This window comes from Bradyrhizobium sp. AUGA SZCCT0283 (assembly GCF_018130385.1).
Lineage (GTDB): Bacteria > Pseudomonadota > Alphaproteobacteria > Rhizobiales > Xanthobacteraceae > Bradyrhizobium.
Map to the genome: position 1 here is coordinate 1 of NZ_JAFCLU010000042.1, position 51499 is coordinate 51499.

Annotated in this window: 50 protein-coding genes and 4 pseudogenes; 25 read left to right on the plus strand and 29 right to left on the minus strand. The window is 57.1% G+C overall.

The window, feature by feature from the left end:
* Positions 1–148: 148 nt before the first annotated feature.
* On the minus strand, positions 149–1807 hold the full coding sequence (locus JQ624_RS33880; protein WP_212423229.1) for a winged helix-turn-helix domain-containing protein: 1659 nt from the start codon (positions 1805–1807) through the stop codon (positions 149–151).
* A gap of 141 nt (positions 1808–1948) precedes the next feature.
* Here JQ624_RS33880 and JQ624_RS33885 point away from each other — a divergent pair, with 141 nt between their 5' ends.
* On the plus strand, positions 1949–2896 hold the full coding sequence (locus JQ624_RS33885; protein WP_212423230.1) for an MBL fold metallo-hydrolase: 948 nt from the start codon (positions 1949–1951) through the stop codon (positions 2894–2896).
* A gap of 340 nt (positions 2897–3236) precedes the next feature.
* Here JQ624_RS33885 and JQ624_RS33890 read toward each other — a convergent pair whose 3' ends face one another.
* Positions 3237–4157, minus strand: a complete 921-nt coding sequence (locus JQ624_RS33890) for a tripartite tricarboxylate transporter substrate binding protein (protein ID WP_249130280.1) — start codon at positions 4155–4157, stop codon at positions 3237–3239.
* A gap of 209 nt (positions 4158–4366) precedes the next feature.
* Between JQ624_RS33890 and JQ624_RS33895 the strand changes: the two genes are divergently transcribed.
* Complete coding sequence (locus JQ624_RS33895) at positions 4367–5308, plus strand: LysR family transcriptional regulator (protein WP_212423232.1); 942 nt, start codon at positions 4367–4369, stop codon at positions 5306–5308.
* Between the two features lie 639 nt (positions 5309–5947).
* On the opposite strand, the gene JQ624_RS33900 is transcribed toward JQ624_RS33895, so the two are convergent.
* Positions 5948–6694, minus strand: coding sequence for a hypothetical protein (locus tag JQ624_RS33900; protein WP_212423233.1), 747 nt, complete (start codon positions 6692–6694; stop codon positions 5948–5950).
* Between the two features lie 620 nt (positions 6695–7314).
* On the opposite strand from JQ624_RS33900, the gene JQ624_RS39610 reads away from it, so the two are divergent.
* The gene (locus JQ624_RS39610) at positions 7315–7674 is read left to right on the plus strand and encodes an MBL fold metallo-hydrolase (RefSeq protein ID WP_312014541.1); all 360 of its coding nucleotides are present in this window, start codon (positions 7315–7317) and stop codon (positions 7672–7674) included.
* Positions 7646–7972: a hypothetical protein gene (locus tag JQ624_RS39615; RefSeq protein WP_312014542.1), complete on the plus strand. Its 327-nt coding sequence runs from the start codon at positions 7646–7648 to the stop codon at positions 7970–7972. Before JQ624_RS39610 ends, JQ624_RS39615 begins: the two co-directional genes overlap by 29 nt.
* 70 nt (positions 7973–8042) lie before the next feature.
* Here the strand turns inward: JQ624_RS39615 and JQ624_RS33910 are convergent, their stop codons facing one another.
* The 5 genes and pseudogenes from JQ624_RS33910 to JQ624_RS33925 form a co-directional block, all read right to left on the minus strand.
* Positions 8043–8270 carry a hypothetical protein gene (locus JQ624_RS33910; RefSeq protein ID WP_212423234.1) on the minus strand — a complete coding sequence of 76 codons (228 nt, stop codon included), beginning with the start codon at positions 8268–8270 and terminating at the stop codon, positions 8043–8045.
* 1590 nt (positions 8271–9860) lie between these two features.
* On the minus strand, positions 9861–10781 hold the full coding sequence (gene ligD / locus JQ624_RS33915; RefSeq protein ID WP_212423235.1) for a non-homologous end-joining DNA ligase: 921 nt from the start codon (positions 10779–10781) through the stop codon (positions 9861–9863).
* Between the two features lie 520 nt (positions 10782–11301).
* Positions 11302–11445: a hypothetical protein gene (locus tag JQ624_RS33920; RefSeq protein WP_212423274.1), complete on the minus strand. Its 144-nt coding sequence runs from the start codon at positions 11443–11445 to the stop codon at positions 11302–11304.
* A gap of 417 nt (positions 11446–11862) precedes the next feature.
* Positions 11863–12284: pseudogene (locus tag JQ624_RS38960) on the minus strand (hypothetical protein).
* 129 nt (positions 12285–12413) lie between these two features.
* A complete protein-coding gene (locus JQ624_RS33925) occupies positions 12414–12608 on the minus strand; it encodes a helix-turn-helix domain-containing protein (RefSeq protein ID WP_212423236.1) in 195 nt (64 codons plus the stop codon).
* Between the two features lie 90 nt (positions 12609–12698).
* On the opposite strand from JQ624_RS33925, the gene JQ624_RS33930 reads away from it, so the two are divergent.
* Positions 12699–12932 (plus strand): hypothetical protein, encoded by a 234-nt coding sequence (locus JQ624_RS33930; RefSeq protein WP_212423237.1) that lies wholly within the window; start codon positions 12699–12701, stop codon positions 12930–12932.
* Positions 12933–13457: 525 nt separating this feature from the next.
* Here the strand turns inward: JQ624_RS33930 and JQ624_RS33935 are convergent.
* On the minus strand, positions 13458–13661 hold the full coding sequence (locus JQ624_RS33935) for a CsbD family protein (protein ID WP_212423238.1): 204 nt from the start codon (positions 13659–13661) through the stop codon (positions 13458–13460).
* A gap of 189 nt (positions 13662–13850) precedes the next feature.
* Between JQ624_RS33935 and JQ624_RS33940 the strand changes: the two genes are divergently transcribed.
* The 5 genes from JQ624_RS33940 to JQ624_RS33960 all read left to right on the plus strand — a co-directional run bounded on the left by JQ624_RS33940 (position 13851) and on the right by JQ624_RS33960 (position 18361).
* A complete protein-coding gene (locus tag JQ624_RS33940; protein WP_212423239.1) occupies positions 13851–14249 on the plus strand; it encodes a hypothetical protein in 399 nt (132 codons plus the stop codon).
* Between the two features lie 1263 nt (positions 14250–15512).
* Positions 15513–15728: a hypothetical protein gene (locus tag JQ624_RS33945; RefSeq protein ID WP_212423240.1), complete on the plus strand. Its 216-nt coding sequence runs from the start codon at positions 15513–15515 to the stop codon at positions 15726–15728.
* Between the two features lie 199 nt (positions 15729–15927).
* On the plus strand, positions 15928–16287 hold the full coding sequence (locus JQ624_RS33950) for a PRC-barrel domain-containing protein (protein WP_212423241.1): 360 nt from the start codon (positions 15928–15930) through the stop codon (positions 16285–16287).
* Positions 16288–17225: 938 nt separating this feature from the next.
* The gene (locus JQ624_RS33955) at positions 17226–17423 is read left to right on the plus strand and encodes a hypothetical protein (protein WP_212423242.1); all 198 of its coding nucleotides are present in this window, start codon (positions 17226–17228) and stop codon (positions 17421–17423) included.
* 719 nt (positions 17424–18142) lie between these two features.
* Positions 18143–18361 (plus strand): hypothetical protein, encoded by a 219-nt coding sequence (locus JQ624_RS33960; RefSeq protein ID WP_212423243.1) that lies wholly within the window; start codon positions 18143–18145, stop codon positions 18359–18361.
* Between the two features lie 698 nt (positions 18362–19059).
* On the opposite strand, the gene JQ624_RS33965 is transcribed toward JQ624_RS33960, so the two are convergent.
* Together JQ624_RS33965 and JQ624_RS33970 are read right to left on the minus strand one after the other, a co-directional pair.
* A complete protein-coding gene (locus JQ624_RS33965) occupies positions 19060–19245 on the minus strand; it encodes a hypothetical protein (RefSeq protein WP_212423244.1) in 186 nt (61 codons plus the stop codon).
* Positions 19246–21286: 2041 nt separating this feature from the next.
* Entirely contained in the window at positions 21287–21751 is a 465-nt protein-coding gene (locus JQ624_RS33970) for a hypothetical protein (protein ID WP_212423245.1), read from the minus strand.
* Positions 21752–21899: 148 nt separating this feature from the next.
* Between JQ624_RS33970 and JQ624_RS33975 the strand changes: the two are divergent.
* Both JQ624_RS33975 and JQ624_RS33980 read left to right on the plus strand, forming a co-directional pair.
* A pseudogene (locus JQ624_RS33975) lies at positions 21900–22321 on the plus strand (response regulator).
* A 164-nt stretch (positions 22322–22485) separates the two neighbouring features.
* On the plus strand, positions 22486–22758 hold the full coding sequence (locus JQ624_RS33980) for a DNA -binding domain-containing protein (RefSeq protein ID WP_212423246.1): 273 nt from the start codon (positions 22486–22488) through the stop codon (positions 22756–22758).
* 240 nt (positions 22759–22998) lie between these two features.
* Here the strand turns inward: JQ624_RS33980 and JQ624_RS33985 are convergent, their stop codons facing one another.
* Genes JQ624_RS33985 through JQ624_RS34000 form a run of 4 tightly spaced genes read right to left on the minus strand, consistent with a single transcriptional unit; the run spans position 22999 to position 24978 of the window.
* Entirely contained in the window at positions 22999–23400 is a 402-nt protein-coding gene (locus tag JQ624_RS33985; RefSeq protein ID WP_249130282.1) for a hypothetical protein, read from the minus strand.
* A complete protein-coding gene (locus JQ624_RS33990) occupies positions 23378–24082 on the minus strand; it encodes an SOS response-associated peptidase (RefSeq protein ID WP_212423247.1) in 705 nt (234 codons plus the stop codon). The genes JQ624_RS33985 and JQ624_RS33990 overlap by 23 nt, the downstream gene beginning before the upstream one ends.
* Positions 24083–24094: 12 nt before the next feature.
* The gene (locus tag JQ624_RS33995) at positions 24095–24358 is read right to left on the minus strand and encodes a hypothetical protein (RefSeq protein ID WP_212423248.1); all 264 of its coding nucleotides are present in this window, start codon (positions 24356–24358) and stop codon (positions 24095–24097) included.
* Complete coding sequence (locus JQ624_RS34000; protein ID WP_212423249.1) at positions 24355–24978, minus strand: hypothetical protein; 624 nt, start codon at positions 24976–24978, stop codon at positions 24355–24357. Before JQ624_RS34000 ends, JQ624_RS33995 begins: the two co-directional genes overlap by 4 nt.
* 930 nt (positions 24979–25908) lie before the next feature.
* Here JQ624_RS34000 and JQ624_RS34005 point away from each other — a divergent pair.
* From JQ624_RS34005 to JQ624_RS39825, 3 genes are all read left to right on the plus strand, one after another.
* Positions 25909–26085: a DUF2934 domain-containing protein gene (locus tag JQ624_RS34005; RefSeq protein WP_212423250.1), complete on the plus strand. Its 177-nt coding sequence runs from the start codon at positions 25909–25911 to the stop codon at positions 26083–26085.
* An 865-nt stretch (positions 26086–26950) separates the two neighbouring features.
* A complete protein-coding gene (locus JQ624_RS34010; RefSeq protein ID WP_212423251.1) occupies positions 26951–27196 on the plus strand; it encodes a hypothetical protein in 246 nt (81 codons plus the stop codon).
* Positions 27197–28257: 1061 nt separating this feature from the next.
* On the plus strand, positions 28258–28521 hold the full coding sequence (locus JQ624_RS39825; protein ID WP_212423271.1) for a PilZ domain-containing protein: 264 nt from the start codon (positions 28258–28260) through the stop codon (positions 28519–28521).
* Between the two features lie 84 nt (positions 28522–28605).
* On the opposite strand, the pseudogene JQ624_RS34020 reads toward JQ624_RS39825, so the two are convergent.
* Both JQ624_RS34020 and JQ624_RS39620 read right to left on the minus strand, forming a co-directional pair.
* Positions 28606–28896, minus strand: a pseudogene (locus JQ624_RS34020) (DNA ligase); the annotation flags it as partial.
* A gap of 796 nt (positions 28897–29692) precedes the next feature.
* On the minus strand, positions 29693–30013 hold the full coding sequence (locus tag JQ624_RS39620; RefSeq protein WP_212423252.1) for a DUF2934 domain-containing protein: 321 nt from the start codon (positions 30011–30013) through the stop codon (positions 29693–29695).
* Between the two features lie 415 nt (positions 30014–30428).
* On the opposite strand from JQ624_RS39620, the gene JQ624_RS34030 reads away from it, so the two are divergent.
* Positions 30429–30596 carry a hypothetical protein gene (locus JQ624_RS34030; RefSeq protein ID WP_212423253.1) on the plus strand — a complete coding sequence of 56 codons (168 nt, stop codon included), beginning with the start codon at positions 30429–30431 and terminating at the stop codon, positions 30594–30596.
* Positions 30597–30807: 211 nt separating this feature from the next.
* On the opposite strand, the gene JQ624_RS39435 is transcribed toward JQ624_RS34030, so the two are convergent.
* The 4 genes from JQ624_RS39435 to JQ624_RS34045 all read right to left on the minus strand — a co-directional run bounded on the left by JQ624_RS39435 (position 30808) and on the right by JQ624_RS34045 (position 31753).
* Positions 30808–30942, minus strand: a complete 135-nt coding sequence (locus JQ624_RS39435) for a hypothetical protein (protein ID WP_283816997.1) — start codon at positions 30940–30942, stop codon at positions 30808–30810.
* A 74-nt stretch (positions 30943–31016) separates the two neighbouring features.
* A complete protein-coding gene (locus tag JQ624_RS34035) occupies positions 31017–31193 on the minus strand; it encodes a hypothetical protein (protein ID WP_212423254.1) in 177 nt (58 codons plus the stop codon).
* 13 nt (positions 31194–31206) lie between these two features.
* On the minus strand, positions 31207–31404 hold the full coding sequence (locus JQ624_RS34040) for a hypothetical protein (RefSeq protein WP_212423255.1): 198 nt from the start codon (positions 31402–31404) through the stop codon (positions 31207–31209).
* Between the two features lie 145 nt (positions 31405–31549).
* Positions 31550–31753 (minus strand): hypothetical protein, encoded by a 204-nt coding sequence (locus JQ624_RS34045; protein WP_212423256.1) that lies wholly within the window; start codon positions 31751–31753, stop codon positions 31550–31552.
* A 338-nt stretch (positions 31754–32091) separates the two neighbouring features.
* On the opposite strand from JQ624_RS34045, the gene JQ624_RS34050 reads away from it, so the two are divergent.
* Positions 32092–32427, plus strand: a complete 336-nt coding sequence (locus JQ624_RS34050; protein WP_212423257.1) for a DUF1236 domain-containing protein — start codon at positions 32092–32094, stop codon at positions 32425–32427.
* A 1490-nt stretch (positions 32428–33917) separates the two neighbouring features.
* Here the strand turns inward: JQ624_RS34050 and JQ624_RS34055 are convergent.
* From JQ624_RS34055 to JQ624_RS34070, 4 genes are all read right to left on the minus strand, one after another.
* Positions 33918–34601 (minus strand): sugar transferase, encoded by a 684-nt coding sequence (locus JQ624_RS34055; protein ID WP_212423258.1) that lies wholly within the window; start codon positions 34599–34601, stop codon positions 33918–33920.
* A gap of 220 nt (positions 34602–34821) precedes the next feature.
* A complete protein-coding gene (locus JQ624_RS34060; protein ID WP_312014543.1) occupies positions 34822–36099 on the minus strand; it encodes a glycosyltransferase in 1278 nt (425 codons plus the stop codon).
* Complete coding sequence (locus tag JQ624_RS39625) at positions 36096–37769, minus strand: GMC oxidoreductase (RefSeq protein WP_212423259.1); 1674 nt, start codon at positions 37767–37769, stop codon at positions 36096–36098. Before JQ624_RS39625 ends, JQ624_RS34060 begins: the two co-directional genes overlap by 4 nt.
* Positions 37760–38656 carry an aldo/keto reductase gene (locus JQ624_RS34070; protein ID WP_249130283.1) on the minus strand — a complete coding sequence of 299 codons (897 nt, stop codon included), beginning with the start codon at positions 38654–38656 and terminating at the stop codon, positions 37760–37762. Before JQ624_RS34070 ends, JQ624_RS39625 begins: the two co-directional genes overlap by 10 nt.
* A gap of 73 nt (positions 38657–38729) precedes the next feature.
* On the opposite strand from JQ624_RS34070, the gene JQ624_RS34075 reads away from it, so the two are divergent.
* Positions 38730–39749 carry a glycosyltransferase family 2 protein gene (locus JQ624_RS34075; RefSeq protein ID WP_212423260.1) on the plus strand — a complete coding sequence of 340 codons (1020 nt, stop codon included), beginning with the start codon at positions 38730–38732 and terminating at the stop codon, positions 39747–39749.
* Here JQ624_RS34075 and JQ624_RS34080 read toward each other — a convergent pair.
* Positions 39746–40663: a glycoside hydrolase family 26 protein gene (locus JQ624_RS34080; RefSeq protein ID WP_212423261.1), complete on the minus strand. Its 918-nt coding sequence runs from the start codon at positions 40661–40663 to the stop codon at positions 39746–39748. The two genes, JQ624_RS34075 and JQ624_RS34080, sit on opposite strands and share 4 nt — an antisense overlap.
* 152 nt (positions 40664–40815) lie before the next feature.
* On the opposite strand from JQ624_RS34080, the gene JQ624_RS34085 reads away from it, so the two are divergent.
* The 3 genes from JQ624_RS34085 to JQ624_RS34095 all read left to right on the plus strand — a co-directional run bounded on the left by JQ624_RS34085 (position 40816) and on the right by JQ624_RS34095 (position 45131).
* Entirely contained in the window at positions 40816–42333 is a 1518-nt protein-coding gene (locus JQ624_RS34085) for a hypothetical protein (RefSeq protein WP_212423262.1), read from the plus strand.
* A 48-nt stretch (positions 42334–42381) separates the two neighbouring features.
* Positions 42382–43671: a hypothetical protein gene (locus JQ624_RS34090; protein ID WP_212423263.1), complete on the plus strand. Its 1290-nt coding sequence runs from the start codon at positions 42382–42384 to the stop codon at positions 43669–43671.
* 125 nt (positions 43672–43796) lie between these two features.
* On the plus strand, positions 43797–45131 hold the full coding sequence (locus JQ624_RS34095; protein ID WP_312014544.1) for a hypothetical protein: 1335 nt from the start codon (positions 43797–43799) through the stop codon (positions 45129–45131).
* Positions 45132–45146: 15 nt separating this feature from the next.
* On the opposite strand, the gene JQ624_RS34100 is transcribed toward JQ624_RS34095, so the two are convergent.
* Positions 45147–46181 carry a hypothetical protein gene (locus tag JQ624_RS34100; protein ID WP_212423264.1) on the minus strand — a complete coding sequence of 345 codons (1035 nt, stop codon included), beginning with the start codon at positions 46179–46181 and terminating at the stop codon, positions 45147–45149.
* A 31-nt stretch (positions 46182–46212) separates the two neighbouring features.
* Positions 46213–47010 (minus strand): FkbM family methyltransferase, encoded by a 798-nt coding sequence (locus tag JQ624_RS34105; protein ID WP_212423265.1) that lies wholly within the window; start codon positions 47008–47010, stop codon positions 46213–46215.
* Between the two features lie 543 nt (positions 47011–47553).
* On the opposite strand from JQ624_RS34105, the gene JQ624_RS34110 reads away from it, so the two are divergent.
* Together JQ624_RS34110 and JQ624_RS34115 are read left to right on the plus strand one after the other, a co-directional pair.
* Positions 47554–48069, plus strand: a complete 516-nt coding sequence (locus tag JQ624_RS34110) for a DUF2865 domain-containing protein (RefSeq protein WP_249130284.1) — start codon at positions 47554–47556, stop codon at positions 48067–48069.
* Positions 48070–48264: 195 nt separating this feature from the next.
* Positions 48265–48510: a hypothetical protein gene (locus JQ624_RS34115; protein ID WP_212423267.1), complete on the plus strand. Its 246-nt coding sequence runs from the start codon at positions 48265–48267 to the stop codon at positions 48508–48510.
* 317 nt (positions 48511–48827) lie between these two features.
* On the opposite strand, the gene JQ624_RS34120 is transcribed toward JQ624_RS34115, so the two are convergent.
* Positions 48828–49061, minus strand: coding sequence for a hypothetical protein (locus tag JQ624_RS34120; protein WP_212423268.1), 234 nt, complete (start codon positions 49059–49061; stop codon positions 48828–48830).
* Between the two features lie 1376 nt (positions 49062–50437).
* Here JQ624_RS34120 and JQ624_RS34125 point away from each other — a divergent pair.
* Both JQ624_RS34125 and JQ624_RS34130 read left to right on the plus strand, forming a co-directional pair.
* On the plus strand, positions 50438–50635 hold the full coding sequence (locus JQ624_RS34125; protein ID WP_212423269.1) for a hypothetical protein: 198 nt from the start codon (positions 50438–50440) through the stop codon (positions 50633–50635).
* Positions 50636–50766: 131 nt separating this feature from the next.
* Positions 50767–51499: pseudogene (locus JQ624_RS34130) on the plus strand (IS256 family transposase); the annotation flags it as partial.

The window sequence follows — 51499 nt, forward strand, 5'->3', positions numbered from 1 at the left end:
GAAACCCCGCATCACTTCCCCCGCCGATTCAGCAAGAGAATCATAGCATCGACGGGGTTTTCACACAGCCTGGACCCTGAGCGGACATCGCACGAAAGGGCGAGGCTTGGCCGCACGCCCGCAAGCCGAATGCCCTTAGTTTAGAACGTTAATCGGGAAAACCAGCCATCTTCATCCCCACGGCTAGGCGCTCGCCGTCCTCCTGCTTCGCAAACTGGATGTGCTTCAGCCACTTCTCGACCGAAAAATCAGATGTCTCCTTCAGCACTTCCTGCACGAGGGGTCGTGCTTCCTCCACATGACCCAGCCGAGCCATGCTGGCTGCCAGCCAAACCTTGAGTGGCCGGTATCCCGGCATTGCGTCCAGGCCCTCTCGTAGCGTACGAGAGGCAAGCTCGTATTGCCCTTTTTCGTAGTACGCGTTGCCGAGATAGCTCCTGTAGATCGGTGGCGGGAAAGGATCGTGCTTAAGAGCTCGCTGCATATACATGATGCCTTCGTCGGGCCGACCTGCGTGCACCAGCATGTGGGTAAAGCGACCATCCGCCAGATTGGGGTTGAGTTCGAGAGCACGCTCCATCTCGTTGAGGGCCTCGTCGCGACGATAGAGCCAATGAAGGATCCAGGCGGCGGTCACGTGCGTGTCCGCGCGGTAAGGATCAAGATCGAGCGACCGCCGAACCAGCGACAGGGCCCGTCCGAGCACTTCCTTCCGCCCGAACTCGTCGGCCAAAGGCGCGTGGTCGGTCCTCTCCAGAAAGCCGACCGTATAGGTGTACGCGAGACCCTCCAGCGCGGGTGCATATGAGTCGTCAAGCTTCACCGCCTGCTCGAAAAAACCCCTCGCCGCCAGCACCATCTCACCCCGACGCGGGCCGTTTCTGGCGCGGAGAGTTGCTTTTCCCTTCAGGTAGAGCTCATAGGCGTCCAGATTGGCAGAACTTTTCCGAGAAACGCGATCGAGCTCGGTTCGGGACACGTGAGCTACAAGTGTCCCCAAGATCGTTTGAACGAGTTCGTCCTGCAGATTATAGAGGTCTGATCCCAGCAGGTCATATCGGTTAGCCCAGACCTGTCGGCCCGTCGGAGCCTCGATCAGTTCGGCAGTCAAGCGTAGGCGATCGTCGGAGCGCCTGAGACTGCCCCTCACAAGATATCGCGCGCCAAGTTCCCGGCCGACTGTGGTGGGCACGTCGGATGCGACGTAGCGCCCGCTCGAGCCGTGCGCAATCACGAAGAGCTCCGGGAACTTGCCGAGACCAACGGATAGATCCTCCGCGAGGCCCTCGCCAAGGTAGGCCTCAGCTTGTGAAAACGGAAGAACCGCGATTGAAGGCGGGTCCGTGTGCCTCGATGAAAACGAGGCGTTCGGCAGCTGGACTAGCGCGAGTAAAAACACCCCGATGGCAGTCAGGAGCGCGGCTACAAAGCCCAAGTGCTTGGGCCGAGCTGCAGCAGCAATGCTTTTAGTCACAGCGACGTTCGGCAGCGCAACTTCTGTAGGAAGGACGGCAGCTTCGAAGATATAGCCCCGCTTCGGCGCGGTCTTCAGCAGGAGGTGGCCGGCATTGCCGAGGGCTGCGCGAATTTCGCTGACGCACTTCGCGATGGATTCGTCCGTGGCAACAAGGCCAGGCCAGACGGCTTCAGCGATTTCGTCCTTCGTTAGAAGGCGGGACGGGTTTTCAGCAAGATAAAGCAGGAATGCGAGTGTCTTGGGCCTCAACGACACGAACTTCGTGCCGTGCCAGATCCCGCCGTTAGAACCGTCGTACGTGAACTCGTCAAAACGGAGACATCGCGCCATTGGAGTACCTAGCCGGTCAGGCCGCAATCTGAGCTCTCTTTCCGGTCGATTTCAAGAATTTTCAGCCGGATTTCAGGACAATGGCGTCGGCCTCCCCCATGCTCGTCGAATCGCCGTAGCAGCAAAAAGCCGAGGTACCCAATGCACCGTTTACTCCTGATCGCCCTGACAGCTCTCGTGTGCGGCTCCGCTTGCGCGCAGGGACAGGATTTGAAGGTGACCTTGCTCGGGACCGGAAGTCCGATTCCTGATCCCGCACGATACGGCCCCGCCACGCTGGTGCAGGCGGGTAGTCAGACGCTCTTGTTCGATGCCGGAAGAGGGGCAACAACGAGACTCTATCAGCTAAAAATACCCCTTCGCGAGGTTGGCCCCGTCTTCATCACCCACTATCACTCCGACCATATCAACGGATTACCGGACCTATGGCTCTCGGGGTGGTTAGGCGGGCCATGGGCCAAGCGCACAACTCCAATGCGCGTGGTCGGTCCCAAGGGGTTGCGAGAGCTCACGGATAATCTCACAAAGGCCTATGCAGCGGACATTCGGATTCGGATGGCGGACGAGCATTATCCTCTTTCCGGTGTGACGTTTGAGCCACAGGAATTCGACAAAGATGGGGTGGTGTATGAGAAGGATGGCGTCAAGGTCACGGCTTTCGAGGTTGACCATGGCGACGCTATCAAACCCGCCTACGGATACCGAGTGGACTACAACGGGCATTCAGTCCTCATCTCCGGCGACACACGCGTAACCGAGAACGTAGTCAAGTACGGCAGCGGCGTCGATCTGCTGGTCCATGAGGTTTGCGCGGCGCGGCCGGAGATAACCGATGCGCAAGCCAAGGCGGTCATGGCGCACCACACCTCACCCCAGGAAGCTGGTGCCGTTTTCGCTCGTGCAAAGCCGAAAATGGCGGCGTTCACTCATATCGTGCTAATTTCAAGGCCCAGCGTGCCCGCACCTAGCATCGACGACGTTATATCGCAGGCTCGTCAGAACTACGATGGCCCGCTTGTCGTAGGCTCAGACCTCATGACCTTCGAGGTCAGCGATCACGGTGTAGTCGTTTCCGGAAACGGCCGTTGAGGATCTGGCCTGCCGGAACGGGAGGGCGCTTCTGAGCAAGTCACAAACATGACTCGCATGGAATAGCCGGGCTGAGGCCGAAGCACATTGTCTGGCCGGGAGCTCTCCCAAGCCTGCATTCGTGGCACAAACGGCCACATCTGCTGATGTCGCCCTTTGTGAAGGTTTTCGGACGTGCTGCGGCTGTCTTCCGATGTCCGCCTTTGGGGTGCTGAACAGACCTAAATTAGCCGCGCCCGAAGTCGCCTTTTGACCCCGCAACGGACATCGGCACTAGCCGCCTAGCGCTCCACTATGGTTCGATGATTGCATTGGTCCGTCTGATTTGGCCCGCCCGCAGTCAGTCCGGTTTAATCTTCGCCAGCTTTATCACTTTGCCCCACTTCTCGGTTTCGTCGGCGATGAGCTTGCCGAAATCGGCGGGCGAGCCGCCAAGCTCGGTGCCATCCAGGTGGGCAAGCCGCGCCTTGAACGCGGGATCGGCGAGTGCGGCGTTGATCTCCCTGTTGAGCCTGTCGATGATCTCGGCAGGCGCGTTCCTGGGCGCGCCGAGGCCAAACACTGAGCTCGCCTCGTAGCCCGGGACGAACTCGTCTATGGTCGGGATGTCCGGCAGCGTGTCCAAGCGCGTCACCGTAGTTATTGCGAGCGCCCGCAGCTTGCCGGTCCCGATATACCCAATCAATAGGGCGAGGTTAGTAAAGAGGATCTGGACCTGGCCGCCGAGCAAATCGGTGAGCGCCGGCGCCACGCCGCGATAGGGTACGTGCACAATGTCGAGGCCGCCGGCCTCTTGCTTGAATAGCTCGGCGGTGATGTGGGTAATCCCGCCGACGCCGCCCGACCCGTAGGAGAGCTTGCCCGGATTCGCATTGGCATAGGCGATGAACTCGGGAAGCGTCTTGGCCGGAACCGAAGGATGTACCACCATGACAAGGGCACCGCGGATCAAGCCCGCGATCGGTGCAATATCGCGAATGAAATTGAAATTGAGGTTATCGTAAAGCGTCGCATTGATGGCGTTCGGCGTACCGACCAGAAGCAGCGTGTAACCGTCCGGAGTTGCATGCACGACCGCCTCGGTGGCGATATTGCTGCCGGCGCCCGGCCGGTTCTCGATGACGAATGGCTGGCCGAGCCGCTCCGACAGCCACTGACCGATCAGGCGCGCGAGGATGTCGTTCGGGCCGCCGGCAGCAAAGCCGACTATGATGCGCACCGGCCGTGATGGATAGGTTTGGGCCGACGCAAAGCCCGACAAGGCAGGGAGCACGGCAGCACCGGCTGCAAGGTGCAGGAGTCGGCGACGGCAAAATTCCACAACTTGCTCCTCAGGTCCGAGCCTGCACGACGCGCGGCCCGGTTGCCGGCTAATCTGCCAGCCTCGGCTTGAGACGATAGTTGATGCCGCCATAAGCGCATAAGGCTATTATCTGATGATATCATCTCAAACTGGAAATGGGTGCCTTCATGCAGTTGAGCGATCGCATAGGCAATCGGATGAAGCTGCAAGACCTGCACGTGCTCATGACCGTGGTTCAGGCTGGCAGTATGGGGAAGGCGGCGCAAATCCTCAATACCACTCAGCCGAACGTCTCGAGATCCATCGGAGAACTGGAGCAAGCGCTCGGCGTTCGCCTGCTCGACCGGCATCGTCAGGGGATCGAGCCGACCAACTACGGCCGCGCCTTGCTGGATTGCGGAGCAGCCGTATTCGATGACTTGCGCCAAGGCGTGAAGAATATCGCGTTTCTCTCCGACCCGACGGCCGGGGAATTGCGGATTGGAACCACCACCTTTCTGGCCGCGAGCTTCGTTTCCACTCTCGTCGACCGGCTCTCTCGGCGCTATCCGCGCATCGTATTCCATCTCGTGACCGGATACACGGAGACACTGCACCGGGAACTCGCCGAGCGTAATGTCGATCTCTTGATCATACGAGGCTCGGGCCCGATCGCAGACCCGCGATACGACTTCGAATTTCTTTTTGACGATTCCTATGTCGTTGCGGCGGGTGCGCAAAGTCAATGGGCGCGGCGGCGCCGGATTGAAATTGCCGAACTGGTGAACGAATTGTGGGTGCTACCACCACCGGACAGCGTGATTGGATCGATCGTAATGGACGCTTTTCGCGCCGGCGGGCTCGATTATCCCCGGGTGAGCGTGGTTACGGATTGCCCGCATATGCGCATTAGTCTGTTGGCGACCGGCCGTTTTGTCACCATTTTCCCGGCTTCCGCATTTAGATTTCTCACCGAGAGCTCGGAAATCAAGGTCCTGCCGGTTGAGCTGCCAAGGGCCCGCAGGCCGAATGGAATCGTTACCCTGAAGAACCGCGCGCTCAGCCCTGTCGCCAAGCTCTTTGTCAACTGCGCCCGCGAGGTCGCCAAGCCTCTTGCGAAGCGAAAATGATAGGCGCCATGTCGGGTTGTGGCACCTTTGAGACATGCCGGCAGGCGCAGATCATGTCTCCTTACCGGGGAAGACCGGAAGTGATCGGCACGCGATTGACCCCGGAGCGGACATCCTGCGTCGAATCCCAATGCTGAGCAGGTGCAAACCGCGGCCGACACAGCAACCGCCTGATTGGGCTTAATATCCGCTCGGCAGCTCGATATCCTGGAAGAGCCTACCCGGGCCTCGAACGGTGCGCGCCGCGGGTTGTACGCGCCAGCTTGTCCAAAGCTTCTCGTCCGATGTGCAGTACAAGAGATATTCGCCGGGGTTGAGCGAGGATTCGCGTCCCGCGGCCTGGCTGCAGGCAGAGACTTTGTTTAGAGTGAGGAGGTCCCTGATATCTTGCGTAACTTCCAGCCAGGGACCAGGAAATCGCTCCGATGGCAACAGCATCGGACGAGCGTCGGCCGTGCCAAGCAAACACGTCAGACCCAAGAGCGCTAGGCTGCAATGATAAGCGCCTCGGAGTGGCTTGTGCGGAATTGATTCCATGATCGTTGCTCCTTTCCGCCGTCGGCGGACGCGCGTTGAACACTTTGATATTTGGCTCCCTAAGTCAGGACTATTCGCCCGGACACGTTCGGTTTGAGACACTCAGCGATGGCCGCGCGCTGCGGCCTCATCGACCCCGCGTGCCGCCTTCGCCAATGCGGCTTCATTGGACCGTACGAATAAGAAGCGGGAAGCCACGGGTATTTGTGCGTCGGCGCTTCCATCTCGGCCGATGAGGACTAATCCCGCTCCGCCGTTAGCCACGGTTAAAATGACGGGCTCGCCCTTCCACGTTTTGATTGGCTCCATGCCGATGAGAAATTCACCCATCGGCTGGTCAAAAAATTGGAGCCTGAGTTGCGGAGCAACCTCTGCCGCCGCAAGCCCGAAACCTAATTGTTGAGCGCGCGCATAAATGTCCGCCAGCGACGCGGTATCGGCCCGAAAGCCGAGTTCGGCCACCGACACCGCAAAGAGCTGCACGTTTGTCTTCCTGGCGGCGACAGTAAAAGCGGGCCGAGCAAGGATTTCCTCAGCCCAGCCCCCGATGCTGCATCCTGCTGAATCCAGCGCGTTGATAAGGGCAAATGAATTTGCAAACGTCCCGACTTTAATCGTTCTCCACACCGGAACAGCGAAGGCGGATTGGAGTGCAATTGGCGGCGATTTAGAAGCAGGCGTCGTCTTGCGTGTTAGCTGGTTTCGCAGGAGGTCGCGGGCAGAACATTGTGCCCCGGCTTCGCTTGCGACAAGAACGAGCCACGTGGTGCAAAGCATCGCAGTGAGGAGGGCACCGCCCCAATGCGATCTGGGGTTGTGACTGCTTTCATTGCCAGCAATTCGGTCCATAGCGACCTACTTGCGCATGGTATTGCGCGTGCCAATGCAATCCGACAATTAGTTCAGTAGCGTCCGAGTTGCGGGCTCGTAGTAAGTCAAGCCTGCCCTTCGGTAATAAGATCGGTCTCACCTCGCAAGGTGAACAAATGACCGAGTTGAACATAGCGCGCCATCTTCAAAACAGCTCGATGATAGAACGGATATCCAACCAAGAGTACCACCGGCGCTCTTAGCGGTATGTGAACTAGCTTACACCCTGCCGCTTGTTTGACACCGAGCGGCCCTACACGGTATCCCTAGCTGCCCGTATTGGCGGATAGACGAAGGTCCATTCGCTTAGCGCGTTCGATGGGTCCACTGCCTCCCGTTAGCTGACATGCGGTTTTCGACCTGCTACGATCTGCCGTTCCAAAGTTGATACGGGGTGTGTTGGTCGCGAGGATTTTGCCTATGACCAGATTTTCAGCCATCGCCGTCGCGTTCAGTCTTGCTTCGGCAACCATGCTCTCCAATGAAGCGAGCTACGCTCAAGCTAAGCCCGGGTGGAGCGGCTCTACATACTCAATTGCGGCGAAGGTGTCGCCGGTGATATCTCCCGCTGGTCGCCCGGCGTCAACGTAGGACAATCCATGGAATTCGTGGATAATTGCTACGCGATAAAGCACAGCCAAGGCTGGCTGCTATGGGACACCGGCGTGACCGACGCGATTGCCGCCATGCCCGATGGCCAAAAGCCTACGAATGCGCGCGCTACTCATTGGAAACGCCCCAAGACGCTCGCGAGCCAACTCGAGCAGCTTGGCATCAAACTCTCCGATATTAAGTTCGTCGCCGTCTCCCACACTCACCCCGACCACATCGGCAACATCAGCATGTTTCCGCAATCAACGCTGTTGGTGCAAAAGGCTGAATACGAGTGGCCTTCGCCCTTCGCCCGGGCAACTTCAAGCCGGTCCATCAGTGGTCAACAAACTGGAGGGAGACCATGACGTCTTCGGCGATGGCAGTGCGATGCTCATCGCGACCCCGGGACATACGCCCGGACATCAGTCGCTCCTAGTTAAACTACCTAAGACGGGAGCGATTCTGCTTTCGGGTGACGCCGTCCATTTCACGGACAATTGGGAAAACCGCCGGGTTCTGGACATCAATTTCAATAAGGAGCAGACCACCGCATCGTTGCAACGCATGGCCGAAATCCTCACCAAAGAAAAAGCTCAGCTTTGGATCAATCATGACAAAACGCAACGTGACAGCTTGAAGATGGCACCGGGCTTCTACGAATAAGGCGCGTCGGCGGCTATCTGACCACTGCAGTTCACCGGCCACTGCTGGCGTTTGACGTGTTTAACCGAGTCTAACCTGAGCGCGTAATCGTTTCCCCGCGCTCCTTGGCTTGCAAATCGATCTGAAGGGCCGCGTCCAAGTCCTTCACCAACGTCTCCTTGAACGGAGTTTTTGTCAGGTCGGTTGATTTTCCGCATTCCTCGCAAACCCATGTTGCCAAATTCACCATCCTGCCGAGCACGACATTGTGCCCGCAGGCCAATCGGAAGAGCATTTGATCAAGCATGCTTATAGTCATTGGCGGCCTCCGGATCGCGGTCAGCGCCGCTAGCAACACGAATTGACCAAACGAACTGCGTTTCGCCGGTTCGGGGGAGGTTGCTGCAAGTTGCACCTGTTCCCACCGCGTTGAACTAAGATTAGAACCGGCTCTTCAAGGGATCGTTCCCCCCGCTTTCCGTCACGCAATACCGTTCGCTCAAAGGATGGCTCCATCGAATACCCTAAATTGCGCTCGTAGCCGCGATTAACCTCTCGCCCCGGGCTCCTAGGCACACCGGGCCTTAGTTCAAGGACGCTTTAGGTTGCCGCCTTCCGGGGTTGGGAGGTGCAGCAAATGTGCTCTCTCTGATTGGCCTTCGGATTTCTTCAATCCGGGCGTTCCCAGCGCAAGCGCCGTCACGAGGAGTAGGAATACTCACGCAGATGATACTGAGGTAGACATGCTCATTCATTCGGCCCTAACAGGTGAAGCTAACGCGCGTTCCCAAGGCAGTTGAATTACCTGGGCCGGATACATCAGCATCGCTTACTTAGACGTTTATTGGAGACCTACGGCGAGGAAGCCATGAAGCAGTCTGAAATTTACCGGCAAAACGCGGAGAACTGCGCCTACCTCGCAGAAGGTGCCCGCGACGAGCCGACACGCCAGCGGTACAGGCGAATGGAAGCAGCTTGGAAAGCCCTAGCAGACGAACAGGACTGGCTTGATGGGGAACCATCGCCTATACGCAAGGGCGAGGGATAACCCCGCCCAGCAGAGCCCCAAGATGCCTTGCTCGCCGTCAGCAACGGTGTCGGCGCTAGGAACAACCCTATCCATCGGATCGTTTTGATCGCGGGCTGCGCATCACTGCGCGCCCCGGCACGGCCCCCGTCTCGACCCCATGCCCCGGAGAGGGGCGCGGGGCCGTGCTCAATCCCGGTCGCGCCACCATGTCTACGAGGGGCGACGACAAAGGCAATCGCGATGCTATATCGCGGGATCGAATACTCCATTGTGCAGGGCATTGAGCGCCACGTTTGGAAGTGGGCTGCGACTGTCTCAGGAACCAAGATATCCGGGCAAGGCAGCACGCGGGACGCGGCGATAGAAAATGCAAAAAATGCCATTGCGCGCGCTATCAGAAGCAACGCCTCAAGCAGAATACAGGTGGAGAAGATCGCGATGACTTTTAGCAGAACTGGTGCCGCAACGGCCGCTTTTGTGATCGCACTAATCTCGGTTAGTGGCTGGGTCTTCGCTCAAGATGCTCCACCGGCAAAGAAGCCAGCGGTACCAGCGGTAAGAGAAAAGCCGATTGTTCAAGCGAAGCCGAGCACGCCAATGGGTTGCAAACTGGTAGGAACGGTCAAGGGCACCAAGATTTGGGCGGGCGACTGTGTTGGGGCATCAGAACTTAGGGGTGCTACGCCCGCTGAAGAACTCATCGCCACCACCCGCCGCCGCTCCCAACGAAAAGCAATAATGGAAGCTGAGCAGCCTGGCAGGTGCGCGCTTGCGCCTATAACACCGACTGGAGAAATCGCATCGCAAGGTAGACGCCAGCCGCCGTGACGAATGTGATGCCAATCGCGATGGCAGTGTTTCGGACGACGTGGCTCCAGTTCATAAATCTTCTCGGATGCCCTTGAAAAATGGATGCCGAACCTTGCCCTCGGCTGACTTCGCCCGATACTCGATCTCAACTAGAAGCTGAGGCTCCACCCAGATGCCCTTGTGTGCGATCCGTTTGCTGAAGGGCTGCGTCTTGCGGATCAGCGGCTTCAATCGAGCTTGCAGGTCCTTTACCGTGGCGGTGTCGAAGCCGTGATCTACCTTTCCGGCGTACAGCAGGCTCTCACCTTTCTGCCTGCCGACAAAGATGCCGTCGAACTTCCTCTCTTTCATCGCGAACCCGGCGATGGTCAGCGTGTCGCGCTGGGCACAGGTTTTCTTGACCCAGTTATTGCCCCTGCCCGAGGTATAGGCGCTGTCGCGCACCTTCGAGACCACGCCCTCTAGCCCCATCTTGCATGCGTGCGCGAACATCTCGCGGCCCTCGACCTCGAAACTCTCGCTGAACTGGATGTCGGTGCCGTCGATGATCTTCTTCAGGTGCGTCTTGCGTTCGATCAGGGACCGCTTCCGAAGGTCGTAGCCGTTTAGGTAAAGCAGGTCGAAGGCGACCAGCACGATCTTAGTCGACTTGCCCTTTAGTTCGTTCTGCAGGACGGAGAAGTCAGTGGAGCCGTTCTCGGCGGGGACGACGACTTCGCCGTCGATTATCGCTGAACCGGCAGTGATGTGCCATGCGTCGTCGGCGATCTTTCTGAAACGCTTGGTCCAGTCGTTGCCACGCCGGGTGAAGACCTTCACCGCCTCATTCGAGAGATGGACCTGCACCCGGTAGCCGTCGAACTTGATCTCGTGAAGCCAGCGCGCGCCGCCCGGGACCTTCTCCATAGATTTCGCAAGCGCGGGCTCGATGAAGCCGGGAAATGGTACCTTAATGCCGATAGCTGCGGGCTTTTTACGCTGGAACGCCACTGATCAACTCCACGCAACGAACTTGATTCAAAATTGGCGCGTGTCGAATCGTTCCGCAAAAACGGCCCCAGACACGTTTTCCGAGGCCGCCAACGTGTGGGCAGGTTTTCTTCCGACCGGGGCTTGGGCGGCACCGGCCAGAAACATCGAGCCGACGCCTCCTGGTCGACTTGGGCCTTCCTTTGGCCGACAATTTTTCCCTGATCTTATCAAATGTGAAGGCAAGCGGCGCGGCGGCAGGCGTATTCTGAAGGCCCAGTGAGGCGAATTTATACTTTGCGATTGATTGTAACCTGGGGGGCCGCTGGATTATAAGATCGGCGGCCTTTCGTTAGGCTGATGAGCATGACCCGTCCGACGTCCCCTTCGTGGTCTCGCTAATCTGGCTGGCCGCCCTCAGTGGTCGACTGATCTTCCTGCTTCTTGCATGAAAGTTGGCCAGAGGAAAATTACGTGGCTGCCACCTTCGGCTACTTGTTTGCGAACGTGCGTCTCGCGCCAAGCCTATCAGCTACGAGGTTTATGCGGCGGCCTTGTCTTCCTTCTCGACGCCGCGTGGCACGATCTTCAATGCCTCATCCGGCAACGGCCGCTGCAGCGCCTTTGCCTCCTGCCACGGCGCGCGCATCCAGACGTCGCGCTCCTCATCAGTCGTCAGGATCACCGGCTGCCGCGTACTCGGCGCAGATCAAAGTCGCCGTAAATTGAACTCGCGGTCTGCGACTTCTTTGGATAGCCTATCCAGCCTACGTAAGAGAGCTAGGGCGAAGGAACTCGACATGCCTTACTTTACTCGAAAACAGGACAGCATCGACCGAGGCGGCAAGATCGCTGCTGATATAGCTTGCGGGGTACTTTTGTTGGTCTTCTCCGTAGTTTTCTTCGGTGCCTTAGGGGCTTCGTCGCGTTCCTGATCATCTATTGCGCACTGGTTGCAATCGACTTCATTGTACCCAGCAGTGACGATGACGCGGCTGGTGTCGTGAGATAAGGACGACCCGCCAACTCGGGTCTGAAGGGCTCATTGACCCAGGCGCTGGGATTGGGCCTACTTGCGAATACAGTTGCAGATTGCCCGGACTTATCTCTCGCCCGGCCACCATGTCGACGGTGGGTCCCCGGCCGATATCTTGGTCGTCCTGAGCGCGACTAGATGGCTGCGCTTGTAAGGATATCCACGGACCTGCGAGCAATCCTTGCACCGCATGTAACGCTCCAGCTCATGGATCGGCGTCACCTTCTCACCTTCGGCCGACGAACAACGTCCAGCGCCACGGTCTGGTGGGTGTTGCAGCCGAGGCACCGCACTTCCAGATAATGGTAGCCCGCGTTCAGCGCGTCGCCGAGGGCAGGGGATGGCTGTGCTGGACCCTAATATCTTAGCATACGCTGATTCCATGCCACGCACGCCAGACGATCCGCCTCCTTCCGCGCTTCCTTGGCGCGCTCAGCCGAGGCTCGGATTGAACTGCCATAGATCGACTCTCGGGATTTGGTCGTCATTGTTGGAGGATGCGCCGCCTGCAAGGCAGGCATGCAAGCCGCTAAGGTTTGCGGCAGGAAGAGGTTCAGACCCTAGAATTGGCACCGAGGCTGACTTTGTTCGCGGCAGGATCGATCCAAAGCGGGACGTCATTCGGCTAGTAGCTTATTTAGCGATACGGAAAGCGCATCAGAAATTCGAGCCATCACCAAAAGGCTGGGATTGCGTCGACCTCGCTCAATTCCCCCGACATAGGTGAGGTCGATAACCGCAGCAAAGGTCAGCTCTTCTTGGGTCAGCCCTTTCTGCTGCCTTAGCCGCCGCACGTTTTGAATCGCCGCCAATGCGCGTGTCGCCTTTAATCGGATTGATCTTGATTTTGGTCTTACCAAACCTCCGCCAAGAGCAGCGCATTCGTCTGATGCGACAACAGGATGCCCGTCCTTTCAGTTGACGCCGTGATTCAAGGAAAGGTGATCCGATTTGCCACCTTAAATCATTTCTCGGCGGCTGCGAGCGGCAAAATCTACGAAGAACCAGATAATGAAGTTTCTAAAGTAAGCGGCAACCCGCTTGAAATGCGAATAATTGGTTTAGCTGTTCTCTTGGCTGGCATCGCTTTTTTCATAGTGGCTATCGTTCATCATGCCAAAGAACAATTGCTGTAGGGGCTTCTCAGCCTCCACGGTTACGTCATTGCCAGTCGCCTGGATCATTCATCACCTGCAATTGCCGGCGGTAGGCGGACATCCGGCTTTCGGACAAGAACGGGATCAAGTCGGCCGCCTCCTAATCCGCGACCCAAAAGCAACGCTTCAAGCAGTTATTGATGGAGAAGATTGTGACATTTAGCACTGCTACTGTCGCAAGAGCTGTTCTTGTGTTCGCACTAATCTCGGTTGCTCGCGCTGGCGTCGCTCCAGGTTCTCCTCCTGCAAAAAAAGCCAGCACTGGGAAGAAAGCCGATTGTTCAAGCGAAGCCGAGCACGTCAATGGGCTGCAAATTGGTAGGAACGGACAAGGGTACTAAGATTTGGGCGGCAGGCGCGTCAGAACACCGCCCGCTCCCGTCGAAAAGGAATAGCGAGCCCTTTTTCGCGGTGCCCCTGACAAGCAAGGAAGAACTACCGCCTAGGATGGACTCTCTCGGTACACCGAAAAGCCCCGCCAAAGCGGGGCTTTTCAGTTCGTGGTTACCAGGTCTGGCGTCCATACCAGTCATTCAATTCCTTTTGGGCACGGTCCTTGGCGTAGCCGTAACGCTCCTGAAGTTTTCCTTCGAGCTGGTCCCGCCTTCCAGCGATGACATCCAGATCATCGTCGGTAAGTTTTCCCCATTGCTCCTTCACCTTGCCTTTGACCTGTTTCCAATTTCCTTCCACACGATTCCAGTCCATGTCTCGCTCCTTACGTTGGATCATACGTAACGAAACGTCGAGCGTTGCGTTCCTTAGCTTCGAAAGCAGTCTCCTTCCGAACCGAGCTGTATCGTTCTTCAGGAACCGGGGGCCGAGGACTCGATTAGAGTTTTGAAACAGTCGGTGAACACGGCGCGGGCCATAACCGTTCGCGTGAGGGTGACTGCCATGTTGAAGCGCAATCGGAAGAGGCAAACAACGACACTGGAGGACCGCCTCCTCAAATTCGCAGAAGATGCCCGCGCGGCTGCTAACCGGGAGTCGTCAAGTTCCGAACGGGACACGCTAATCAAGAAGGCTGAAAAGGCCGAGGCTATGAGCATCGCAACGGGGCGATTTCTCTATGCCGATGCCGCGTTTGGCAAGTTGGATTCTTCGCCCTTTGTTGCGGAACTTGCGATGCCACGGTTTCACACGAACAGGCCGCGCCGCCTTGGGTTACCGGACGAAGCTGGCCGCTATCATGGTTCGTCAGCCGCGTTCAATGGCGAGCGCGAGCCCTTCCGCATACTCCTCCGGCGTGCCCCTATCGACGTAAAGGAACGGCCGTTGAGCTTCTCGATGTAGATGCGGCCATCCTGCACCGGCTCAAAGGCGTGGGCACGCTGCATCAGACGACGCGCGACTTTTAAACGCGGAGAACCGCGCCTACCAGGCGGGAGGTGACGCAGCAATCGCCGTTCTCCATGCCCGGAACGCCATCATTGCCGGGCTTTGGACGATCAAGTCCGACGGTCGGGAAAAATCGGAAAAACTTCGATTCAGCTAGGAACGGCCCCTCCCAAGAGCTGTTGTTCTGCGCGCTCCCGAGTTTGCGCCATCAAAAGTTTGGGGACTTCAAATGCCTTTTCAAAAAAACCAATCGGCCTTCTCAAACAAGGTCCATGTGCAAGCCAAACTTTATCGACTTATGAGCGAGGTTCGTGCCCTACGCGATAGAGCCGGGTCGCTCGAAGCAAGGTGCGAAGCAAAAACATCCGACAGAACAGCACGTAATCCGAACCGCTGGCGTGAAAGCACGATTGAGAAGTATCACAAATGACGCCGTCGTTTCGCGGACTGGATGATGGGAGCCAATTAACGTCGCCTCCTACAAGCCGGAAGGCGGGCGATCCCACAGATTTTTGCAAGCCCGCAAACGACAATCTCAAAAGCACTCGGCCGCCAATTCCCTTACTCGAGAATACATACGGCTCCGACTGTGCCGAACGCATCTCAAACAACCACGTCTATCGATACCTTCCCACGTCGACTGAGGCGAAATATCTTTATGGTCGCTTACGGAATTGTCGTGAGTATCGCAATGATTGCGTGGCTTTACCTGATCAGCATGACTTTGCTTAGAGGCGTTGAATTGGCGCTGCCTTAACGTTGCAGCCGTTGCGACGCCTTGCTGGCTTTTGCTTGCGTTCAGATCGTGCTGTGGTCTATTTGATTGGCCGCACCAAGTACGCCGAAAAGTAAGGGCGGTCTCCATATGCCGATCAAAGCGTAATTTGGGCTAGTTACTCAAATTGCGTTCATTACTAATTTCGCCCTCTGGGCCACCTGCTTCCAGTGTTCGAGTGATCAGTTTCCGAGCCCGCCACTCATACTCGTCAGCCATCATTCTAAGCCTGTGGGCCGCGCGCTCGTGCGTCATTTCGGCCGCAATCCGACGGCAATGAGCTGCGTGTTCAAGCAATGCACGGATTTCGAGGTCCATGTGAACCAACAATTCTCAATCACCTTGGTTGCCGGGCCTTCGACTAAAGTGTCGGGAAAAACCGGCAATGAAAGTGTCAGCAAATCGTTGGGACAATACCGGACCATTGCATAAGGAAATGGTGCATGAAGGATTCCTCACTGTACGTCCGCGCGACGCAACAAGCGTGGTCGATCTACCTAGCGCGAAACAATACAGTTGCTCCCGAGGATGAGCGACGCTGCACATTGGAGCGCTTTGTACGTGAGCGCTGGCAAGCCGGAGAGATAGACCTCGACGAGCTGACCTGCTCGGGATTGTCTTTCCTGCAGCGTCTTCACGTTCTCCCGGAGCATCGGTGAGGATGCGCTGCCTACCCCTCACATTAGTGCGGCAGGTTGTGAGGCACAGCTCGCAGCCCGATCTAACTTTGGCCGCGTTGTCGTTTTGCATCGCAGCGAGCTTTATTGCTGGATTGAGGGTCGTGCTTGGGCCTTGACGACTAAAGGGAACGAAAGGCTTCGACACCTGTTGCACGCTCCATCAACTGTGGAGGAGATTATGGTCACTGAAGCAAGAGAAACAGTAAGCCTCATCGGCAGCGATAAGGTGGAAGGCACCGCAGTCTATGGTGCAGGCGGGAATAAGATCGGCTCTATCGAGCGCGTGATGATCGATAAGCTGAGCGGCAAAGTCTCGTATGCCGTACTCAGCTTTGGAGGCTTCCTGGGGATCGGCGATGATCACTACCCGCTCCCGTGGCAATCGCTGAAATACGATACGAATCTCGGCGGCTACGTTACTGGCATCACGGAGGCCCAGTTGCAGAACGCCCCGAAATATAGCAACGACAATTCATGGAATTGGAGCGATCCAACAAGAACCCGTGCGGTGAACGACTACTACGGCGTCGGGATTTAATGAAGATTCATGAGGGACCGTGGCAGCGGCCCTTCATAGCGTCAAGGGCGGCTGCTACTCTCTTGCCGGGAGTTCAGCGGCGCCTTACCCGCTAGAGATAGATCGTCCAAAGGTGTTTTACGCCCAACCCCCGTCGTGTGGGCCACCGACGGGAAATAAATTTGTCGAGTTATTTGAGCTGCGCACCTCTGTAGGCACCGCGTTGGCCGTGTGCAGTTCATCAATCACGACGAGCTTTTATAGTGACCACAGAATGTCAGAACTCAGCCATGAAGCGTTGAAGCGTTCTCTAACTCTTTTTTAGAACGATACGCACTTGATCGACAGGCCACTTCTCTCCCACACGCAATACTCGGACACTCATGTTATCATCACCGCTAACCAATGCATGGGAACTCACCGGATCATCAATGCGTACGAGCTTAAGTTCCGTATCGGGCTTCCAGTTCAATGTCACGTCTAAGTCGCCGGGAAAGACTTGCCATTTCGAGCCGTCGTCGAGTTCTACAAGATGGCTTCCGGAATGAGATCGGATTTTCATACTTGGCAACGGCCGGAGGCTTCGCGAGGTTCCCGCGCAACCTTCCTTAACTCGCTGCGCCCCCGTGATTTCCTGTTGCAGAACCGCTCACTGCCGCTTCAAGCAGGCTCCATTGTCTCAGGGCTTGCACGGGCCATCTCTGGTATCTCGTGCCCCTTTTAACTGCGAACGCTGGAGCGGTAAACATTCTGACGGTTACTCCGACGATGAGTACTGCCCGCATTTCCAGCCTCCTCTTTGTACAGACCCGACGGGAGACTCGCCCGTGCGGACTATCCGACACAGCAGAACGACGAGATCACCACGCTCGTTCATTCCCTTCTTGTGTAGCAAAAATGGTACAGACTTTCTCTCTCGCACCAAGCACCATCAAGCTGCACGAACCGGGGATGAGATCATGTTTATTGTCCAAGGTAAGCCTAGAGAGCCTGCGGGAATAATCAAAGTCGTCAAGGACACGCGGCGGGAAGCCTTGGCAACCGCGAACGACTTTTTTGCACAGGGGATGCCCTTCGTCACTGTTATCGCCGACGGCCGGGTATACGCGGCTGAAGAGTTTGCACTGACGCTGCAACATGGTGAGGGGTTGCAATGATGGCGACGCGATCATGAGTGACAGCCTCATGAGCGAACAACACCGCACATGCCGATGTGGCGCAGTGTACCGACGAACGGTATCGATGGCACCGTCGCGCGAAGTGAACAGCTTCGAATGCGCGGCTTGCGGCACAACATTGGAGCATTGGAATAGCGCGTGGGTGCCCACCTATCGTCTGATCATCGGTCCGGCGACACGCTCCTCTGGAACTATCGAGCCTAAGCGGCCGCTTTAAGACGGAGGCCTTTCCTGTCAAGCAGGACTACCTCGGCCGAGTCCGCATGGGCGAAGCTTTATTTGCGCGTAATCAGGGTTTTGGGTGGCAGATCGGACCTTTCGGCAACTATGAAGCAGTCTGAATCTACCGGCAAAACGCGGAGAACTGCGCCTACCTCGCAGAAGGTGCCCGCAACGAGCCGACACGCCAACGGTACAAGCGAATGGAAGCGGCTTGAAGATCATTAGCCGACGAACAGGACTGGCTTGATGGAGAGCCATCGCCCGCGCGCAAGGGCGAAAGGATAACCCCGCCCAAGATGCCTTTCTGGTCGTCGACGACGCTATCTGAGCTAGGAACAACTCTATCCATCGGATCGTTTCGTTCGCGGGCCGCGCATCACTGTGCGCCTCGGCACGGCCCCGGTCTCGACCCCTTGGCCCCCGAGAAGGCACGGGGCCGTGCTCAATCCCGGTCGGGCCATCCTACGCCGAGGACAATGACACACAAAGGCGTCGCGATGCGTTATCGCGGGATTGAATACTCCGTTGTGCAGGGCATTGAGCGCCGCCTTTGGAAGTGGGCCGCGACTGTCGCCGGGACCAAGATATCCGGCCAGGGCAGCACGCGGGACGAGGCGATAGAAAGGGCGAAAAAAGCCATCGCGCGCGCTACCCAAAAGCAACGCTTCAAGCAGGTCATTGATGGAGAAGATTGATGACATTTAGCAGTGCTACTGCCGCAAGAGCTGTTCTTGTGCTCGCACTAATCTCGGTTGGCAGTGCCGCCGTCGCTCAAGGTGCTCCTCTTGCAAAAAAGCCAAAGCCGATTGTTCAAGCGAAGCTGAGCACGCCAATGGGCTGCAAACTGGTAGGAACGGTCAAGGGTACCAAGATTTGGGCGGGTGACTGTGTAGGCGCGTCAGAACTTAGGGGTTCTACGCCTGCGGAAGAAGTCTCATCGCCACCGTCCGTCGCCGCTCCGGTCGAAATGGGAATAACAGAAGTCGACCGCCAGACGCGAAGCGATGCGCTCGGATAAGGTTGTCTCCCGGGAATTACAAGTGCTCAACGCCGAAGTGCAGTTGACTGCAAATTTCCGCGCATCGGGCTTCTGTTGATTGCGCCATTAGCTGTCTCCCACCATCTTCCCGATTTGCAGTTGACTGCAAAAGCAGCGTTAGCCAATAGCCGAACTTGACAATGGATACCGTCGAGCTGGGCGCGGCGGACCAGCAAAATGGTTGCCTGCGGACCATCCAGTTCTGCAATTCCCCGTGCCGTTTAATCTAGGTCAGTGGGGTTCTATGGGGTGTAACGAATATACGCGCTGATGAAATTTCTTCCCCTGATCAGATTGAGTTCTCTTTGCCGTATTTCCACGGGAAAAAGTGGCAACGGCGGTCAAACGCGGTCGTCAACTTGGTTCCTTGCTGGCGTTTTCTGCAATCGCGCGGTCTACTTCTGACGCCAAGGTCGCGAGGTGCTTGGCTAGCCGAGCGAACAATTCCTGCTTGTTCGGATCGGTCGCCAGCCTGCTAATCAGAGCGCAGTCCTCGGCGTCCAGTCGCAGCCTCTCAAGCTGCGCTTCCATATCTTTCATGGCCCCAACCCCACAAATACATAGGTGAATCGGCCCGTTCCTGAGGCCGCCTTACTGCTTCGGCGATTGCGGACGAGAGGATGATAGCCACTCGTTCATGTGGGATGCGATATCCGTCTGGCGCGCCTTGCGCAGTAGCTCCTCGCGCTGCGCCCCGCGGGGCATTTTCTTGGCCCGTTCTCTAAGGCGTTCCGCCTCGGCGGCCAATCTTTCTGCAAGGGTCGCAGTATGCTTGATGCGGCTTCTAAATGGCATGGCATAGCCCTCTATCGAGTGCCAACGGCATTCCATTTCGACGATCCCGCCGAGGCGCTCTTTGAGCTAGAGCAAATAACGTTGCGAAAAGTTGGGAACCCCGCAGGCCACCAGGCCGAGCACGGCCCCGCCGGGGGCTGGGGGCTGGGGGCTGGGGGCTGGTAAGGCGGGTGCCGTGCCGGGCGCAACTGATGCGCGTACTGAGTCGGCCCGCGCCAAGCAGATTATTTTTCGATGTTCGAAAGATGACCGGGACAGAGTCCCAACGCACGAGGCCGGATTAGGCTTGTCCGGGCCTCTGGCAAAACCCTCAAGGGAACTCAATGCAATTTGCGCAAAATCGACGTCATGAAGTCTCGAAGCGAGGCGATGTATTTCTCAATGACCTGCTGGCGCTCTTCCATGCGCGACCTTGCCTTGTTCGATGGGGGCACACTTCTGCCGGAGCCGCCATGCTCCTGTCGTCGGGACTCTTTTCGTCGGGGAATTTTTCTCGTCCCCATCGAACCCATCCTAAAAGTCTAGGCTGACATTCAAAAACTGGGGCGAGCTCGCTGAGATCGGCATCGAGCTGTGTCAAACAGGGTGCCCGCTTCCCACCCAGCGGGCGAGGCCAGGATGAGGGTGTCCGGGCCTCTGCCAAAGACCTTAACGGCACCCCTTCACCAAATTAGCGGCTTCTGCAAGTCTGGCGATATCTACGGCAATTCCCTTCGCCTTGTTCGCCCAACTGATCCTTGTTGAGACAAGCCGCGCGCAATTCGCCGCACACATCGCGTCGGACAGGTCTTTGGCAGGCTTCCCGGTATTTGCGGCAGTTTCCTTCGCCCTGTTCTCCCAGCCTGTCCTTGTTTTCACAGGCACGTCGCAATTCATCGCATTGGCCGCCGCCTCGACCACGGCCGTCGTCTACTCGGACCCCGCCCGGACCAACCTGAATAGATTGGGAAAAGACCGATGTTGGAACAACAAAAAGAGCCGCCGTCGCGACCACGAAAGCAAGCCTGCGCATCACCGACCTCCCAGTCAAATGCCGGATAGATGCCCCGGCTTTGAAGAAATATTCCCCTGACGTTTTGTTCCTAACTGAGAGGTCGGGAAAAACAGGAAACTTTTCTCCGGAGGTCGAATTGATTTAGGCGTATGTGGCTTTTTGGAGAGGCTAAGTGGACGACGAATTTCCACCGAGGATCGCAGCCGATAGAGCATGGACCGTATATTTGGCGACGCACAGTGACGTCGACCCAGCTGATGCGCGGCGATGTGCGCTGGAACGGTATCTAGAGGGAAAATGGGCGGCGGGAGAGAACGATCAGGAAGAGCTTACATGCAAAGGTCTCTCTTATCTAACTCACCTGCCGTCTGATAGTTGGTGAGGCAGGATGGAGGACCTCGCAATGGCTCTAGCCCGTCTTGCCGCTCGAAGTGCGCGACCGGATTGGACAATTGCAGCAATTGCATGCCTCATAGCAGCTGGCATTGCAATGATCCTTCAATATACGATTGGAACATCGCTTGGGTCGTGAACCTTCTCAACTTCTCGAAGGGAGAGTTGGTCCATGGAATACAGAGCTATCGAATATCAGCTTGTACAGACGGCAAATCCCTGTTGCTGGAAGTGGACGATATTCCTTGACGCCACCCGAACGCGGACCGGCATCTCACTTACCCGCGCCGACGCAGTTCTGGATGCCGAACGCGCCATTGATGCCGTCCTAGAGAACGGAGACCGAGCGCTATCCCGTTCCACAAGTAGCAGTATCAAACTTGCCAATCCGAATGGCGTTTAGTTTCCGAAGAAGGAGATGCGGGGTTCGTCATTTCCAAAAGCTAAAATGCCGGGTTCCGTAGGCTGCTGCCGTTCCATCCGCTGGCGAGCCTTAGCGGCTGCTATTCTCTTGGCCTTTCGTGCGGCATCCCTCTTGCGCCGTTCTGCTCTCTCATCTCGAATCGAACTTCCTTGCGCCCCGTTCTCAGAAGACTTCTGAGCAACCTGCGTTTGCGGTTCTTGACCTGTTTGGGCTTGGGGCTGGGCCACAGGTGCTGGCGCAGCCGCTGTGATTTGTTGTGCCGGTTCTGCTGAAGCTGGCAAAATCACTCTCATCGCGGGGCTCGGTTCGGAAGTGCGGTTTTGTGCAGGCGGATCATGCAACGCGGACTTTGCCAGCATCAAACCAGCACTGAAACCGACGGCGAGGATAAGGAAGCTGGTTCCTATTCCGGCAAAGAAGATGCGCGCGTTCGAAGCCATGACCAGTCTCCAGTGTTCGCAACCGAACGCTGGAATTAGGATTTAGGTTTCGCCATCGGGAAAATTTAGCAATGCCGGGCTGCGGCCGCCCCCGGGGCCGAAGAGTATGTTCACTTTTGCACCTTTATGCGGGAACAATGCCGCTGATATGTCGTTCTCGCACGGAACTTCACGGGTGCCGATCATTCTCGTCATCGAAGACGATGAGCAAATTCAAAGTCTGGTTGAGGACGCCTTGGTTGAGGGTGGCTTAGAACCTGCTATTGCGGCTTCCGGCGAGGAGGCTGTGACGCTGCTCAAAAGTAAGTCTTTCATCAAAGAACGTCCCCCGGTGTATCGAGCACTCGTCACAGACATAAACCTCAAAGGCGGGATGAACGGCTGGGAGGTCGCCAAGCAAGCCCGAGAGATCGACCCGGAGTTTCCGGTCGTCTACATGACGGGGGCAGCTGCAGAGCAGTGGGGATCGCACGGCGTGCCCACAGCATCTTACTCGTGAAGCCCTTTGCTCCTGCTCAACTTGTCACGGCCGTATCCCAGCTTTTGAACGTCGGTAATCCGAGCAGTTGAGGGGCTGATATGAAGGGAGCGGCAATATTTTTGGTCGAGGACGATGCCCTTTTCGGCGACGCTATACACAGCCCGATCCGCAATACCGAGATCGCTGACTTAAACTTGACGCAGCTCATGTTGACTTTGTGTGATGCCTCCGGCGCACTCTCCCGAGAACGCCGATGAAAGCGCCGCCACTCGATCCACATATTGCTGACTTAGCTCCAGCCGGACCAGCCCTCACTGAGTATGACGAGGAGCACGTGATCACGTACATGCGAGTGCTTGATGCTGATCAGGAAGGCGCGGACTGGCGTGATGTCTCTCGTGTCGTGCTGCGCATCGACCCAGACACCGAGGCCGACCGCGCGCGACTAGCGTTCGAAAGCCACCTATCACGCGCTAAATGGATGACAGAGCAAGGTTATCGCCATCTGTTGCGAAGCGACGTCTAGGCAGCTGGCAACTCGGCTCGCCAGTCGCGGCTAATAATCAATTTGGAAACCATATAAAATAGTCTCAAGATTTTAACGAAACAACTCGCCCGTTACCGCGTCGTTCTAGCCGGAGGGCAAAACATGATGACAGAACGCAAATTCAGAGAGCGAGAAGTCCAGATCGCGCGCTATCGGCTTCTGGAGCGGGAGGTGACCGATCCGCTTGCCGCGTGTCTGATTCACGTCATTGTTGAAGAGCTAGAGGCTGACGTCGCGCTCGGCTCTGCCGGTGATGACCCACGCAGCCGCAAAGAGTGCGGCCCAAGCAAAATCGATACTGCCAAACACGACTACAGAACCAAAAACACGACCTGACGCAAAAAGCATGGACACCGGAATTGCGAATGCCAGCTTTTCCAGCACGGCGAACAGCATAGCCGGTCTAAAGCGTAAAGGGTCATGAGAAATGATGAAGAACATGATCTGCGCGGTTAGGGCCGTTCCAATAAAGCCATAAAAGTACTCCGGCTGCGTGAAAGCCCCCGATGCTTTTGCAATGTATGCCTCGACGAAGTACAGGGGCAACAGAACCGCAATTCCGCAAATCCCCGAAGCGGCGAACAGCCAGCGAGCCAGCTTAGCGGTCTTCACGTTTTTCATTGTCAATCCTTACACCACGGTCACGGGATAGGGCATCTCCTTTGTCAGCCCCGCGCATCACGATCTTGAGCACATCATCCGGCAAAGGCCGCTGTAGCGCCTTAGCCTCGTCCCACGGCGCGCGCATCCAAACCTCACGCTCCTCATCGTTCGTCAGGATCACCGGCATTGCCTTCGGATGGATGGGCTCGACCACCGCGTTCGGCGTCGTAGTCAGGAAACCGTAGATTAGGTGAGGGCCGGGGACCGGCTTGGACTTGGTGCCACGGTCGCCTTTGAACTCGGTCCAGATACCGCCGAATGCAAAAAGCGGCCGATCCTCGTTCAATGCAAACCAGACTACGTCCTTCTTTTTAGTCTCAGGGTTCGGTTCCGGCGCGTATTCGGCGAAGCTGTTAGCGGGCACAAGACACCGGTTCTCCGGCTTCAGCCAGCCGCGCCAATGAGGTGACGTCGTGTTTCTGATATTAGTGACCGGTGGTCCGCCTAACCTCGGTGGCGGCGGCATCCCCCAGCGCATCATCGTCAGTTCGCGGTCGGTCCCGGCGTTACGGACAACTGGCGCAGGATAGTCGGGGAAGACACCGGGCATTGGTGGCAGGTTACCAACGTAACGATTGATCACCCGAAACAGTCCGATGATCGCGGCTTGGTTCGTGGTGATGCTGTAGAGATTGCACATCGAGGTACGTTCCTACGCGAACAGGTCGGCACCGGCTTGGGTGAAGCGAACGAAGGTTCCGCTCTCATGCACCGATAGCCAGCCGCGTTGGATGGCGAGCGCGAGCCCCGCAGAGTATTCCGCTGGGTTGCCGCCGTGGCTGAAAAGAAATGGTCCGTTGATCTTCTCGATGTGGATGCGCCTATCTTGAACCGGCTCGACGGTGCTGGCGATCTCCATCAGCTTGCGTGCCGCCTTCTCAGGATCGGCGAAGGGGCGGTCGGCGGAATACTTCATCGGACCTGCACATTCTCGCCGCGATCTATCAGGCCGTACTTCCGCGCCGTCCAGTCGCGTTGATCGCGCCAAGCCTGATAGTCGGCTCCGGTCCGTCTCGCCGAGAACGCTCGCCATGCGAGCTCGAAGTCGGCGCGCGCCTGATCGAACGTCGCTGCTGTGCCGCCGCGCTGCTCGCCCGGTCGGCTGCCTGGATAGAACCCGCACTGCCACTGCCATTGCGGCGCGGCGTTCGGATTGCCGATACTCCGCGCAATGGTGCCGACATGGATATCGGCCAAATAGATTTGCCAGCAGTCCGTGCGGTCAGGATCGCGGCGGCGGGTCAACGGGAGGGGATCGGTCATGGTCCCATCAAAGCCGGTCCGGCTGCGGTCGGCAAATCGTCGAGACCTTGGGGCGTTCCGCCGCAGCGATCCACAAGGGCTCGCACCGAGCAGCATCAGGCTGACGGTATCGGGCGCTTCTCCGGCTCGATGATCGCAGCCGGGGTAGCGGCGCAGAACACTTTCAGAAGTGACCCCGCAAAACGCATTGCCCCCAGCCAACAATCGCTTGAGAGAGTGCCGATGGCCGACGGTGCAAACGTCCGGCATAAGGAAGAAAACTTCCGCCAGCAAGCCGAGAACTCGAAGGCCGCATCTGAGGAACCATAACTAAAGAGGCGAATTGCCAAGTCGCATGGTCCGGTACTATTTCGATTTTCATGACAGCGGCAGTGGTCTCTATCTAGATGAAGTTGGAAGAGCTTCCAAGCGAAGCCGCTGCGCACGATCCAGCTATGCAGACCATCGGCCCGCCCATCGCCACTCAGAGGGCCGCATATCCGTGGAGGTACGGGACGGCGACGGCCCTATTCTCAGGTACTCCGCCACCTTCCAGCTTACGCCACGCAAGAACCCGCCCCATTAGGCGATTTTTTTTGAGCCACATCAGGATGGCTCCATCGCACCTTCGTAGATTACGCTGGTAGCCGAGCAACCTACGATCAGGACGCTGAGGTTATGGGCCCGGGCTCCTAGGTACACCGGGCCCGCTCTGTTCAACGCCCCGTCCCTTTAGGTTGCCGCTTTCCAATGGTGGAAGGCGCAGCAAATGTGCGGTCTCCGGTGGGGCTTCCGATTTCTTCAATCCGGGCGTTCCCAGCGCAAGTGCCGTCACGAGGAGTAGAATACTCGCGCAGATGATGCTGAGGTAAACACGCTCATTCATTCGGCCCTAACGGGGTGAACTACCGCGCGTTCCCACAGATAGTTAAATTACGTGGGCTGGATACATCAGCATCGCTTACTCAAGGGTTTGCAGACCGCTGCGTGGAGGAAGCCATGAAGCAATCTGATCATTAGCCGACGAGCAGGGGCTTGATGGACAGCCATCGCCTGTACGCAAAGACGAGGTGTAAGGCGGCCCGCTGGACCCAATCACCGCGACCGAACTCATAGCGGCTGAAACACTGCTTGCATCGGGGGCGGGTTGGAGCAATTCTGGCCTAACGTGGTTTCAGCCTCGGTCCCCAAACTCCAAACGCGGCAGGCGCTTTAAGGAAAGGCATGGCGGCACCCAAAGAAATGGATGTTGTCCGGCGGGCTTACGAGCTCTGGCAGCAGGCTGGCGAGCCCTTGGGCAAGGACGACGAATTCTACCACCAAGCGAAGAAAGAGTTGCAAGAGACAGTGGATAAAGAAAACCAGCCCGCCGCGGATAAACGCGCGTGCGCGGCCCGCTAAGTAGCGGGCAGATCATGAGGCCTCGAAGCCTTGGCCCTCGGATGATCCAGCTCATAGATTTGCTGCTTTAGTTCGGCTGCGAAGTCACGGAGGTTCTTGTTCGTGACGCCGTCATGGAACTCACGGGCCAGCCGGTTGCATTTGGCGAGTTTATCTCGAAGTTCCTGCTTTTCCCGGTCCCGGTCCATGTTCATTAGACTAAGGCTAGGTAGTCGGAGAAAAGTTCAAACTTCGTTCACGGGACAAAAGTCCGGCGCTTTTGAGACTTTGGAAACCGCGGCCTCCCGATGCGAGATAGTTGCGGGCGATCACGCGACCGCGTCACGCTGGTCGGCGATACAGTCTCGATGATGATGTCGGTGCTTCCGGCTTCTCCGCGGTGGGTTGGGCTGCGGTCTAAGCGTCTAAGCGGCCTGCTTTATCGGAGCGCAGGCGGTGTGAAGGATTTTTCCGGCCTCTGTGAATGTGAAGTGCGTACGCACTGGCCCTCCGTCGAAATCTCGATAGTCCAGACACACGCCCGCCGCCTTGGGGAACAACGCATCAACCTCGAAAGACCCGGCCCCAGCGTGCGCCAACTTCGGACGCCAATACCGTTCTACGCCGAGCCGCCCGCGGAAGCTTCCTCCTTGGCAACAATCTATAATGGCCGCATCATCGTAAAGATCGACGAGCGCCGAAAGTTGTCCTCCTCGACAAGCATCAAGCCAATCAACGACTACTCCAATGGGATCGAAACTGTTCTTGGACCTAGACATTGGTCCCTCCTAGCGCCAAAGGAGCAAAGGGATAGGACGGGCGCACGGCCTGAACTGATTGTTCAGCCAACGTTGTTTCGGGGCGACCCGACTGAGAGGCTTCACTCATGCCGGACGAGCATCAGACCAACACGATTATCGCAACGGCGATATTGGATAGCTTTAAGGATCGTCCAGACCGCCAACTTGATCCTGAGGAAGCCAAGATACTCGCGAAGCGCATTCTTGCCGCGTTAGAGGAAGCAGGGCTTCAAATCACGTTGGCCGACCAGCCTTGTTGGCAGGTCGAAAGCACCTGGCTGTTGGCCTCCGTAAAACTACTGAAGTTGCATCACTGGGCAACGCATCTCTAGCCACGCGCACTTTTGCCTTAAATCGCGCCCACGTTGATCAAGCTATCTCGGGGCTAACCCGAGTTGGCATGGCCTGGCGCATGTCGATTGGAACCCGCCTTGCGTCGGGCCGCGCTTTGATCCAGTCGCGATGCCGAAAAACGATAGGCGTATTAGCGGACACTTCAAGAATACGGAATACGACTAGCGTACGATTACCTCTGCGCCACTATGGCACGGGTCATTGCCAACGACGGCGACGCATGATCTCCCTCCTACATTTCGACCAATCGACTTTGGCCAACATGACGGCCGCGCTTGAGTATGTTTGCCGAAAACTACCTACGGATCGAGACAACCCAGCCATCCGGAAATATATCGCGGAAGAGATTTTGGCGGTGGCTACCGAGGGACAGACTTCGCTTGGCGATTTGACGGCTGCCGGTCTCAAAATCGTAAACAGCTACCTTTTTCCGCCGGGACGTTCTTGGCTGAGGGCCCTCGGAGGCTAGGTGACCGCGTTAACGAAGAATTAAGAGGCCCCAGCCATCCTTTCCTCATGAGAGTTGCAGTGGCTGCCATAGTTGCTCTCCTGTTTCTCAACTTTATGGATGAGCGATTTAACAACGCCCGCTACAGCAGGGCGGCGGTCAGCATGGCTGAAAAAGTGATCCGATCATTCGGTTAAAAATACCGCGAGGCGCACCATGGTTTCCGTTGATCATTTTGGCTACGAATTGCGCCGCCAACTGCACGAAGCCGCTGCGAACGGAGCCAACGAACTCCTGCTAACTTGTCACGACCTCTGCCGATCTGTTAGATCGGGAACAGCTTGGCTAAACACGTGCTGCGAAGCGATGGAGCAAGAAATTCGGGACGGTGATCTCGTTGTGCAGAGCAGAAGCGGACACGGAATGGCTGTCCGATATCAGTTACCGCGTTAGCCAACCTGCGACTTACCTGGGCTTCCTCAGCGCAATTGCCATAATGTCCCGGAAGGCGCGGTTTGAAGCAGGGTTTGCTTGTTACACTTTTAACTCCACCGCGAACTGTCGATTTACATCCTCACGTTACCCTTGAGTATGCACGGGCTGAGACGCACACATTTCACACGTGAGGTTCGGCGGCGACGCTACCAATCGGCGTGGATCACGACCCACGGTCTGGCGGACTATGAATGCCGCCTGAGCAATCTGTCGCAATCCGGTGCAGAACTCGTTGTCGGAATAGGCGACGTTCTGCCAAGCCGGTTCCAGATCAGATTGGTTCCCAACTCTGCTAGAGCAAAATATTGCGAAGTTGTCTGGCGGCAGGGCAAGACCATCGGCGTTAGGTTTACCCGGTGACAGCCTTTCGATGGTGTCGCCCGGTTTAAAGTCTCGAAGCGCGTGCTGCTTTGAGGCTCGGAGCTTGCCTAAAACGGTGAAGCGAGCTGGAACGACAATCTCGCCGTCGACAATGGCTGAACCGGCGCTGATGTGCCAGGCGTCGTCGGCGACCTTCCTGAAGCGCTTGGTCCAATCGTTGCCGCGGCGGGTGAAAACCTTGACGGCCTCATTCACCAGGTGAACTTGGACGCGGTAGCCGTCGAATTTGATCTCGTGGATCCAGCGATCGCCGGACGGCACTTTCTCGATCGACGTCGCCAGGGCGGGTTCGACGAATCCGGGGAAGGGCGCTTTCACGCCGATCGCCGCCGGCCTCTTACGCTGAAACGCCACGCCACAAACTCCACGAACAAAACAGGTCGATTCAAACTGACGGCAGTCGGATCGTTCCGACAGAGCGTTAGGAACTTTACCTATTTTTCCCGGTTTTTGAAGCATGCACTTGGGGCGGGTGAATGTGAGCTCCTCTTATCGGCTTAAGTCGCGATGGAGCACCCTCTAGTCAGACGTGACCAATTCAACATTTCTCCGCACGGTATTGTTCATAAGCCGACCGATGCGGCATTTACGCCGGATCCTTCGGATCCCTATTCAGGAATGGTGCGGCTTGGCCAGCTTAGTAGCACCCCTCCTAATGGGGGTGGCTTCAACCCTGACGACGTACAGAGAATTATGCTTCGGCTTTGGGTCGACTACGTCGCCAATAACCCCGAACTCTTCAAGGGAGCGGGCGGAAAGACAGGATAAGGCGCTGCGGCACTAACTTAGATCGGGAATGAAGCCGCCCGGCATTGCGGGAACGTCGTCGGGGTCGGCTGGATTGGTTTTGTTGCAGTCCGGGCAAGGTGCACCGGCGCCCCCGCAGCCGCAGGCCCTTCCACCCAAGAACGGCCGATCAAGATGATTTTCGCAAACCCATCGAGTATTATCGCACCGGGGGCAGTACCGCATCGACGTGCGCACCTCTGGCAAAGAAAAACCAATGTCGGTGCAGGCATTGCGTTCCAAGGGGCAGATATCTCCGGCAGCCCTTGGGTGAGAGCTGCTTGCTCCAATAGCCTCAGCTCTGACGTCCCCGGAGCTGGGGCTCTGGCTTACGCAAAAAGATCGGCGCCGCTCTGCGTTAAACTCAAGAACGTTCCGCTCTCGTGCGGGGCGGGCGGATGGGGGACGATTTATCCTCGTTTCGCAGTTCTTGCTTCGCTTGCTGCCAGAACTCGTCTTCCTCGCCTTCTGGCCTGCCATGGCGCTGCCAGATCTCATAAGCGCGCTTCTTGATTTCTTCTTCGGCGTTACCCGGTGCGCCGCCATTCGCGCATTCCGCCAGTTCAATATAAACCTCAGCGAGCCGGAGCCGCCCCGCTCTATCATCGTCGTGGGGTGCCGTCCTCGCCTTCGCGCGGCACTCGTCAGCCTTCCGGCGATACCGTTCTGCATCTGCAGGTGTCATGCCCTATCATGCGCGGCGGGCCGATCCGTTCCTGACGACGAGCGCGACGATCATGACATTGCCTCCCATGACCCATTCCATCGCGGGATGCTGCTTAGGCGTGAACCTCACAACGCGGCCGGAGAATCTTAGTCATGGAAGCAACCCGCGACAGGAACGCTTACCCCGCAGGCTGATTATGGGGGATGTCCCCGCGCATAGTGGGACACACTCACGAACTTAAACGGTCTCGCAGTCGGAAAACTCGGGATCGCTGGCGGCTCTGGCGTGATTAGAGCTCCCGCCAGGGCCTTTTTTGCAGGGTACCAGGACTGAACGCTGGACCCGTTTCGTGCTCCGGCGTTCTCAGTTGAACACAACGGCCTGCAATCGCCGAGGTGAGAAGGGCGCACTTATGCACGCCTATCGAGCTTACATGATCGGCTGGGACGGCCATATCGTCTATCGCGTGGACATTGAATGCGACGATGACGAAGCAGCCAAAGAGCGCGCCAAGTTGCTCGTGGACGGTCACGACGTAGTGATGGGACGGCGCGCGGAAGATCGCGGAATTCAGACGGCGCACTGCAAGACGGCGCACTAAGGCGGTCAAGAAGGCCGGCAGCAGCCGCAAGCGGCTCGAGCGTCGGCTCAGCCGTTAGGAACGCGAACTGAGGGTGGTGTGTTAAGCGAATGGCTGGTGGGCTGAAGCAATGTCGCACCTCGTCCCCGGTGCGACACCTCAGCCTAAGAAGGGCCCCAGCGGTGCCGCTGGGGCCCTTTCGTATTGGGGCGGCGAACTGAGGCGGCCTTGCTCAATTGAGTGACTTGCGTAGCTTCTTGAGGATTTCTCGCTGGTCGCTAGCGTATTCCTCAGCGACCTGCCGGGCTTGGTCGGTGCGCGATGGCTTGAGTTTCCGGTCGTGCTCCCGCGGCTTCTTCTCTCTCATGGTGTCTCCTAGCTGCCTTTTGGCGCGTTCATTGCCCGCTCACCATGAGGACGAAAAGACCGCCGACTGATGCCTCACGCTGTCTTGGGGCTGTTCATGACTTTCTCGACTTCGTCGGCCAGCCGATCAAAATGCTGACATAGCCGGTCGAACAATTCCCGTTTGGTGCGATCCGTAGCGAGATCGCGAATTAGAGCGGCCTCCGCCGCGTGCCGTCGCAGTTTCTCGATTGAGGCGAGGTAATCCTCCATGGCGCGCCCATGCTTACTGTGGAGACCGCAGACCGGGTGACTTCAGCCACTGGTCCAGGTGCGCAGCGGTCTCGGCTTGTCGGGCCTCCCGTTCGAGCTCATACCGCTCAATGCCGGGCGGCAGCTTCTTTGCTTCAGAGCGTAAGCGGTCGGCCTCCTGGATGAGCCGATCGGGAATAGTCAATACGTCTTTGAAACGGCGTCGCTGCATGGCGCTCTCCATTCCAAAAGAGGATGGCGGGAGCGCAAAGGGCGGTCTCATCACCGGTAGTTGCCACAGCTTAGGCGAACAACTGCGGCGGTGGGCGGGAGGTGACCAAAGTCCCGGATTCGCGCATAGCCAGCCAACTGCGCAATTATCCCTTCGAGCGTTGCAGGTTGGGTGATTTCAGCCACTGGTTCATGTGCGCTGCGGCTTCTGCCATTCGGGCCCGCTTCAAGAGCAGTTCTTGAGCCATTCCCGGGGAGATAACCTCGGCTGCTTCTCTAAAGCGCTGCGCTTCTTCCGCTAACCGTTGTTCAAAGCTTTTTTCGTGCTTGATGCGGCGACGCTTTTGCATGCGGTACTCCATCGGATGAGAGTGGACGGAGGGAGCGCGCGAAGCGCTCCCGTCACCGATGGATGCTGGACTGCCCCAACGGTGACAGCACGCTAGCCCGGTACGGAAAGTCCGACCGTGCACTAGTGAACACATTGGATCGTCGCTTTAGGGGGATTGGTATGTGTTGCCTTGTTAACATTTGTTGTGGCCCGGTGCAGCGCCTGATCTCAGGCCTTATGGTTTCCTTGAGACATCACAGAGCGCCGCCAACGGGCAGTCACCTCAGCACCGCGTCCAGTAGCTGCTGAGGCTCATAGGGCTTCATAAGAAAGTGGGTGTCCTGCGGAACGAAACCGATGAAGAAGCTTTTGATGATCGCGGCTGCAGCCTCGCTCCTGGTCACTACCGCCACCGCGCAGACCACCGTGACGACCGGCATAGGCGGTGGAGCTATTCAAATCGAGCCGGAATATCGCACTAAGATCAAGATGCACGTTACGGAGAAAAGGATTCGGCCCATTACGACCCAAGAACGCATCGTTGTAGGCGCCAAGGTCCCGGTCAGTGTGGAGCTCGAAGCCGTACCGGCGGATTGGGCACCCTCCGTGTCCAAATATCGATATGTTTATTCTAACGATCGAGTGATGCTCGTAGACCCCGGCACCCGTACGGTTGTGCACGAGATCGACTAAACGAGTGAGGCTTCATCGCCGCATCGTCAAAAATCCAGGCATAAGCTTGCGGCCGTGCTCCGGCACGCGGGCTTATTTCTTCTAAGCCGACTAGCGAACAGCGCGAACTAGATAATAGCCGACACCGCCGATAACGATCACGGTAAGGATTATCACTTCTCCTCATTTGCCCCAGCTGTTCTTAGCGTGAGAAATTGCCACCTGGTCCCGAATTGGATCCAAGGACGGAGCCGCGGCTGACGGCTGTGGAAGCTATTGCACTGCCAAAACCGGCATCGGGTCGTTATTTGCCGGAAAAAGCTGGATGAGCGCTCCGCTTGTCCGTTAAGTAATGCCTTTAGGCGGAATTTCGGGTGGGCTCGGCGGAGGCAGCCCGTATTTGTTCGGGCGTTTCGCAGCTAGCTTTCGATACGCCGCGGCCTGATGTATCAACTCATTCTTGAACTTTGAATCCTGCTCGCCCGCCGCAAGGCGTTCGAGGCTAACGGCGCGCTCAAGGTACTCGGTGAGCAATTTCATGCCTGTCATTATGACTGCATGCTCGCAAATTTGTGTTGCCCTGAACATTGCCGAGTGTTCCCGAGCTCGGCGGTGGATGACCGTGGCGAAATACAAAAGCCCACGTGCTAAAAATCGGCTCTGGCAGCGGGGGACTATGGTACGCGCCAGAGATGTTTCCGTGGGACCCGCCTTGATGGATCTCTGGCGGCAGAGCATAGCTTCACTCGATAGGGGTCACAAAGGACATCATCTCGGAGTGGTGCGCCGCTCGTTGTCGGGTGTCTTGGAATCAGATCGCCTCTTGAACAAGCTCGACGCAGAGGCGGAACGCATGCCCGCGGCTGCCGTAAACCGTGTTAGCAAGCCTACAAAATAGCCGCCCTGGAGAACTGCTTCAGCGACGAGGATAATGATCACCGTATCTCTAAGACCGTGAGAGGCAGCAAAGATGATCGCGGTGAATGGCAAGAGAACGATGACCGGCAAGAGCACTTTCCATCGGAACGCTAATCCTGCCGCAGCCCCTATGAGTGCCAGTATAACGGCAAAATATAACATATAGGTGCCCCTCAATATCGTGCCGACAACCAGCAGGCAGTACTATTCGTCTTTTGGTTTGGTTCTCGTAAACGCCAGGAATCAATTGGCATGTACTCTAGGCTCGAGCCGCAATCATTTGAGGGTTGTTGCGTATTGTAGCTACAAGTGGAACGTGTGGCCAGCGCCAAAAATACACGTAGCGCCATCCACGGAGTTAGCTTCCTAAGAATGGACTCCGCATCAGAACGGCGAAAGTTTCAACCGCCCGAGAGTCGATCGATTTGTGATTGATTATCGCAGTTCCCGCCGAATATGCGACGGGAAAATTGGCACCCGCTTCGTTTTTGGTCTCAGCAAGCGGCCCACAAGACATCGCATCGAGGCCGCATCGCGGGCCAATCGAGCGAAGTCGGCTGCCCGACAAAAAATGAACCGTGGCGCACTTTACCTCAATAGGCCGTATTGGAGAAGCAGACAGCCGGAATCGTTGCCATAATTATCTTGGCATCGAGAACCATCGACCAATGGTGCGCATAATGGCTATCCAGAACAACGCGCCTTTGGAAGGTTGTGTTACTACGGCCGCTCACCTGCCAAAGACCGGTGATACCGGGACGACATGCGTAGTAGGCTGTAATGGCATCGGAATATCGGTCCAGTTCTTCTTCCGTAACCGGGCGCGGTCCAACGATGCTCATATCGCCCTTCAGGACGTTGAATAGCTGTGGCAACTCATCGAGGCTGGATCTCCGCAAAATAGTGCCAATCGCGGTAACACGCGGATCGTTGCGCAACTTTCGTGTCGCAATCCATTCTGATGCTGCAGCAGGATCAGCCTCAAGATGCCGATGCAAGCGTGCCGGCGCATCGATAGCCATGGTGCGAAATTTCAAGCAATCGAACGGCATTCCATTGAACCCGACGCGCTTATGGCGAAATAACACCGGGCCCGGAGAGAAGCAGGCCGTGGCCACGTAGCAGAGAATAAAAAAAGGAGCGAGCAGAACAATCCCGCACAGGGATAAAACAATGTCTGCTGCTCGCTTGGAGGCGAGACCTATCGGACGTGGGGTCGTCACTAAAACAAACAGCGCTTCTCCATCTGCACTGTTTGTCTTTGCCAATCCATTCATATGTGGTTACTCCGAGGCAAAGTGAGCGTGCGTTGCGAAGAAAGCCCGCTGCGGCAGCATCGTTCCTGTTTTTCCCGAAATTTGTCGCAATTTTACCTTGCCAAAGAATTGCCATCCGACGGCCCAATTGGCAGCAGTCGTGTGTTCAATCTCTGTGTACCTAAAGTTCCCGAACGACGTCGTAAGGGCGGATCAGCAGCGGGGGCGGCAGCCCGATTTGTCAGGAACGAGCGTTCTTTTCCAGGGCAGAACATGCTTGCGTCGGGGCCGCAGATTGCGGCAGAGATTGTTCTTCCGAGCGATCGCGAGCAGTGAAGTCGAAGGCCTCCAATAGGCGACGCCCATTGGCGTCCCAGTTGAACAAATCCTCAGCTAACTCGAATGCTGTGTTCTGCATCAAGTCTAGGCGGTCGATGTCGTCCATCACCGCCACAATTGTCATGAGAAGACCCCCAACGCTGTTCTCAATGATAAACTGCTTTTTTACTTCATCGGGAATGCCGTTTAGTGCCGCCTCCACAGCGGCGACAGGCATGCGAGAGAAAATATAATCCAGTATTTTGAGCTTGAAGCCGCCACCAATCTCCTCCGGAACCAGAGCAATGCGCGCGTTCCGGAACTCTTCGCTGAGATCATCGACAAAGCCGCGAAAGACGACCCAAGGAAAGTGTGACCTCAAACGCGACAGAAGCGGCTCGGGTACGACTCCAACGACATGAAGCTCTATCTGATGTTGCGTAAGGATACTGCTTGCCGCCTCCAGCAATCGCTCGAGGTTCATCTGCTTGGCGATCCAGCTGAAAGAGCCGACAATGATCGCACGCCTTGGAACCTTCTCGTTCAAGGTGCGAGCGCGCTGCTTCGTCCCCGCATAACCGGGCCAAATAACAATGCAGGGAAGCGAGCGGTTCAGTCCATTGAACGCAGCACGATCCTCATCCGTCAGGGTCACGAGTAAATTGCTGGAACGTGCGAGACATTCCTCAGCGAGCCTGGTTTTCCTGGCATTCTCTTTGAGCAGCAATTTGCGGAGAGGGTCGCCGGTGAAGTTGCGAGCTATTTGATCCGTGACCCTGGTCTCAAAGTCATGTGAAACATGGACAAGGACGGGACGATTCCGGGCGATTTTCTGCACGTAGGCGACGGCCCAGCTCATTCCATATTGATCAAATACCACGACGTCATAGTCGTTCGCCTTAAGTTCCTTCCGGACCGCCCTACGATATTCTTTGGTCGCGAATCGTGCTCCGACCATAGGGAGATTGCTCAAAAGAGCGATCAGCTTGGCGTTCGGCGTGCCAGGCACTACCTTCCAGCGAACCCGGGGCTCAAGATCAGCGAGGCTACCTGTCGGGTCATCGGGATTTTTAAGACCGAGGAAAGCAACATGCGCCCCTTGACGGGCCGCGGCTCCCGCCAGCTGGGCGGAATAGATGCGATCACCTGCGTTGAGTGGAATCGGAATCGTTCGCCCAAGCCACAGTATCGAAATGGTCACGATGGGCTCCGTGAGGCAGTTTTTAATTGGTCGGCAATCCGTATCGCCAATGCGACGATCGTCAGCGTTGGATTGGCAGAGCCGCTGGTCGGGAAAACTGCGCTTCCAGCTATGTAAAGGTTTTCGACGTCATGCGTTCGGCACTGCGTGTTGACGACACCTCGTTTTGGATCAGCACTCATCCGAGCGGTGCCGATGTGATGTCCCCCCACCGCGATGGTCTGTTTCACACTCTCATTCAAGGCATCATCGTCGTAGACGACCTCCGCGGCGTTCGTGCGCGCCAAAATCCTTCGCATTTCTCGGAAAGTTACGGCAATAGATGCTATGTCTTCAGGACAAACTCGCCAATCGATGCGCAGCTTGGGAACGCCAAAGCGATCCTTGTCATGGCTCAATGAGACTCGACTGTCATACGAGGGCGTCTGCTCGGCGTTGTAATCGAGCGGGTAAGCACCTTGTTTCGAGTAAAGCGCTACATAGGGCATCCGGCGGTAGCTGACATGACGCTTATGAACCCAGGAGGTCACGAATTTGATCAGAGGCCAGGGGTTCTTGGCGATATTTGCAATGTGGCGAGCCACCAGCGAATGGCCCTTTGGTAATCGATCGAGCGACTCCAGTTCGACCGTGGTGATCTTCCGTCGATATTCAGGCAGAATGAATCGTTTCGCGATATACATCAGCGACAACACCGGATCCCCATGTTGCGGGTCCATCGGATTGGCATGGTGGAGACGAAAGATCATGTTTCGAAGCTGGAGGCGGCGCTGGACGTCGTCAGACAGTCGAATATGATGCTTGGCATAAATGCCGTCTCGCGTTCTCGCAAAATTCCAGGCCACTCGTCGCCCGGCGGCAACCTGTAGCCGGCCTAACGTGCCCTCAAGGTGCGACATGTAGTATCGGCCAAGCGCTCCGCTTGAGTTGGCGAGTCCTGCCGAGAACGTTCCGTTCGATGCTGCCAGCAGGCGCACGGATTCCAATCCGCCTGCGGCGACCACGATGTGTTTGGCGCAAATCCGAAATTTGTTGCCGCTAAGAGTTGAGCATTCGACTGCTTCCACCAGACGGCCGGAGTCATTGCTCAATAAGCCGACGCATGTGGACTCCAGCAGGAGTGTGTGCTTCGGCGATCCAATCAAATCCGATTTGAAACGCCTGCCGAAGTCAGTCGGTGGACTAAAGCGCTCCAGCCCGATCGTAATGTCCGCACTGGCGAGTCCTTCGACGATTGCCTCTGCTGCTTTCAAACAACTGGGGTCAAATGCGAACTCGCCTGCCTCGCAATAGGTCAACGCTCTCGAATAGAATGGAACCAGCTTATCGTACGAAATCGGCCAACCGCTGTTGGCCACATGAGATCGAGAGTCAAAATCGCTAGGTGTCAGGGGGACGCAACGACCGCCCCAAATTGTCGACGAACCGCCGAAGCGTCGCTCCCGATACATTTCGGGCGGCGGATGCCGGCTGTCGGATGCAAGCTCGGCTGCGTTTAGACTTTGTGTCAGCTTGTTCGGCCGCCATCCTCCGCTTTCGACAAGTACAACAGAGATTGCCGCTCCAAGCAATTCACGAGCGATCACAATGCCTGCAGGACCTCCGCCAATGATGCAGACGTCCCTCTCGATCGTCGAGCCGGAAGCTATTTGGCGCCCGTCTATAAACACGAGGTTTCTTCTGCGCTCTGTACCGCATCCAGCACCTGGTTGAGATGCGCGAGGCGGGTCGTGCCAATGAGTAGGCGACTGATCTCGCCTCGTGCCAAGGAAGAGATCAGCGCCGCGCGAGCCGCCGACCATCGATCGCTGTTGCTGGTTGACGGTGGGGCACTCATCAGACCTCGCCCGATGACAAACACACGCTGACGTCGGGCGCGATTGAGAAATCGCTCGGTTTTTGCTGTAGCCGGCCAGAGCGGGAGTTCGATGGCGTCGACTCGTGAATCGCCCAGCGCAAGCAAACCGGATTCGACGTCTTCGCAGGAGATGCCGATTTTGATGGCTTTACCCGCCTCCCGAAGTTTTTCCAGTGATCCCAACGCTTCGCCGTTTGTGATTAGGTCTGAGGACGGGCTGTGCAGGAGAAAGAAGTCTACGTAGTCGGTCTTCAGTCGTCGGAGACTAGCTTCAGCAGAAGCATGTAGGGCGCGATCCGAAAAGTTTCGCGGCAACCGCGCCTCGCGTGCTTTTGAAACCATGTAACGCCCAGCTCCGCTTCGACGGATCAAGGGCGTAATGACGTGTTTGAACGGCCTTACCGCCCTCATCCAAGCAGGGAAATGCTGTCCCGCCTTCGTTACGATGGTGGCCCGCTTGCGCTGGCCGCGAAGCGCCGATCCCAAGATGCGTTCGCTCTCGCCTTGGCCGTAGATATTCGCGGTATCGAAGAAGCGAATGCCTCGATCGAATGCACTTTGGATAAAATGGAGGGCTTCCGTCTGGTCACGACCAACAACGGAACCCAGTCGCGCGCAGCCGAGTCCAAGCCGTTGCCGAACGACATCAGGCGGGGTTGAGTCGTCCATCCAACTGGAACCTTGGTTGCTGGTCTGCATTGTGCCGCGTCTCCACGACAGCGAAAACCACTACGAATCCGCGTGCTGTCAGAGTTCCGATTGGGGATTTCCGATGCCATCTGAACCGTCCGTTACGATAATTGTTCCAACCCTGAACGAGGAGAAATACATTCGGCAAGCAGTCGCTTCGCTGATACCCGCGGGCGATGAGATGGATTACGAGCTGATCGTGCTCGATGGAGGAAGCACGGATCGCACGCCATTGATCATCAAACAGATGAACGCGCTCAATCCGAGAATTCGGCTGGAGATCAACCCCGCCCGTTATCAGTCTGCGGCCGTAAATCGTGGCGCAAAAATTGCAAAGCCAGACTCTGGCATTATCATTCGCGCGGATTCTCACGCTGAGTATCCAACCCATTTTGTTGCTGGCCTGGCGCGAGAATTGAGAGAGCGGGACGTCGCGTCAGTTGTCGTCCCGATGCGCACCCGCGGAAAAGGCTTTCTGCAGCGGGGAATTGCGGCTGCGCAGAATAGTCGCTTGGGAAACGGCGGTGCACTACACCGAACCGCAAAGGGTTCGCGTTACGTAGACCATGGTCACCATGCCGCGTTCGAGCGCAAGACGTTCTTGGCCATCGGCGGATACGACGAAAGCTTCACGCACAATGAGGATGCCGAGCTTGATATCCGGCTGAGGAACTCAGGGGCGCGAATCTGGCTCTGCTCGGAACTTGCCATCAGCTATTTCCCGCGCAACTCGCTTGGCGCGCTCGCCCGGCAGTATTTCAATCATGGCTCCGGGCGCGCAAGAACAATGTTCAAACATCGCCGTCCACCAAAAATCAGGCAATTGCTCCCATTGGGCGCACTTGGAATGAACGCGCTCAGCCTGGTTTCGGGTCTTGGTCTTGGATGGCCCTTTTTCTTGCCAAGCCTGGCTTACATGGGAGCGTGCCTGACCGGAGGGGTGTTCTTGGCATTTTCAGGGCGCGATCCAGCTGGATTCGCTGCCGGCCCGGCTGCCATGGTCATGCATCAAAGTTGGGCAGCAGGCTTCGTCTACATGGCATTTCGCGTCACGGTTTCGAAAGCATCGCCGATCCGGGCGTCCGAGGAAGTACTCCGCTAGCGTGGGCGTTGCTCGGAAGTCTTTGCTCCGAAGGATTCGATATAGGCAGCAGCTGCCTCAGGATACTGGCGATCGGTGAGTTTCCCCGGGAAAGCGTCGTTCGAATTCCAGACACCTTGATAGAGCACATTGTGTTTGGAGAACCATTGCGCTGCCTTTTCAATGTAAGGGCCTGCTCCATCAGAATTGACGCCCCATTCTGGATAAGCGGTGGGCTTCTTGTGAGCCGAGGCAAACTCCTCGAGCCATCGTAGGCCATATTGGCTGTTGACCATTTCGTCCCATGCTTTGATCGGGTCGTTCGGATTCCACTTGGTGTTGTAGTAGAAGTCCATCCCGATGACGTCGACATAATCATCGCCTGGATAGGCGTCGGCCGGGTTCATGCGCGTTTCACGGACGTTGACATTCCATTCGAAGCGAAAGCGGTTTGACACCGAGCGAAAGGCATCGACGAAGTTCTGGAAAGCCTTGACGAAGTCATGCTCGTGCCCCGCGGCCGACCACGGCATCCAGTTTCCGTTGAATTCCTCCCCGGTCCGAACATAAATGACGCTGTCCGATTGGCGGGTTTGCGCCAACATTCTGGCCGCCTGCTCGTAGCGATCTTGATACTTGCCGGCCGCTGCTTCTGACAAGGATCCTCCGTCGGCGAACAGAGGAATGGTCCAGCGGATCGGCTTGTCGAGCGGCGACCAGAGTTGGATTGACCATCTGATGCTGGTGATCCAGTCCTTCCAGTTCGCGCGTCCGGTATGAGCCGTGATTTGGTCTACTGGCCTGCCCAGCCAATCTTCAAATTGCCGCAAGTCGGACGGGCTGTTCCCTACGTAAGCGCTGAGCGCGGCAGAGCCCGCGGAACACGGCCCGGCATACAGCAACAAAAGGGCGGCGATCGATGAGCGCAGAAGCATGAGGATCTCCGGTTCCAGTGGACGTGCTTCCTTATCGGCATGTGCAACCAATTAGTCGTTGGCGCAGAAGGAAATTTGGAACTAACGCGCGATTTCGCACTTGCCAGATGCCTAGTTCGCACCTGCCAAAAGCCTACAACAACGGGACCTGCATGTCGTTCAGTGCAATCAGCAACATCGTTTGGGCAAGAAAGCTCGCATTCCTGACGGTTTTTGCCTTGATTGTCGCGAGCACCATTGCTTTCACCCTGCTGGTCACGCCGATGTTCCAGTCAGAAGCCATGTTGATGACCACCCTTGACCGGGCGCAGCGACAACAGACCCAGCTTCCTGAGACGCTTCGATACCAGCTGAACTCACAGATCTACATCATCAACAGCGACGATGTGCTTCGGCAAGCCATCGGCGAATTTGGGCCGCAAAGGCTATTTCCTGATCAGCGGCAATCTGCTTCATGGAACACGCTGAAACTCTTGCCACCGGGCCTTCTGGCGACAGTTTCAGAAATCGGGGGAGCGCTTCGATCCAAGACTTCAGATGAAGGAAGTTCCGACATCGATCGAGCGCTACTGAAGGTCAAGAAGCGCCTGGCCGTTACCCTCGAAAAGGATTCGCAGATATTATCGCTGACTTTTCGACATGAAGACCCGAAGAGTGCCGAGCAGTTCCTTGGGCTGGTCGTGCGGGACTTTCTCCAGCGTCAAGCGGATCTCAGCGGCAACGCGCAAGCTCCGGCCTTTTTTCGTGAGCAGGCAGCTTACTATCGCGATGAGTACAAGAAAGCATCTGACGAGCTAAGCGAATTCGCAAAAAAACATTCGACTTACTCGGTAAGTCATGAAATCGAGCTTGCGCTCACGCGGCGCGACAATACGATCGCCGCTCTTGCGAAGACGCGAGGGTCAATCGCAGAGAAGGAAGCGCAGGCCGCGACATTCCAGAATACGCTGGCACAGCTTCGACGCCGAATTTCCCTTCCGGGCGAAATCACCGGTCCCAAGCAGAAGCTACCCGAAGGTACGGGCAATGGTGATGCATTAACCGATACCAATAAGGTGCCGGCGAATGAATCGCCTCTATTGCTCGTACGTGTGTTTCAGGAGACCGCACAATCGCTTGTGAATCTCAATTCCGAGGTCGCAGGGTTGCGATCTCTCGAAAAGGCGCAGACCGACTCATTCACGGACGTCGACCGAAAGCTCGGTGAGCTTTCTTCTATTGCAGCTGAATTTCGTCGACTGAAAGACCAGCTCGAACAGGTGTCCAAGGTTTTGGAAGCGAACGTCGGTCGGGCTGCGGATGCCCAGATGAACGCCGATTGGGACGCCAGTGAAAAGCTCTCGAATGTCAAGGTCGCGCAATCCGCCACGGCGCCCAAGGAGCCGGTGTTTCCCCCCAGGCCGCTTTTCATCGCTTTGGGAGCGGTCATCGGATTGGTTGGCGGAGCGGCGGCATGCGTGATGCTCGAAGCGGTAAGCGGGCGGCATCGACAAGCGCATGATAGCCGGCGCGACATTTCCGACGACGAGCGGTTTCGGAAATGGGAGCCGGCGGAGGAGGATGACTGGCTGCAGTCGGCTGCCGAAGGGCGCTTCAGAGATCGGAGGGCGCCCGCACCGAATGGCTGGGCTCCCGCTCATGAGGTCGCCGAATATCGTGGCCCTCGCTAAAGGGGCCGGTCGCAAGGCGCGCATCGACGCCGTTAAGAAGGCAGCTTGATGGCAGAGATTTCGCTGACAGGTACGACTGCCCTTCGAAACGCGCAATCGGCATTCGTGCTCTGCGCCATCACGCTGCTGTCTGCGGTCTTCCTTCAGAAGATCGCGCTGCCTGGCACGGGCGGCATATGTCCGTTGAACCTTTTGATTTTTCCGGCCGTTACAACTGCCGCCTTCCTCGCCGGCGTGCTCGAGATCAACACCATTGCATTCATCTGGTACGCACTCTTTGCGTTGGTGGGGACACTTAGCGCTGCGCTCTCATCCAGTCCGCATGTTTCGGTGCTGTCGCTCGGCTTTCTTGTCGTCACGCAGTTTCCGTTAGTGTTCCGCTGCGTACAGTCCAATAATTCCTATCAGCGTGTTGTGAATTTCCTCTCAACGGTCGGCTGCATCAGCGCGTTGATTGGCTTTACGCAGTTTATGAGTCAGTTTGCCGTTGGTGTCGACGTCGCGTTCTTTCTGGACAAGCACCTGCCAGCCAACGTAACCGTGACGGGATACAACGCGCTCATTCCGCTCTACTGGTCTTCGCCGGTCTACAAGAGCAACGGGGTTTTCTTCCTGGAACCCTCTTTCTTCTCTCAGTTTCTCGCGATTGCAGTGGTTGCAGAATTGCTGCTGAGGCCAAGAGCGCTCCGCCTGCTCGTTCTCGCTGCCGGCCTCGTGTGCAGCTATTCAGGCACGGGGCTGACGATGCTGGCGCTGTTCCTACCTGTCTACTTTTTGCGTCACGGGCACTCTCGGCTGTTCTTCTTCGCGGCCTTGATTTCCGTCGTGCTGATACTTTTTGGTGATGTCCTTCGTCTCGATGCATTCACGCGACGCTTAAGTGAATTCTCGGACGTTCAATCGAGCGGGTGGGCGCGCTTTCTGTCTATGTTCACCGTGCTTCAAAGGGTCGTGTTTTCGAACGATCTGACGTTCTTCCTCGGACGAGGGCCGGGAACGGTCCAGGAGCAATTTCGATTATTTTCGTTCAATGCTTTCGATCCAACTTGGGGAAAGGTCATTTACGAATATGGCCTGCTGGGCTCACTTGTTTATCTCCGGTTCTTTTATCTGGCCTTCTGCAACGGGCCCAGGGGCCTCCGGTTTGCAGTCGGATATACCTACCTGTTTCTCGGTGGATACTTGCTCAACGCGTCCGTGTTGATGCAGCTAGCAGCGCTTGTCGTTTGGCTTGGGAAGACATCTGGCGCAGCAGAGCGACCGGACGACGGCGCGATAGAGAGGAGAGGCGGCCTCTTCGCCACCTATCCGGCTATGCCGGTGCTAGGAACGAGATGACGGTACAGAAAGCAAACATCGCGGGCGGATGCGCCGCTACCACACTTTGCGAGGATAAATAAATCGTGTCTCAGTCCGAGTTCGCGCCAACAATTAGCTGCAAGAAAAGTCAGAGGAAGGCGCAAGTGAGTCGCGTCTCGCGCAGCTCGCTCGCTCTCTTCACTCTGAAGGGGTTCAATTCGGCACTCACCGCCGTATCCAATTTTGTTCTAGTCTTTGTGCTAGTTCGAACAATTGGTTTGGATTCGTATGCCGTCATCGCGAGCCTGCTGGCGGTTGCGGCCCTTGTCGTGCAGAGCGACCTCGGAGTGTCAGGGCTGGCATTTTTCAAGCTTCGCTCTCACTATCTTGGTGAAACCGGCAAACACGATGTGGACGACCAGGACTTGGTTGCGACCATCGTCATGCTCTACATCGCGATCGGCGTCATTTCAGTCATCATTTTAGGAGTCGCGCTCGCCGCAGGCGTCGTTCAGGTCGCTCCTCACGGCCTCGCATACCTGCTGGTTTTTGCCGGTGCAGTCTGTGCCTTGCCACGGATGGCCCTTCGCGTGGCGGTGAATGCCAGGGATGGCTTTGTTTGGACGGAAGCAATCGATTTGGGCAGGCGCGTTGCGCTCTTGGTCCTGACGGCTGCGATGCTCCTAGGCCTTTCGTTTGTTGCCTTTGGCGCGCTCAATCTGCTGATGTGGATATTGTCGATTACCGCACTAATATCGCTGGCCCAATTTTATGGCTTTGCGCTGCGGAGTGGAGCTTTTCTCACAGGTCTGCGCTTGCTCAGGAAGGAGGTCGGCGGAGTGAGGGCCACCGTTCTGCTATCATTGGCCGATTTTGTCATCAGTGTTTTCCCGTATTATCTGCTCGCTGCGACGCGGGATGCGGCGACAATCGTCGCATTCGACATGTTCTACAAGGTGACGCGCTTCGCTGTGCTGAGCTATCTGATTGGCGCGGAGACCGTCCTCCCTCAGCAGACGCGCGCGGTACACAATCAAGATGCAACCGGATTAGCCCGCGCAACAGCCAAAGGGTTCATGGTTGGGCTATTGCCGATGACATCGGGAATTATCGCTATCGCTGTATTCGGCGAGCAACTCTTTGGCGTCATTTTGAACCACAGTGGAATCATCTCGCCTGTCATGCGCATCGCGATTTGCGCGATGCTCGTGTTCATGCTGATACAAACGACCTGCCAGATCGTGTTAATCGGTATCGGAAGGTTCGATGAACTCGCCCGCCGCTCGTGCGCCACGCTTGCCGGCATGATGCTGATCAGTATGTTGATGGTGCTGTTTCGCTGGAACATCGAGGCCTTCATTGCTGCGTATGTGATTGTTTACGGAGTGGGTTCGCTGCTCTATGCGGAGTGCCTGTATTCATTGAGCCGGTCCTTGCGGAGGAAAGGCGCGCAGGAAGACGCGCGCGGAGGTGCCCAGGTCGGAACGGTCGAAATGTGAGAAGAAGAAGGTGTCTCAGGCGCGAAGATTGCGCAAGCCCTCACGCGCGATACGCCTGAGCGGCCCGCCAGGACGCTTGATACGTCGCATCACACCGGCACCAGTCTGATGGCGCAAGAGCTCCATGAGACGCAGAGGCTCATGCAGCGTGGGATACCGATTGCGGGCGAGCGAGCCAAATCTTCGCAAAGCGGCCTGATGCGACGGACCGGTCGCCGCGTCACGAACCTGCCTTCTAACTTGCTGCTTCTTGGCACTCCACCAGTCCGCAATCTCCGACTGCTTTCGTAGCAAGGAAGGTCTACCTGCCAGGGCACGTTGGGCGTAGTCACGTGCTTCACCCCATGTCCTGAATGATGGGATGGGGTGCGACCCGAACAATCCGGTAAAGTAATCAAGGGATGCTCTGGTCTCGACGATCGGTATGCATCCCAACTCTAGGCTTTCATAGAGCCGCCAAGTCTCAAGAATGACGTTGCCCATCGGACAAGGCGAAAAGACAGTACTCTCCAGAACATCATCGAATCCAGCCTTGGTCAGTTTTCTGCCGCCGTCTTCGTAAATGGACGTGGTGCCGGTCAGGAAACTCGGCTCTAATCCTGCGAACGCCGTGGCCATATCGACCCGAGAGGCCTTGATTTCCCCCGTAAAGGACCATGCATATTGTCGTTCCGTGATGGGACGCACCGAGCCAGCGGTTCTCGTGCCGTTGGCGTAACCTTCCGGGATCGTCCAGATGCCCTCGTGTCTCGCCAAACCTGTTGCGAAATTCCGAATGACCGCGTCGAAATGGCGGTACAGTGCATAACCTCCCGAAAACCACTCGTCGCTCGTATGGAGCAGTACGAGGCGACGACACCTTGCCCGGCACTCACGAAAATAGGCCTCATATGTATGCAACGGCTGCCAGTTGCTACTGACGACATGAATGCAGTCATCATCGAAGCAAGTCAGATCGAGGTCCGTGCATTCCTCTTCAATCAAATCCCTTAAAACGTCACGTAGCCAGTCAACTTCCAGAAGATTGTCGGCGTGCCAGACTAGTTTCACTGTGGATGGTCCTCCGGGAGCGGCAGCCGACCTAAGCAACCAAATGCTGAGTGTAGACACTCAAGCCATTTTTGGGCTGGTGACGATATCCCAGCGAGGTCATTTGGGCATTGAGCTGATCGACATCGTACAGGTCGGAAGTTGTTTCGACGATGATCCGGCGGATTTTGCGCGCGTCTGCCATACGTAGGCTCATCAATATGTCGAACTCTGCACCCTCGCAGTCGAGCTTCAACAGATCCACATCATGCTGAAGGTCACCAAGAATCGACGGAAGGTCGATGACCTCGACATCGACGTGATCAGTGTTAAGTGCCTCAGTGGCATAGAAGCTGTGCCCCCCCATGTTCCGTTTGTGTATGTACAGCTTGGTGCGCCCTGGACGGGCGCCCACAGCCTTCTGAATCGGAGTGACGGATTCAAGTTTGTTTACTGAAATCGTGTTCTGAAGTTGCACGAAATTCGGAGGAAACGGCTCGTAGCACGAGATCATCGCCGATGGATAGAGCTGCTTGAGTCGCAGAGCGAACAAACCGCTGTTGGCGCCGATATCCACGATGACTGGGGCGGACCGATCAAGGGGCAGATCGTAGCAACGCTCGATAAAGATTTCTTTGTAAATGTAGAGGGTCATGAAGTCCCGAACCGGAATGACATGGCCATTCGCTAGTGCCAGATACTTCATCTCTGGCGAAAGGCCAGGGATGAGCTTTTCGAGCATGGTGAAATAGAAAGATGGAGCCGATCGCAAGACCGCCGAATGCTTCCGATACTCCGCGGGCCGAGCGAATTGCGCGAAAGTCCACTTCAATCTCCAAGGCACTCGCACGGGGGACTCCTCAAAGAATTAAGAATCGCGGCAAATTCAGACGCTGATTGTTGCCATTTATTGTGGCTTCTACTGCGCCTTCGATTGTGCATTGCGGCACGTAGCGAACGCGCTGCAGCCCGCTTTGTTCCTGAATCGAAGCAGTTCGTAATCCTGCAATTTGAGAGTTTTATTTAGCGGGGAGGAATGATGATCGTGACGGCTTATCAGTGCCTAACCATTTTTTTGAGCCATTGGAATTAAAGGTTTTTGCGGAGTGCCTAACGATTTCGGAGAGCGAAACGGTTGCGGGCGAGGCGATCAAGGCTAGGGGCGGAGCGGGCGGTTTTGCCTCGACGAAATAACGCACCGCTGACTCGCGCTGACCGCCTGACGGGCCACCTGGCGGCGGTTGACTGAGCCGCGAACCGGCCCAGCCTGCACCGCCATGCCGCGTCATGGTCGCCGGGGTGGTCGAGCTCACCGGCTATGCCGGGGTTCGCTATGTCTGGGTGTCTGTGCCGCTGGTGCCGCTCTCGACGGGGTGCGCTCATGAAACCAGACATGAACCCGCCACCAGCCGAAGCCGAGAAACCCGGCGGCGTCTCCGGCGCGGCCCGCGCGGGCCGCGCACCCGTGCGTCCAAAGGTCCACGTCGAAGCTTCCGTTTCCTATTGCGTTCGGACGTGCGACGGTCGCTATTTCCCCGCTCCGTCCGGAGACGCGCAAAGCACGACGCATGGCTGCAAGAGTCTTTGTCCGGCCACCGAAACGAAGGTGTTCTACGGGAGCTCGATAGACGGCGCATCGTCGAAAGACGGTCGGCCCTATTCGGCGCTGGCCAACGCCTTTCGCTACCGGAAGGAATTGGTGGCGGGCTGCACCTGCAACGGCAAGGACGTAGTTGGCCTTGCTTCCGTCAAACCCGATGAGGATAAGACTCTCCGACGAGGCGACATCGTCGCGAGGGAAACCGGACTGGCAGTCGTCAAGCGCGTCGACGAAGGCGTCAGTTTCGCGAAAGCTTCGGCCGCGACCCGAAGCAAGTACGAGCGCTTGCCAGTCCTCGCGTCCGAATAAGGATGGCGCGTCGTCGGAACATCCGATTTTCGAGACCGTTGCCGATCCAGCGCATGGAGTTTCCGAGATGATCGAGACGGACACTGAGATTGTGGAATGCCCCCACTGCGGCGCCTGGCCGATGACCGCCAGAAGCTCAGGGCAGACGCGCTCCGGAAGTTCTGTATTTCACGCCGCATCCCATCGGGAGATACGATGAAGATCCGATCCCACTCAGAGAGCCATATCGTCGAACTGGATGATGGCTCCCAATGGCGGATCTTCCCGGGCGACCTCGATCTGCCCCTCGATTGGAAGCCCGAAACCGAAATCTCGGTCGTGCCCATCGAAGACGAGGTAGGTTCGCATGCGCTTGTGGGCGGCGGCAGAAAGGTACGCGTGATATCGGTGGGGGAAAGCTGGTCCTCGAGCGAAGTGAAGTCCGTTCTCAAAGGTGGCTGAACGCCGGCGTGGCGCAACCTATCGGCACACCGGTGCCTAGCCATCCGGAGATCAAGCCCGCAGAAGCGGCTGGCAACTGGATCGTTCAAGGATACGAAAAAGCCCGGCCGGAATCCCGGCTCGGGCTTTTTCCCCTCTTGCAATAGTTAGTGAACGGCGCGAACCAAATAGTAGCCGACCCCACCGACCACGATCACGGCTGGAACGGCCCCAGTAATAGCAATCTACGCCTCCTCCTCTTTTGCCCTCGATGAGCAAACGCAGGCGGCCTGCCTTTTGTTCCCGTTGCCTAGGCTCGCGTCCCGCGGCGCGCCACGTCAGTTGGACGAGCAGACCTTGACCGTCTTCATGCCGGTCTCGGCTTCCGCACGGGTCTTGTAGACGGTGCCAGAAGGACTGACGACGGTCATCGAAGTATCGACCGGCTTCTTGTCGACGATTGTGCACTTCTTCGTCTTGACGTCCTGCACGACGTAGAACTCGTCGGCCGCCAACGCGGGAGCGACGAACGCGGCAACGAGACCGACGGATGCAATCACACGAAATTTCATCTCACTCTCCTCGAATTAGAAGCCGGCCTTTTGCCGGCGAAGATAAAACGGGAAAAAGGGGCAATTGGTTCCTTGACCGGATCGCCGGGGTTTGGCCCGATCCAGAGGCCGTGGCGGTAGCATGCGCTCGCGACGGTAGGCATCCAGCGCTATTCCGGTGGAGTGTGAGGATGCGGATGACGTGCATCTGCAGAAGGCGTTCGTTACGGCTTGAGCCGTCTCTGGCGACGCACCGCGACGTCGACGCCGCGGACGGGCGACGATGCCTGGCCTATCACTGTTGGATCTACGGACAGCATCCCGAGCCATATCCGCCAGGGAACGGGCCGCTTATTCCAGCACGGGGGCGATAGGGTCCTGCACCTCCTGGACACTCAGCCCGGTGAGCTCGTTCAGGCGGCGGGCCAAGGGCCCGGACATGAATCTATCGGTCGACTGGAATTCCGTGTTTGTGCCGGCAATAGGACTTGCAGAGATCGTTGGCGGGCCGCCACGGGGCCGATAAGTCAATTCTGCGCAGGCCAGGACGGAGCCGGACCCAACGTCCCATAGGCCGCGACCTTCTCGAGGCTCGGCATTTGTTAACTACAGCTCTGTATCTTCGTGGCAATCGCGGAAGACAGGGGCAAGCGGTCTTCCTCGACCGTCTGCAGGCAGCTATCGCAGACAGTTAACCTACGGCCGCGCAAAACATCCTCAATGCTGCTAGGCCTTCATCCGGAGCAGATCCATTAGGGGTAAGCCAGACTAATCCGCGACGGGCACCTCAGTTCCTCGGGAGATCGAAGCTCGAAAAGTTCGACGGCAGGCGTCGACGGTTGACGGTCGGCCAAACAAAAAATGTGGTGCGGTCCGCCACAGGTGGCGGACAAACACCTTTGGGGTAACACCTTACAAGAAAGCACTGCTTCCACAAAAAAGGTCTCTCATGTGGGTAGTTGTCAAAGCGATCGAACCCGCTTTGCGATAACGCCAGCAACTCCGCGCTTTCCATCAGCAAGAAGCGCAGCGTACAGTTTCTATCAGTTGGGGCGCAAAACTACTTTGATGACGCCGTCTTCCTTGTCGCGCGCCAGGTAAAACAAGTACCTTCATCATTCCCGCTATCTCAGCGAATATCAAATCGATGACATCGGCGGGATGGCGATTTTCAGCAAATTTGTTTAGCCAAAGATCGCATTGAGCAGTGTGTAACACAGATCGAGGCGGACGGCTGCGTCGTCTACACCAAGAATGGGCCGAAGGCGCAGCCGCTGCTGCGCGATGAACTGGCTCTGCGCTCGTTTCATTTGCCTTGGTCTGACGAGGCTTGGCCTAAACATTGAAAGCGTCAAGCCGGTCGGCAGGCCCAAAGTCGGCTTTGGCTGGAAAGGTGAGTGATGGTTACCACGCGCAGACCTGTCAACCGGCCGCCGCGTTCCCGCATCACGCGTGAAGCCGTCGAAATCTTCAAGCGCATCCGCGCCACGCCGATGCAATACTACGCCGACGCCGCGCTGTCCGATGCGCTCGGTCTTTGTGTGCACTTTTGTACCGTTCCACGGAACGAGGGCGTGTCCTCAGTTGTGGTGTAGCTCGGTAGAGCAAAGCCGCCCGGACGCGCGCCCCCCATAGCGCCGTAGCGGGCGGGCGGCTTTGCGGTGGTCACCGGCGATTCGCCGGTAGGATCAGGTTGCGACACGCCAACGCAACCGAGGAACCACCGATGATCGACGATATGATGAACCTGCGCACGCTCGTGGAGAAGACCCCTGATGCCGATCTGTTGCGCGAGATGATCGGCTTTGCGGCCCAGCGCCTGATGGAGCTGGAAGTCGAAGGCCAGACCGGGGACCGGGGCAGCCTATGGGGAGAAGAACCCCGAACGTGCGGCCCAGCGCAACGGCTACCGCGACCGGATCTGGGAGACCCGTGCCGGCGCAGTCGAACTTCGCATCCCCAAGCTACGCAAGGGCTCCTACTTCCCGGGCTTTCTGGAGCCGCGCCGGATGGCCGAGAAGGCACTCACCGCCGTGGTGCAGGAGGCCTACGTGCAGGGCGTCTCGACCCGCTCGGTGGACGATCTGGTGCAGGCCATGGGCATGACCGGCATCTCCAAAAGCCAGGTGAGCCGGCTGTGTGGCGAGATCGACGACAAGGTGAAAGCCTTCCTTGCCCGTCCGATCGAGGGCGACTGGCCGTATCTGTGGATCGACGCCACCTACGTGAAGGTACGCCAGCAGGGCCGCATCGTGTCGGTCGCGGTGATCGTCGCGGTCGGCGTCAACAGCGACGGCCGGCGCGAGTTGCTCGGCATGGACATCGGTCCCTCCGAAGCTGAACGTTCTGGACGGCATTCCTGCGCAAGCTCGCCCGCCGTGGCCTGCGCGGCGTTAAGCTCGTCGTCTCGGACGCCCACGAAGGCATCAAGGCCACCGTCGCCAAGGTGCTCAACGCCA

Coding starts and splice junctions, on each gene's coding strand:
- JQ624_RS33910 (WP_212423234.1), bottom strand. CDS start 8,270: ATGACTATAAGCATGCTTGATCAAATGCTCTTCCGATTGGCCTGCGGG.
- JQ624_RS34070 (WP_249130283.1), bottom strand. CDS start 38,656: ATGCAGACCAGCAACCAAGGTTCCAGTTGGATGGACGACTCAACCCCG.
- JQ624_RS33965 (WP_212423244.1), bottom strand. CDS start 19,245: ATGAAAGATATGGAAGCGCAGCTTGAGAGGCTGCGACTGGACGCCGAG.
- JQ624_RS34110 (WP_249130284.1), top strand. CDS start 47,554: ATGAACCCGCCACCAGCCGAAGCCGAGAAACCCGGCGGCGTCTCCGGC.
- JQ624_RS33970 (WP_212423245.1), bottom strand. CDS start 21,751: ATGGCTTCGAACGCGCGCATCTTCTTTGCCGGAATAGGAACCAGCTTC.
- JQ624_RS33985 (WP_249130282.1), bottom strand. CDS start 23,400: ATGAAAAACGTGAAGACCGCTAAGCTGGCTCGCTGGCTGTTCGCCGCT.
- JQ624_RS34040 (WP_212423255.1), bottom strand. CDS start 31,404: ATGCAGCGACGCCGTTTCAAAGACGTATTGACTATTCCCGATCGGCTC.
- JQ624_RS34010 (WP_212423251.1), top strand. CDS start 26,951: ATGCCGGACGAGCATCAGACCAACACGATTATCGCAACGGCGATATTG.
- JQ624_RS33980 (WP_212423246.1), top strand. CDS start 22,486: ATGAAAGCGCCGCCACTCGATCCACATATTGCTGACTTAGCTCCAGCC.
- JQ624_RS34035 (WP_212423254.1), bottom strand. CDS start 31,193: ATGGAGGATTACCTCGCCTCAATCGAGAAACTGCGACGGCACGCGGCG.
- JQ624_RS34030 (WP_212423253.1), top strand. CDS start 30,429: ATGATCGGCTGGGACGGCCATATCGTCTATCGCGTGGACATTGAATGC.
- JQ624_RS33940 (WP_212423239.1), top strand. CDS start 13,851: ATGTTGAAGCGCAATCGGAAGAGGCAAACAACGACACTGGAGGACCGC.
- JQ624_RS33950 (WP_212423241.1), top strand. CDS start 15,928: ATGGTCACTGAAGCAAGAGAAACAGTAAGCCTCATCGGCAGCGATAAG.
- JQ624_RS39435 (WP_283816997.1), bottom strand. CDS start 30,942: ATGAGAGAGAAGAAGCCGCGGGAGCACGACCGGAAACTCAAGCCATCG.
- JQ624_RS34055 (WP_212423258.1), bottom strand. CDS start 34,601: ATGAATGGATTGGCAAAGACAAACAGTGCAGATGGAGAAGCGCTGTTT.
- JQ624_RS34050 (WP_212423257.1), top strand. CDS start 32,092: ATGAAGAAGCTTTTGATGATCGCGGCTGCAGCCTCGCTCCTGGTCACT.
- JQ624_RS39825 (WP_212423271.1), top strand. CDS start 28,258: ATGCACGGGCTGAGACGCACACATTTCACACGTGAGGTTCGGCGGCGA.
- JQ624_RS34075 (WP_212423260.1), top strand. CDS start 38,730: ATGCCATCTGAACCGTCCGTTACGATAATTGTTCCAACCCTGAACGAG.
- JQ624_RS33930 (WP_212423237.1), top strand. CDS start 12,699: ATGCCCGTCCTTTCAGTTGACGCCGTGATTCAAGGAAAGGTGATCCGA.
- JQ624_RS39610 (WP_312014541.1), top strand. CDS start 7,315: ATGGAATTCGTGGATAATTGCTACGCGATAAAGCACAGCCAAGGCTGG.
- JQ624_RS34090 (WP_212423263.1), top strand. CDS start 42,382: ATGGCAGAGATTTCGCTGACAGGTACGACTGCCCTTCGAAACGCGCAA.
- JQ624_RS33955 (WP_212423242.1), top strand. CDS start 17,226: ATGTTTATTGTCCAAGGTAAGCCTAGAGAGCCTGCGGGAATAATCAAA.
- JQ624_RS33880 (WP_212423229.1), bottom strand. CDS start 1,807: ATGGCGCGATGTCTCCGTTTTGACGAGTTCACGTACGACGGTTCTAAC.
- JQ624_RS33945 (WP_212423240.1), top strand. CDS start 15,513: ATGAAGGATTCCTCACTGTACGTCCGCGCGACGCAACAAGCGTGGTCG.
- JQ624_RS33900 (WP_212423233.1), bottom strand. CDS start 6,694: ATGGACCGAATTGCTGGCAATGAAAGCAGTCACAACCCCAGATCGCAT.
- JQ624_RS33960 (WP_212423243.1), top strand. CDS start 18,143: ATGACACACAAAGGCGTCGCGATGCGTTATCGCGGGATTGAATACTCC.
- JQ624_RS33995 (WP_212423248.1), bottom strand. CDS start 24,358: ATGAAGTATTCCGCCGACCGCCCCTTCGCCGATCCTGAGAAGGCGGCA.
- JQ624_RS33990 (WP_212423247.1), bottom strand. CDS start 24,082: ATGTGCAATCTCTACAGCATCACCACGAACCAAGCCGCGATCATCGGA.
- JQ624_RS34005 (WP_212423250.1), top strand. CDS start 25,909: ATGGCGGCACCCAAAGAAATGGATGTTGTCCGGCGGGCTTACGAGCTC.
- JQ624_RS33895 (WP_212423232.1), top strand. CDS start 4,367: ATGCAGTTGAGCGATCGCATAGGCAATCGGATGAAGCTGCAAGACCTG.
- JQ624_RS34045 (WP_212423256.1), bottom strand. CDS start 31,753: ATGCAAAAGCGTCGCCGCATCAAGCACGAAAAAAGCTTTGAACAACGG.
- JQ624_RS39620 (WP_212423252.1), bottom strand. CDS start 30,013: ATGACACCTGCAGATGCAGAACGGTATCGCCGGAAGGCTGACGAGTGC.
- JQ624_RS33885 (WP_212423230.1), top strand. CDS start 1,949: ATGCACCGTTTACTCCTGATCGCCCTGACAGCTCTCGTGTGCGGCTCC.
- JQ624_RS34085 (WP_212423262.1), top strand. CDS start 40,816: ATGTCGTTCAGTGCAATCAGCAACATCGTTTGGGCAAGAAAGCTCGCA.
- JQ624_RS34120 (WP_212423268.1), bottom strand. CDS start 49,061: ATGAAATTTCGTGTGATTGCATCCGTCGGTCTCGTTGCCGCGTTCGTC.
- JQ624_RS33935 (WP_212423238.1), bottom strand. CDS start 13,661: ATGGACTGGAATCGTGTGGAAGGAAATTGGAAACAGGTCAAAGGCAAG.
- JQ624_RS34115 (WP_212423267.1), top strand. CDS start 48,265: ATGAAGATCCGATCCCACTCAGAGAGCCATATCGTCGAACTGGATGAT.
- JQ624_RS34080 (WP_212423261.1), bottom strand. CDS start 40,663: ATGCTTCTGCGCTCATCGATCGCCGCCCTTTTGTTGCTGTATGCCGGG.